Origin of the sequence: Kitasatospora sp. NPDC101183 (assembly GCF_044767945.1) — a bacterium.
Classification (GTDB): Bacteria; Actinomycetota; Actinomycetes; order Streptomycetales; family Streptomycetaceae; genus Kitasatospora.
Genome location: NZ_JBIWOW010000018.1, coordinates 1 through 57516, shown reverse-complemented (window position 1 = coordinate 57516; position 57516 = coordinate 1). Strand labels below are relative to the sequence as shown.

47 protein-coding genes and 3 tRNA genes (1 of these 50 only partly in view) are annotated in these 57516 nt (G+C 72.8%); 14 read left to right on the top strand and 36 right to left on the bottom strand.

Annotated features, from left to right (window positions below):
• Positions 1–1145: the 5' portion of an AMP-dependent synthetase/ligase gene (locus ACIRRS_RS25020; protein ID WP_402974759.1), read on the bottom strand. 775 nt of this gene lie to the left of the window's left edge; the window shows 1145 of its 1920 coding nt (coding positions 1–1145); its start codon is at positions 1143–1145; its stop codon lies off the left edge, out of view.
• A 353-nt stretch (positions 1146–1498) separates the two neighbouring features.
• On the opposite strand from ACIRRS_RS25020, the gene ACIRRS_RS25015 reads away from it, so the two are divergent.
• On the top strand, positions 1499–3232 hold the full coding sequence (locus ACIRRS_RS25015) for an ABC transporter ATP-binding protein (RefSeq protein ID WP_402974756.1): 1734 nt from the start codon (positions 1499–1501) through the stop codon (positions 3230–3232).
• A gap of 128 nt (positions 3233–3360) precedes the next feature.
• Positions 3361–5259 carry an ABC transporter ATP-binding protein gene (locus ACIRRS_RS25010; protein ID WP_402975078.1) on the top strand — a complete coding sequence of 633 codons (1899 nt, stop codon included), beginning with the start codon at positions 3361–3363 and terminating at the stop codon, positions 5257–5259.
• Between the two features lie 61 nt (positions 5260–5320).
• Here the strand turns inward: ACIRRS_RS25010 and lepA are convergent, their stop codons facing one another.
• Entirely contained in the window at positions 5321–7189 is a 1869-nt protein-coding gene (gene lepA, locus ACIRRS_RS25005) for a translation elongation factor 4 (protein WP_402974753.1), read from the bottom strand.
• A gap of 299 nt (positions 7190–7488) precedes the next feature.
• On the opposite strand from lepA, the gene rpsT reads away from it, so the two are divergent.
• Positions 7489–7755, top strand: coding sequence for a 30S ribosomal protein S20 (gene rpsT / locus ACIRRS_RS25000; RefSeq protein ID WP_402974750.1), 267 nt, complete (start codon positions 7489–7491; stop codon positions 7753–7755).
• A gap of 355 nt (positions 7756–8110) precedes the next feature.
• Positions 8111–8758, top strand: a complete 648-nt coding sequence (locus ACIRRS_RS24995; protein WP_402974747.1) for a hypothetical protein — start codon at positions 8111–8113, stop codon at positions 8756–8758.
• Between the two features lie 33 nt (positions 8759–8791).
• On the opposite strand, the gene holA is transcribed toward ACIRRS_RS24995, so the two are convergent.
• On the bottom strand, positions 8792–9790 hold the full coding sequence (gene holA / locus ACIRRS_RS24990) for a DNA polymerase III subunit delta (RefSeq protein WP_402974745.1): 999 nt from the start codon (positions 9788–9790) through the stop codon (positions 8792–8794).
• A 48-nt stretch (positions 9791–9838) separates the two neighbouring features.
• Here holA and ACIRRS_RS24985 point away from each other — a divergent pair, with 48 nt between their 5' ends.
• Together ACIRRS_RS24985 and ACIRRS_RS24980 are read left to right on the top strand one after the other, a co-directional pair.
• Positions 9839–10105 carry a hypothetical protein gene (locus ACIRRS_RS24985; RefSeq protein WP_402974742.1) on the top strand — a complete coding sequence of 89 codons (267 nt, stop codon included), beginning with the start codon at positions 9839–9841 and terminating at the stop codon, positions 10103–10105.
• 85 nt (positions 10106–10190) lie between these two features.
• The gene (locus ACIRRS_RS24980; RefSeq protein WP_402974739.1) at positions 10191–11108 is read left to right on the top strand and encodes an NADP-dependent oxidoreductase; all 918 of its coding nucleotides are present in this window, start codon (positions 10191–10193) and stop codon (positions 11106–11108) included.
• Positions 11109–11167: 59 nt separating this feature from the next.
• Here the strand turns inward: ACIRRS_RS24980 and ACIRRS_RS24975 are convergent, their stop codons facing one another.
• On the bottom strand, positions 11168–11470 hold the full coding sequence (locus tag ACIRRS_RS24975) for a hypothetical protein (RefSeq protein WP_402974737.1): 303 nt from the start codon (positions 11468–11470) through the stop codon (positions 11168–11170).
• A gap of 494 nt (positions 11471–11964) precedes the next feature.
• On the opposite strand from ACIRRS_RS24975, the gene ACIRRS_RS24970 reads away from it, so the two are divergent.
• On the top strand, positions 11965–12168 hold the full coding sequence (locus ACIRRS_RS24970) for a hypothetical protein (RefSeq protein WP_402974734.1): 204 nt from the start codon (positions 11965–11967) through the stop codon (positions 12166–12168).
• Positions 12168–12836, top strand: a complete 669-nt coding sequence (locus ACIRRS_RS24965) for a restriction endonuclease (protein WP_402974731.1) — start codon at positions 12168–12170, stop codon at positions 12834–12836. Before ACIRRS_RS24970 ends, ACIRRS_RS24965 begins: the two co-directional genes overlap by 1 nt.
• A 75-nt stretch (positions 12837–12911) precedes the next feature.
• Here ACIRRS_RS24965 and ACIRRS_RS24960 read toward each other — a convergent pair whose 3' ends face one another.
• The 8 genes from ACIRRS_RS24960 to ACIRRS_RS24925 all read right to left on the bottom strand — a co-directional run bounded on the left by ACIRRS_RS24960 (position 12912) and on the right by ACIRRS_RS24925 (position 24609).
• Positions 12912–15437, bottom strand: coding sequence for a ComEC/Rec2 family competence protein (locus tag ACIRRS_RS24960; RefSeq protein ID WP_402974729.1), 2526 nt, complete (start codon positions 15435–15437; stop codon positions 12912–12914).
• A 14-nt stretch (positions 15438–15451) separates the two neighbouring features.
• Positions 15452–16273, bottom strand: coding sequence for a helix-hairpin-helix domain-containing protein (locus ACIRRS_RS24955; RefSeq protein ID WP_402974726.1), 822 nt, complete (start codon positions 16271–16273; stop codon positions 15452–15454).
• 131 nt (positions 16274–16404) lie between these two features.
• On the bottom strand, positions 16405–17250 hold the full coding sequence (locus tag ACIRRS_RS24950) for a DegV family protein (RefSeq protein ID WP_402974723.1): 846 nt from the start codon (positions 17248–17250) through the stop codon (positions 16405–16407).
• A gap of 165 nt (positions 17251–17415) precedes the next feature.
• Positions 17416–18171 (bottom strand): hypothetical protein, encoded by a 756-nt coding sequence (locus tag ACIRRS_RS24945; RefSeq protein ID WP_402974721.1) that lies wholly within the window; start codon positions 18169–18171, stop codon positions 17416–17418.
• Positions 18172–18398: 227 nt separating this feature from the next.
• On the bottom strand, positions 18399–21278 hold the full coding sequence (leuS, locus tag ACIRRS_RS24940; RefSeq protein WP_402974718.1) for a leucine--tRNA ligase: 2880 nt from the start codon (positions 21276–21278) through the stop codon (positions 18399–18401).
• A gap of 279 nt (positions 21279–21557) precedes the next feature.
• Positions 21558–22853: a hypothetical protein gene (locus ACIRRS_RS24935; protein ID WP_402974715.1), complete on the bottom strand. Its 1296-nt coding sequence runs from the start codon at positions 22851–22853 to the stop codon at positions 21558–21560.
• A 97-nt stretch (positions 22854–22950) separates the two neighbouring features.
• Positions 22951–23023 (bottom strand) — tRNA-Ala (locus tag ACIRRS_RS24930).
• A gap of 143 nt (positions 23024–23166) precedes the next feature.
• A complete protein-coding gene (locus ACIRRS_RS24925; RefSeq protein WP_402974713.1) occupies positions 23167–24609 on the bottom strand; it encodes an MFS transporter in 1443 nt (480 codons plus the stop codon).
• Positions 24610–24712: 103 nt separating this feature from the next.
• Here ACIRRS_RS24925 and ACIRRS_RS24920 point away from each other — a divergent pair, with 103 nt between their 5' ends.
• Positions 24713–25609: a helix-turn-helix transcriptional regulator gene (locus tag ACIRRS_RS24920; protein WP_402974710.1), complete on the top strand. Its 897-nt coding sequence runs from the start codon at positions 24713–24715 to the stop codon at positions 25607–25609.
• A gap of 50 nt (positions 25610–25659) precedes the next feature.
• On the opposite strand, the gene ACIRRS_RS24915 is transcribed toward ACIRRS_RS24920, so the two are convergent.
• The 8 genes from ACIRRS_RS24915 to ACIRRS_RS24880 form a co-directional block, all read right to left on the bottom strand.
• Positions 25660–25732: transfer RNA gene (locus ACIRRS_RS24915), tRNA-Ala, on the bottom strand.
• A 50-nt stretch (positions 25733–25782) separates the two neighbouring features.
• Positions 25783–25855, bottom strand: a tRNA-Ala gene (locus tag ACIRRS_RS24910).
• Positions 25856–26101: 246 nt separating this feature from the next.
• On the bottom strand, positions 26102–26749 hold the full coding sequence (locus ACIRRS_RS24905) for a histidine phosphatase family protein (RefSeq protein WP_402975075.1): 648 nt from the start codon (positions 26747–26749) through the stop codon (positions 26102–26104).
• Positions 26746–27204: a ribosome silencing factor gene (gene rsfS / locus ACIRRS_RS24900; protein WP_402974707.1), complete on the bottom strand. Its 459-nt coding sequence runs from the start codon at positions 27202–27204 to the stop codon at positions 26746–26748. The genes ACIRRS_RS24905 and rsfS overlap by 4 nt, the downstream gene beginning before the upstream one ends.
• Positions 27205–27321: 117 nt before the next feature.
• Positions 27322–29166: an LCP family protein gene (locus ACIRRS_RS24895; RefSeq protein WP_402974704.1), complete on the bottom strand. Its 1845-nt coding sequence runs from the start codon at positions 29164–29166 to the stop codon at positions 27322–27324.
• Between the two features lie 15 nt (positions 29167–29181).
• The gene (gene nadD / locus ACIRRS_RS24890) at positions 29182–29814 is read right to left on the bottom strand and encodes a nicotinate-nucleotide adenylyltransferase (RefSeq protein ID WP_402974702.1); all 633 of its coding nucleotides are present in this window, start codon (positions 29812–29814) and stop codon (positions 29182–29184) included.
• 124 nt (positions 29815–29938) lie between these two features.
• Positions 29939–30094 carry a hypothetical protein gene (locus ACIRRS_RS24885; protein ID WP_402974699.1) on the bottom strand — a complete coding sequence of 52 codons (156 nt, stop codon included), beginning with the start codon at positions 30092–30094 and terminating at the stop codon, positions 29939–29941.
• A gap of 147 nt (positions 30095–30241) precedes the next feature.
• A complete protein-coding gene (locus ACIRRS_RS24880; RefSeq protein WP_402974696.1) occupies positions 30242–30388 on the bottom strand; it encodes a hypothetical protein in 147 nt (48 codons plus the stop codon).
• A 240-nt stretch (positions 30389–30628) separates the two neighbouring features.
• Between ACIRRS_RS24880 and ACIRRS_RS24875 the strand changes: the two genes are divergently transcribed.
• Entirely contained in the window at positions 30629–31687 is a 1059-nt protein-coding gene (locus ACIRRS_RS24875) for a M48 family metallopeptidase (RefSeq protein ID WP_402974693.1), read from the top strand.
• A 69-nt stretch (positions 31688–31756) separates the two neighbouring features.
• Here ACIRRS_RS24875 and ACIRRS_RS24870 read toward each other — a convergent pair whose 3' ends face one another.
• The 10 genes from ACIRRS_RS24870 to ACIRRS_RS24825 all read right to left on the bottom strand — a co-directional run bounded on the left by ACIRRS_RS24870 (position 31757) and on the right by ACIRRS_RS24825 (position 44094).
• On the bottom strand, positions 31757–32824 hold the full coding sequence (locus ACIRRS_RS24870; RefSeq protein WP_402974690.1) for a hypothetical protein: 1068 nt from the start codon (positions 32822–32824) through the stop codon (positions 31757–31759).
• A gap of 77 nt (positions 32825–32901) precedes the next feature.
• A complete protein-coding gene (locus tag ACIRRS_RS24865) occupies positions 32902–33474 on the bottom strand; it encodes a hypothetical protein (protein WP_402975072.1) in 573 nt (190 codons plus the stop codon).
• A 101-nt stretch (positions 33475–33575) separates the two neighbouring features.
• Positions 33576–34859 (bottom strand): glutamate-5-semialdehyde dehydrogenase, encoded by a 1284-nt coding sequence (locus ACIRRS_RS24860; protein WP_402974687.1) that lies wholly within the window; start codon positions 34857–34859, stop codon positions 33576–33578.
• A gap of 61 nt (positions 34860–34920) precedes the next feature.
• A complete protein-coding gene (locus ACIRRS_RS24855) occupies positions 34921–35445 on the bottom strand; it encodes a hypothetical protein (protein WP_402974685.1) in 525 nt (174 codons plus the stop codon).
• Between the two features lie 175 nt (positions 35446–35620).
• Complete coding sequence (gene proB / locus ACIRRS_RS24850) at positions 35621–36757, bottom strand: glutamate 5-kinase (RefSeq protein ID WP_402974682.1); 1137 nt, start codon at positions 36755–36757, stop codon at positions 35621–35623.
• Between the two features lie 236 nt (positions 36758–36993).
• Positions 36994–38469 (bottom strand): GTPase ObgE, encoded by a 1476-nt coding sequence (gene obgE, locus ACIRRS_RS24845; protein WP_402974680.1) that lies wholly within the window; start codon positions 38467–38469, stop codon positions 36994–36996.
• A gap of 123 nt (positions 38470–38592) precedes the next feature.
• Complete coding sequence (rpmA, locus tag ACIRRS_RS24840) at positions 38593–38850, bottom strand: 50S ribosomal protein L27 (protein ID WP_014135732.1); 258 nt, start codon at positions 38848–38850, stop codon at positions 38593–38595.
• Positions 38851–38864: 14 nt separating this feature from the next.
• Positions 38865–39182, bottom strand: a complete 318-nt coding sequence (gene rplU, locus ACIRRS_RS24835; RefSeq protein WP_402974678.1) for a 50S ribosomal protein L21 — start codon at positions 39180–39182, stop codon at positions 38865–38867.
• 231 nt (positions 39183–39413) lie between these two features.
• The gene (locus ACIRRS_RS24830) at positions 39414–42935 is read right to left on the bottom strand and encodes a ribonuclease E/G (protein ID WP_402974675.1); all 3522 of its coding nucleotides are present in this window, start codon (positions 42933–42935) and stop codon (positions 39414–39416) included.
• Positions 42936–43329: 394 nt separating this feature from the next.
• On the bottom strand, positions 43330–44094 hold the full coding sequence (locus tag ACIRRS_RS24825; protein ID WP_402974672.1) for a TIGR03936 family radical SAM-associated protein: 765 nt from the start codon (positions 44092–44094) through the stop codon (positions 43330–43332).
• A 418-nt stretch (positions 44095–44512) separates the two neighbouring features.
• On the opposite strand from ACIRRS_RS24825, the gene ACIRRS_RS24820 reads away from it, so the two are divergent.
• Positions 44513–46078 carry an ArnT family glycosyltransferase gene (locus ACIRRS_RS24820; protein WP_402974669.1) on the top strand — a complete coding sequence of 522 codons (1566 nt, stop codon included), beginning with the start codon at positions 44513–44515 and terminating at the stop codon, positions 46076–46078.
• A 67-nt stretch (positions 46079–46145) separates the two neighbouring features.
• Here the strand turns inward: ACIRRS_RS24820 and ACIRRS_RS24815 are convergent, their stop codons facing one another.
• Positions 46146–48080 (bottom strand): TIGR03960 family B12-binding radical SAM protein, encoded by a 1935-nt coding sequence (locus ACIRRS_RS24815; protein ID WP_402974666.1) that lies wholly within the window; start codon positions 48078–48080, stop codon positions 46146–46148.
• Positions 48081–48514: 434 nt separating this feature from the next.
• On the opposite strand from ACIRRS_RS24815, the gene ACIRRS_RS24810 reads away from it, so the two are divergent.
• Positions 48515–49807 (top strand): M14 family zinc carboxypeptidase, encoded by a 1293-nt coding sequence (locus ACIRRS_RS24810; protein WP_402974663.1) that lies wholly within the window; start codon positions 48515–48517, stop codon positions 49805–49807.
• Positions 49808–49820: 13 nt separating this feature from the next.
• Here the strand turns inward: ACIRRS_RS24810 and ACIRRS_RS24805 are convergent, their stop codons facing one another.
• Entirely contained in the window at positions 49821–50822 is a 1002-nt protein-coding gene (locus tag ACIRRS_RS24805) for an SGNH/GDSL hydrolase family protein (RefSeq protein WP_402974660.1), read from the bottom strand.
• Between the two features lie 139 nt (positions 50823–50961).
• On the opposite strand from ACIRRS_RS24805, the gene ACIRRS_RS24800 reads away from it, so the two are divergent.
• Complete coding sequence (locus ACIRRS_RS24800) at positions 50962–51468, top strand: MarR family winged helix-turn-helix transcriptional regulator (RefSeq protein ID WP_402974657.1); 507 nt, start codon at positions 50962–50964, stop codon at positions 51466–51468.
• A 37-nt stretch (positions 51469–51505) separates the two neighbouring features.
• Entirely contained in the window at positions 51506–52159 is a 654-nt protein-coding gene (locus ACIRRS_RS24795; RefSeq protein ID WP_402974654.1) for a nitroreductase family protein, read from the top strand.
• A gap of 69 nt (positions 52160–52228) precedes the next feature.
• Here ACIRRS_RS24795 and rodA read toward each other — a convergent pair whose 3' ends face one another.
• Genes rodA through mreC form a run of 4 tightly spaced genes read right to left on the bottom strand, consistent with a single transcriptional unit; the run spans position 52229 to position 57372 of the window.
• Positions 52229–53428 carry a rod shape-determining protein RodA gene (gene rodA / locus ACIRRS_RS24790; protein WP_402974651.1) on the bottom strand — a complete coding sequence of 400 codons (1200 nt, stop codon included), beginning with the start codon at positions 53426–53428 and terminating at the stop codon, positions 52229–52231.
• On the bottom strand, positions 53425–55722 hold the full coding sequence (gene mrdA / locus ACIRRS_RS24785) for a penicillin-binding protein 2 (protein WP_402974648.1): 2298 nt from the start codon (positions 55720–55722) through the stop codon (positions 53425–53427). Before mrdA ends, rodA begins: the two co-directional genes overlap by 4 nt.
• 60 nt (positions 55723–55782) lie before the next feature.
• Complete coding sequence (mreD, locus tag ACIRRS_RS24780) at positions 55783–56424, bottom strand: rod shape-determining protein MreD (protein WP_402974645.1); 642 nt, start codon at positions 56422–56424, stop codon at positions 55783–55785.
• A 3-nt stretch (positions 56425–56427) separates the two neighbouring features.
• Positions 56428–57372 carry a rod shape-determining protein MreC gene (gene mreC, locus ACIRRS_RS24775; protein WP_402974642.1) on the bottom strand — a complete coding sequence of 315 codons (945 nt, stop codon included), beginning with the start codon at positions 57370–57372 and terminating at the stop codon, positions 56428–56430.
• Positions 57373–57516 lie beyond the last annotated feature (144 nt).

Genomic DNA, 57516 nt, shown 5'->3' with positions numbered 1-57516 from the left:
CGCATCCGGCCGCCGAACGCGGCGCGGATCTTGCCGTACACCAGCTTGTCGGCGATCGCGTGCTGCACCCGCAGGCCCAGCGGCGCGGCGTCGTGGCCGCTGGCGGCCCGGCTCGCCTGGGTGGCCTTGGCGTACTCGCGGGCGGTGCGGGCGGCCCACATGAAGATCTTGTACTTGGCGCCGCCCTCGGCCCGGGCCTTGCCGGCGATGCCGTTGTAGACCTTCTCGAAGATGCGCGGGGCGGAGGCCATCATGGTGGGCCGGACCACGGGCAGGTTGTGGATGATCCGGTCGACCCGGCCGTCCACGGCCATCACGTGGCCGGTGGCGATCTGCCCGCAGATCAGGCTCTTGCCGAAGACGTGCGACAGCGGCAGCCACATGAACTGCACGTCGTCGCCGCGCAGCAGCCCGCTCTGCTCCTGGGCGCGGCCCTGGTAGGCCCAGCAGTCGTGCACCAGGCGCACGCCCTTGGGGCGGCCGGTGGTGCCGGAGGTGTAGATGAGGGTGGCGAGCTGCTCCTTGTCGAGGGCGGCGACGGCCTTCTCTATCGTGTCCGGGTGCCCGGCCAGGTACTCGGCGCCCCGGCGCTTGAGCTCGTCGAAGGTGAGGACGGTCAGGGAGCCCGTCTCCTGCGGCACCTCGCCGTCGAAGAGGACGGCGGTGCGCAGCTCGGGCAGCTGGCCGAGCTCGCCGACGACCTTGGCGAGCTGGGCGGGGTTCTCCACGAACAGGGCGCGGGAGCCGGAGTCGGAGAGGATGTACGCCGTCTCGTCGGCGTTGGTGCTCGGGTAGATGGCGGTGGTGGCCGCCCCGGCGCACATGTTGCCCATGTCCGCGACGATCCACTCCAGCCGGGTGGAGGACATCAGGGCGACCCGGTCCTCCGGGGCGATGCCCAGCTCCAGCAGGCCGGCGGCCACCGCGTACACCTGCTCGGCGGTCTGCGCCCAGGTCACCGAGCGCCACTGCTCCGCCCCGGGGGCGCCGTCGGCGGCGTGCTCGTCGACCGGCGCGGGGTAGCGGTAGGCCTCACCGTTCGGGGTGGCCGCGACGCGGTCCAGGAACAGGTGGGCGACGGAGGCGGGACGCCCGGCGACGATGTCGGCGCTGCCGGAGCCGATCAGGGACTGAGCGGAACTCAACGAGGACCTCCGGGGGCGGGTGGCCGTTCGAGGGACTGGAGGAACGGCGCCGTGGGGGCGGCGGCCGGGCCCCGCCCGAAACCGGCGTGACACCGGCGCGGTACCGGCCAGTAACAAGGGGGCACCAGCAGCCTAGGGGGAAACCGGTCATTCCGTAAGGGGGCGGGCCCAGGCGGCACCCCACCGTGACCTGGGTGCCGGGGCACTTCCGGTGACCGCGCGGGGGTCCGGCGGCGGAGGGTACGGCAAAGGCCTGGCAAACTCCCGCGCTGATCCCGTGAATCACCCGTACGAGCCTCACGAGGCACGAGAATTGGGATGCGAACCCACCCGCCGACGACAAGAGTGTGCCAGTGCTGATCAGACTGCTCAGGGCGTACCTGCGCCCCTACTCCCGACCGATCGCCCTGCTGGTGCTGCTCCAGCTGGTCTCGACCCTCGCCGCGCTGTACCTGCCGACGCTGAACGCCGACATCATCGACAGCGGTGTGGTCAAGGGCGACACCGGCTACATCATGCGTGTCGGCGCCGTGATGATCGGGGTGACGATCATCCAGGCGCTCTGCTCCGTCGGCGCCGTCTACTACGGCGCCCGCACCGCCATGGCCTTCGGCCGCGACCTGCGCGCCGCCGTCTTCGACCGGGTGCAGAGCTTCTCCTCCCGCGAGACCGGCCAGTTCGGCGCGCCCTCGCTGATCACCCGCACCACCAACGACGTCCAGCAGGTCCAGATGCTCGCCCTGATGAGCTTCACGCTCATGGTGGCCGCGCCGATCATGTGCGTCGGCGGCATCATCATGGCCCTCAACCAGGACGTCCCGCTGTCCGGCCTGCTGCTGGCCGTCATCCCGGTGCTCGGCACCGTCGTCCTGCTGCTGGTGCGCGCGCTGCGCCCCAAGTTCCGCAGCATGCAGGCGAAGATCGACACCATCAACCGGGTGCTGCGCGAGCAGATCACCGGCATCCGTGTCATCCGCGCGTTCGTCAAGGACGGCCACGAGCAGGACCGGTTCGCCGACGCCAACCAGGACTTCACCCACACCGCCCTCCAGGTCGGGCGGCTGATGTCCTTCATGTTCCCGGCCGTCATGCTGGTCGTGAACGTCTCCAGCGTCGCCGTGCTCTGGTTCGGCGCCATGCGCATCGACAGCCACGACATGGAGATCGGCGGCCTCACCGCCTTCCTCTCCTACCTGATGCAGATCCTGATGAGCGTCATGATGGCCACCTTCATGTTCATGATGGTGCCGCGCGCCGAGGTCTGCGCCGAGCGCATCGACGAGGTCCTCGCCACCTCCTCCAGCGTCGTCCCGCCCTCCGCGCCCGTCGACGAGGTGCTGAACCGGGGCAACCTGGAGCTGCGCGAGGTCGACTTCCGCTACCCCGGCGCCGAGGCGCCCGTGCTGCGCGGCATCGACCTGACCGCCCGCCCCGGCGAGACCACCGCCGTCATCGGCTCCACCGGCAGCGGCAAGTCCACCCTGCTCGGCCTCGTCCCCCGGCTCTTCGACGCCACCTCCGGCCAGGTCCTGCTCGGCGGCGTCGACGTGCGCGAGCTCTCCCCCGACGCCATCGCCGAGACCGTCGGCCTCGTCCCGCAGAAGCCGTACCTGTTCACCGGCACCATCGCCGGCAACCTGCGCTACGGGAAGCCGAACGCCACCGACGAGGAGCTCTGGCACGCCCTGGAGGTCGCCCAGGCCAAGGAGTTCGTCGAGAAGCTCCCCGAGGGCCTGGACGCGCCCATCGCCCAGGGCGGCAGCAACGTCTCCGGCGGCCAGCGCCAGCGCCTGGCCATCGCCCGCGCCCTGGTGCGCAGGCCCGACGTCTACCTCTTCGACGACTCCTTCTCCGCCCTCGACTACGCCACCGACGCCAGGCTCCGCAAGGCCCTCGCCCGCGAGACCGCCGACGCGGCCGTCCTGATCGTCGCCCAGCGGGTCTCCACCATCCGCGACGCCGACCGGATCATCGTCCTCGACGAGGGCGCCGTCGTCGGCAGCGGAACCCACCACGAGCTCATGGCCGACAACCCGACGTACCGGGAGATCGTGCTCTCCCAGCTCACCGAGCAGGAGGCGGCGTGACCACCCCCGACAAGGCCGTGCCCGAGAAGGACGCCGCCGAGAAGAACGGCGCCGAGAAGGGCGACGGACTCCCCAGCGACTCGCAGGCCGCCGCCGCCCGCAGAGGCCCCGCCGGGCCGGGCCGGTTCATGGGCGGCCAGGGCACCGAGAAGTCCATGGACTTCAAGGGCTCCGGCAAGCGCGTCCTCGGACTCCTGCGCCCCGAACGCGCCCTGCTCTCCGGCGTCCTGGGCCTCGGCGTGCTCAGCATCGGCTGCGCCGTCACCGGCCCCAAGGTCCTCGGCGACGCCACCGACCTGATCTTCGCCGGCGTCGTCGGCGAGCGCTTCGGCCCCGGCCTCACCAAGGAGCAGGCCGTCGACGGGCTGCGCGCCCACGGCGAGGGCGGCGTCGCCGACCTGCTCTCCGCCGTCCACTTCACCCCCGGCGCGGGCATGGACTTCGGCGCCATCGGCCGCATCCTGCTCTGGGTGCTGGCGATCTACGTCGCCTCCGCCGTGTTCGGCATCGTCCAGGGCCGCCTCGCCACCACCGCCATCCAGCGCGCCGCCTTCCGGCTGCGCCAGGACGTCGAGGCCAAGCTCGCCCGGCTGCCGCTGAGCTACTTCGACCAGCAGCCGCGCGGCGAGGTGCTCAGCCGGGTCACCAACGACATCGACAACATCGGCCAGTCGATGCAGCAGACCATGGGACAGGTCGTCAACTCGCTGCTCACCGTGGTCGGCGTGCTCGCGATGATGTTCTGGATCTCCCCGCTGCTGGCGGTGATCGCCCTCGTCACCGTCCCGGTGTCGGTGGTCGTGGCCGCCAAGGTCGGCAAGCGGGCCCAGCCCCAGTTCGTCCAGCAGTGGGCCTCCACCGGCAAGTTGAACGCGCACATCGAGGAGATGTACACCGGGCACACCCTGGTGAAGGTGTTCGGCCGGCAGAAGGAGGCCGCCGCGACCTTCCAGGAACACAACGAGGCGCTCTACCAGTCCAGCTTCAAGGCCCAGTTCATCTCCGGGATCATCCAGCCCGCGATGATGCTCATCGGCAACCTGCAGTACGTGCTGGTCGCCGTGGTCGGCGGCCTGCGGGTGGCGAGCGGCTCGCTGTCCATCGGCGACGTGCAGGCGTTCATCCAGTACTCGCGGCAGTTCAGCCAGCCGCTCACCCAGGTCGCCAGCATGGCCAACCTGGTGCAGTCCGGGGTCGCCTCCGCCGAGCGCGTCTTCGAACTGCTCGACGCCCCCGAGCAGACGCCCGAGCCGGCCATGCCCGAGAAGCCCGACGCGGTGCGCGGGCGCGTCTCCTTCCAGGACGTCGCGTTCCGCTACGAGCCCGACAAGCCGCTCATCGAGGACCTCTCCCTCAAGGTCGAGCCCGGCCAGACGGTCGCCATCGTCGGCCCCACCGGCGCCGGCAAGACCACCCTGGTCAACCTGCTGATGCGCTTCTACGAGGTCAGCGGCGGCCGGATCACCCTCGACGGGGTCGACATCGCCGCGATGTCCCGCGAGGACCTGCGCTCGGGCATCGGCATGGTCCTCCAGGACACCTGGTTGTTCGGCGGCAGCATCGCCGACAACATCGCGTACGGGGCCGACGGCGCCACCCGCGAGCAGGTCGTCGAGGCGGCGAGGGCCGCGCACGTCGACCGGTTCGTCCGGACGCTGCCGGAGGGCTACGACACCGTCATCGACGACGAGGGCACCGGCGTCAGCGCGGGCGAGAAGCAGCTGATCACCATCGCCCGGGCGTTCCTCGCCCAGCCGTCCATCCTGGTGCTCGACGAGGCGACCAGCTCCGTCGACACCCGTACCGAGGTGCTGATCCAGCGGGCCATGGCCCGGCTGCGCACCGGGCGGACCAGCTTCGTGATCGCGCACCGGCTCTCCACCATCCGGGACGCGGACGTGATCCTGGTGATGGAGAACGGCTCGATCGTCGAGCAGGGCACCCACGAGGAGCTGATCGCCGCCGACGGCGCCTACGCCCGGCTCTACCAGGCGCAGTTCGCCGAGGCCGTGGCCGAGGTGGACTGACCCCGCCCGCCAGGTACGACGAAGGGCCCGTCCGGCGCGGACGGGCCCTTCGTTCGTGCTGCTACTTCTTGTCCTTGGGCGCCTCGGCGTCGGTGGACAGCGCGGCGATGAAGGCCTCCTGCGGGACCTCCACGCGGCCGACCATCTTCATCCGCTTCTTGCCCTCCTTCTGCTTCTCCAGCAGCTTGCGCTTGCGCGAGATGTCACCGCCGTAGCACTTGGCGAGGACGTCCTTGCGGATCGCGCGGACCGTCTCGCGGGCGATCACCCGGGAGCCGATCGCGGCCTGGATCGGCACCTCGAACTGCTGGCGCGGGATGAGCTTCTGCAGCTTGCCGGCCATCATCACGCCGTAGCTGTAGGCCTTGTCCTTGTGGACGATCGCGGAGAAGGCGTCCACCGGGTCGCCGTGCAGCAGGATGTCGACCTTGACCAGGGCGGCGGTCTGCTCGCCGATGGGCTCGTAGTCGAGCGAGGCGTAGCCGCGGGTCTTGGACTTCAGCTGGTCGAAGAAGTCGAAGACGATCTCGGCGAGCGGCAGGGTGTAGCGCAGCTCGACGCGGTCCTCGGACAGGTAGTCCATGCCCTGGAGGTTGCCGCGGCGGGACTGGCAGAGCTCCATGATCGCGCCGACGAACTCGTTGGGCGCGAGGATGGTGCCGCGCACGATCGGCTCGTACACCTCGGCGATCTTGCCCTCGGGGAACTCGCTCGGGTTGGTGACGGTGTGCTCGGTGCCGTCCTCCATGATCACCCGGTAGACCACGTTCGGGGCGGTGGAGATCAGGTCGAGGTTGAACTCGCGCTCCAGGCGCTCCCGGATGATCTCCAGGTGCAGCAGGCCGAGGAAGCCGCAGCGGTAGCCGAAGCCGAGGGCGACGGAGGTCTCCGGCTCGTACACCAGGGCGGCGTCGTTGAGGCGCAGCTTGTCCAGGGCGTCGCGCAGCAGCGGGTAGTCCGAGCCGTCCAGCGGGTACAGGCCCGAGAACACCATCGGGCGCGGGTCCTTGTAGCCGCCCAGCGCCTCGGTGGCGCCCTTGTGCATCGAGGTGATCGTGTCACCGACCTTGGACTGCCGGACGTCCTTCACACCGGTGATGATGTAGCCCACCTCGCCGACGCCGAGGCCGTCCGCGACCTTCGGCTCGGGCGAGATGACGCCGATCTCCAGCAGCTCGTGGGTGGCGCCGGTCGACATCATCGCGATGCGCTCGCGCTTGGTGAGCTGGCCGTCCACGACACGGACGTAGGTGACCACGCCGCGGTAGGAGTCGTACACCGAGTCGAAGATCATCGCGCGGGCCGGGGCGTCCTTGACGCCGACCGGGGCCGGAACGGTGTTGACGATGTGGTCGAGCAGGTCCTCGACGCCCAGGCCCGTCTTGGCGCTGACCTGGAGCACGTCCGAGGGGTCGCAGCCGATGATGTGGGCGATCTCCGCGGCGTACTTCTCCGGCTGGGCGGCCGGGAGGTCGATCTTGTTGAGGACCGGGACGATCGTGAGGTCGTTCTCCAGCGCCAGGTAGAGGTTGGCGAGGGTCTGCGCCTCGATGCCCTGGGCCGCGTCGACCACCAGGATGGTGCCCTCGCAGGCCGCCAGGGACCGGGACACCTCGTACGTGAAGTCCACGTGGCCCGGGGTGTCGATCATGTTGAGGATGTGCGTCGTCCCGGCGTCCGGCCCGGTCCTCGGCGCCCACGGGAGGCGGACCGCCTGCGACTTGATGGTGATGCCGCGCTCGCGCTCGATGTCCATGCGGTCGAGGTACTGGGCGCGCATCTGCCGGGGGTCGACGACACCGGTGATCTGCAGCATCCGGTCTGCGAGCGTCGACTTGCCGTGGTCGATGTGGGCGATGATGCAGAAGTTGCGGATCAGCGCCGGGTCGGTACGGCTGGGCTCTGGCACATTGCTGGGGGTCGCGGGCACCTTGGTCCGATTCTCCGTTGGTCCGTCCGGGGCCGGGGGCCTGGTCATCGCTGACCGGTCTCCCCGGGGACCGGACGGTCTCGTCCGATCGAAAGAGTTCCTCCCATCCTCCCACGACTGCGGGCGGGGGCACCCTCCGGGGACTTCCCCTCCCCCACGGCCCCCCGGCCGGTTTGGGTCGCGCGGCGGGCCCCTGGTAGCGTGGTCAGCTGCACCTGGCCCCGGCATGCCCTCTCAGCACGGCCGGAAGCCGCGTGGTGCAACCCCGTTCAACTCCTTAGACAGACTGAGGCTCCTTCGTGGCGAACATCAAGTCCCAGATCAAGCGCAACAAGACCAACGAGAAGGCGCGCCTGCGCAACAAGGCCGTCAAGTCCTCGCTGAAGACCGCTCTGCGCAAGGCCCGTGAGGCCGCTGCCGCCGGTGAGACCGAGAAGGCCACCGTGCTGGCCCGTGCCGCCTCCAAGGCGCTCGACAAGGCCGTGAGCAAGGGCGTCATCCACGCCAACCAGGCCGCCAACAAGAAGTCGGCCATCACCAAGCGCGTCAACGCCGCCCAGGCCTGACCCGCCCGGGGGCTCCGCCCCCACCCCGCCGCGGGACGTTCCGGCCCTCTACCCGGACCCCGAGGCGTGCGAGACCTCGCACCGCACGCGGCCTGCGTTCGCCACGCGGGTGCGGTGCACAGAGACTGACCGGAAGCGCCGCTCACAGGCCTTCCTCCACTGCCCGCCCGGTACACACCGGGCGGGCAGTGCGCGTTTCCGCCGCCCGGCCGCCGCGGGGCCGCCCGCGGCACGCTCGGCGACCACACCCCCTGCCCCCACTTCCGTCACGGATCGATCACAGCAGCCACACGACCACGGCATCCGTCGATACGGTCCGTCCACCACGACCAGCACCACCTGCCCAGGGGACCCCATGCGCCGCGCCGCTCTCGCCCTGCTCACCACGATCACCGTCGCCGGCCTCGCTGCCTGCGAGCCGGCGGCCACCACCTCCGGCGGCACGGGAAGCGCCACCACGGCGGCGGCCGCCGCGGCATCGCCCGTCGGCGGCACACCGGCGGCGCAGCCCCCTGCCAAGGTCGGCACGCTTCCCGATCTCGTCGGCAAGGGCCTGCAGACCGCCCAGGACACCGCGCAGGCCGCCGGCTTCCACAACCTCACCTCACACGACGCTCTGGGCCGTGACCGCAACCAGATCGCCGATCGCAACTGGAAGGTCTGCACCCAGACACCCGCCCCCGGGGAGCAGGCCGCCACCGCGAAGATCGACCTCGGCGCCGTGAAGCTGGACGAGACCTGCCCCGCACAGGACCAGGGCGCCGGCCACCCCACGAAGGCCGGCACCACCGTGCCGGACTTCAAGGGCAAGGCCGTGAACGTCGCACGGGACTCGCTGCCCGGTTCGACCTCGATCAGCGTGAAGGACGCCTCCCCGCAGAACCGCATGGTGCTCGTGCAGTCGAACTGGCAGGTCTGCACCCAGGACCCCGCCCCCGGCACGGCCCTGACCGGCCAGCCGGTGACGATCAAGGCCGTGAAGTTCGGGGAGTCCTGCCCCTGACGCGGCGCGCCCCCGTCCCGCCGGGCCGCCCGGTCAGTACGACGGGCGGGAGCCCGCCCGGGCGGCGCGGGCCACGGCGACCACCGCGCGCTCCAGCGCGTACGCCGGGTCGTCCGAGCCGCCCTTGACCGCCGCGTCCGCCTGGGCGATCGCCGTCAGCGCGGCGGCCACGCCGTCGCCCGTCCAGCCGCGCATCTGCTGGCGCACCCGGTCGACCTTCCACGGCGGCATGCCCAGCTCGCGGGCCAGGTCGCCCGGGCGCATGTTCCGCCCGGCCGAGGCCAGCCGGCCGATGCTGCGCACGCCGGAGGCCAGCGCGTACGTGATGCCCGTCGGCGGCTGGCCGACCGCCAGCGCCCAGCGCAGCCGCTCCAGCGCCTCCGCCGCGCGGCCGGTGACCGCCAGGTCCGCCACCTCGAAACCCGTCGCCTCGGCGCGGCCGCTGTAGTAGCGGGCCACCACCGTCTCGTCGATCGTCCCCTCGACGTCCGAGGTCAACTGGCTGCAGGCGGCGGCCAGTTCGCGCAGATCGCTGCCGAGGGAGTCCAGCAGGGCCTGGCAGGCCTCCGGCGTCGCCGAGCGGCCGAGGTTGCGGAACTCGCCCTTCACGAAGGCCAGCCGCTCGCTCGCCTTGGCCAGCTTCGGGCAAGCCACCTCGCGCCCACCCGCCTTGCGGCCGGCGTCCAGCAGGCCCTTGCCCTTGGCGCCGCCCGCGTGGACGAGCACCATGATCACCTCGTCGGCCGGGGCCTCGATGTACGCCTTGACCTCCTTCACGGAGTCGGCGGAGAGGTCCTGGGCGGCGCGCACCACGATCACCTTGCGCTCGGCGAACAGCGAGGGCGTGGTCAACTCGGCCAAGCTGCCCGGCTGCAGACCGCCGGGCGGGATGTCCCGCACGTCCGTGTCCGGGTCCGCCGCCTTCGCGGCCGCCACCACCTGGGCGACCGCGCGGTCCAGCAGCAGCTCCTCCTGGCCGACCGCGAGGGTCAGCGGGGCGAGCAGGTCGTCGGGTGCACTCTTCCTGGCCATCGCCTACCAGCATCCCACGCCCCGACGACAGTGCCCCAGAATGTCCGGGTGACCGAGAACGATCCCCACACCCGCCAGCTGCTCGTCCTCCCCGACCGCGACGCCGCCGAGGAGGCCGCCGAGACCCTCGCCGCCGAACTCCCCGGCCTCGACCAGCCCGAGATCGTCCGCGACGCCCTCGCCGGGGAGGACGACGCCGAGGACGCCCAGTGGCTCGTCGTCCTCGACCCGCCCGCCGACGGCTGGACCCCGGCCCTCCTCCACACCCTCGACACCCTCGCCGCCACCCACGAGGGCTGGCGCGAGACCGCCTGACCTCTCGCCCCCTCCGGGGAATCCCGTGATCACGGCGGTTGCTTCCCCCCGCGTCAGCAACTGCCGTGCGGAGGGGGCCTTTCAGATGCGTGCCGTACAGATCGACCGGTTCGGGACACCCGACGTCCTCACGATCGTCGAAGCCCCCCGGCCCGAACCGGGCCCGGGGGACGTCCTGATCCGGACCGTCGCGACCAGCCTCAACCCCGTCGACGACAAGACCCGCGCGGGCGCCATCGCCGGGCTCACCCTGACCGGGCCCATGACCCTCGGCTGGGACCTCGCCGGCATCGTCGTCGACGGCGGCGACAGCGCCTTCGACCCCGGCGACCGCGTCATCGCCATGTCCCACCAGCTCTCCACCGGCCGCGGCACCTGGGCCGACCTGGTGTCACTCCCTTCCTCCTCCGTAGCGCCCGCCCCCGACACCGTCAGCCTCCCCGAGGCCGCCACCCTCCCCCTGCCCGGCCTCACCGCCTGGCAGACCCTCGACTGGCTCCGGCTCGCCCCCGGCCAACGCCTCCTGATCACCGGCGCGGCGGGCGCCGTCGGCGGCCTCGCCCTCCAGATCGCCGCCGCCCGGGGCATCACCGTCGACGCCCTCGTCTCCCGCTCCGCCCAAACCGCCTTCGCCCACGACCACGGCGCCGCCTTCGCCACCACCGACCCCACCGCCCTCACCCCCCGCACCTACGACGCCGTCCTCGACACCTACGGCGCCTTCCTCACCCCCGCCGTCACCGAAGCCGTCACCGACGGCGGCCGCCTCGCCTCCATCGCCACCGAAGCCGGCCCCGTCCCCGACCTCTCCCCCCGCGCCATCCGCACCACCACCCACCAGGTCCACGAGGACGGCCCCTCCCTCACCGCCCTCACCCACCTCGTCAACGCCGGGGCCCTCCACCCCCGCCTCCACACCACCTACCCCCTCCACCACCTCCACCCCGCCCACACCCACCTCCACACCGGCAGCCTCCCCGGCAAGATCGCCATCACCTTCTGACCCCTGCCCCGCCGAGAAGCCCGCGACCGAAATGGACAGACGGGCCGGAACCTTGACCGTCAGGCGTCCCAGGCACTCACAACCGGCTCCGACCACCCCGCCGCCGTCGCTGCGAGATCCACCGGCAACAGGGCCGCCAGGAGCGCACGGCCATCCGCAACAGCCTTCAACGCGGCCTGGAGGGCTTCGTCCTTCGTGTCGAACATCCCGTCACCCGCGGTCTCGTTGTGGGGAGGCTCGCCGACCTCGCCGACCCACTGCGACGCACCCGGCCACACCCGGACACGGGTGAGGCGGGAAGCCTCCGGCAGGCCGGTGACGCCACGGGCGGCGGCTTCCTTGATCACGTCTTCGATGGTCATGCTCGAACTCTCCTCATCTCGGCCAGTGCGGCGTCCAGCCGCGCGAAACGTGCCCCTTTCGGCGGTGTGCTCCGGGCGAGCCCGGAGCACACCGCAACAGTTCACTCCCCCGCCCCCTGCGCGGTCGGGGGAGGTAGAGCGAGGGTCGCCTCGGCGGAGCGCGCCCCGAATGCACGCCGCCATGAACGCGCCATCTGAGGCAGGTGACCGGAGTGCATCATCCGCACCGCCGCCTGCGCTCGGCGCGCGAGTGGATGTGCCGACCTTGCCACGCCGACCGCATGTCGCCACTCCGATCCACGCATCTGCGCTGGCCACGGGCCGACAGGCGACCGTTCGCACCCATATCGAATCCGACGACTGGCGCCTGGCCGGTTAACACCCACAGCACATACCATTGTTGATGATCCATCAGGATGCGTCGGGGGTCGCTGCTACACCATTTCCCAGGGCGGACCGGTCGGGCCGGCCGCCGACCTGGGAGGGCAAGGTCCATGGCACCCAAGGGATTTCACTACGTCCGCGGTCACATCCGACGCAATCCGAGTCCGCGGATCAAGAAGACCAGCGGCTGGCTCATCGCCGCACTCGTGGTCGGAGGGCTGTGGCTGTACGGGCTGGGAGACGACGGAGCCGCGACCACTGGCACCAACCCGAGCACCACCGCACCGGCCTCCGCCCCGGCGGCGGGCCACTGATGCGCCGAAGGCTCCGCCGGTTCGGACTGCGGCCTCCTCGCACGACGGCCGAGCGCGTCGCCGCAGCCGTCATCGTCCTCGTCGTCCTCTCATGGACCGTGAAGGGGCTGCGGTGGGTGGCCACCGATGGCCTGCCCGTGCTCGCGGCCCTCGTAGGCCTGGCCGGGGCAGGCCTGGCTTTCTGGTGGTGGCTGAGGCGAGCGGGCGCGGCCTCGCGCCGTCGGCGACTTGCCTCGCTGCGGCTCAGCCTCGCCCAGCTCGACGCGATGGACGACAGGCAATTCGAGTTCGCCCTGCGTGACCTGCTTCTACGGGACGGCATTGACGCCCGACAGGTCGGCCGGCAAGGCGACCAGGCCGCCGACGTGATCGGACAGGACCCTCGGTGGGGCCGAATCGTCGTGCAGGCCAAGCACACCAGGGTCGCCGGCAAGGTCGGTTCGCAGGTCCTGTACCAGGTCAAGGGGACGGCTGGCCCCGTGCACCGCGCCGATGTCGCGGTGGTCGTCACCAACGGCTCCTTCACGCGCGATGCCAAGGCGTGGGGCGACAAGCACGGCATCCACTGGGTGGACCGGGAAGCCCTGCGGCGCTGGGCAGAAGACGGCATCTCACTGCCCGAACTACTACGTCTGCCCCGGCGGGGCCGGCTCAGGACAGCTGCATGACGAGCACGGCGCGGACGTGCGACGTGGTTCCCTCAAGGGCGATGGCGATGGGCGTAGCAAGAATGGCCCTGGCGGTTAGGGGAGCACTGCCGCCGCAGAAGTGGGTGTCGCGTGCGGGCGGGGCTTGTGGGGTTCGTGGGTGGGCGGGTGGGGGTGGATGGCGGCGGCGAGGGTGGGTGGGGAGTCGCCGGTGATGGCGATGTCGCCGGCGCGGTCGGTGCGGAGCACGGTGGCGCCGAGGGTGTGGAGGTGGTCGAGGGTGCGGGTGGAGGGGTGTCCGTAGCTGTTGCCCTCGCCGCAGGAGATCAGGGCGAGGCGGGGGTGGAGGGCTCCGGTCAAGTCCCAGTCCTGGTGGGCGGAGCCGTGGTGGGCGACCTTGAGGACGTCCACCCTTCCGACGCGGCCGATCAGGGCTGATTGAGCTGGGGGTTCGAGGTCTCCGAGTAGCGCCAGCCGCAGACCGCCGGCGAGGGTCACCATCAGGGCGATGCTGGCGTTGTTCGCGCCTGGAGCGGAAGGGAGCGAGCCGGGGTCGGGCCACAGGACGTCCCAGGAGAGGCCCGGGCTGGCCGAGCGGCGTTCGCCTCGGCCAGCGCGGAGCAGCGGGACGCCTGCGCCCGCTGTCCAGGCCGCCACACGGGCGGCTTCGGTCGGTGGATCGTCCAAGGTCGTGCCCTCGACGGCGCCGACCTGGCGGCCGCGCAACACGCCTGGCACGCCTTCGACATGGTCGGCGTGGAAATGCGTCAGCAGGAGGAGCGGTACCTGCGTGACCCCGAGGTCGCGGAGGCAGCGGTCGGCGGCGCCTGGTTCGGGGCCCGCGTCGATCACCACTGCACGGTCGGGTTCGTCCGTCGCAAGGACCAATATGTCTCCCTGGCCGACATCGCACATCACCATCCGCCACCCTGGGGGCGGCCAGCCCGTGGCGATCCGGGTGAGTTGCGGCGGGCGTAGGAGCACGCTGAGGAGGACCACCAGCAGGACACCGGTCACCGCGACTCGGACCCATCGGCGGCGTTCAGGAGCAGGTCGGCGGGGCAGCAGGAGCGGCGCCGCCCAGCAGGTGGCGAGGGCTACCAGCGCGACCGTGATCACCCCGAACCAGCCACCGGGCCAGGACAGTTGGCCGCCCGGTAGCTCCGCGCCCCAGCGGGCGACCTGGGCGAGCCAGGTGACCGGCACGCCCGCTGGTTCGGCGAGCAGGCGGGCGACGCCTGGGAGGACGGGCTGCAGCACCAGCACGCCGAAGCCGAGCAACGTCGCCGGGGCGACGGCCAGTTCGGCGAGCAGGTTGCACGGAATCCCAACCAGGCTGATGTGCCCGGACAGTACGACCGTCACGGGCGCGCACAACGCCTGCGCCGCCGCCGCAGCCGCGAAGGCGCCCGCCAGGTGGTGCGGCCAACGACGGGCACGCAGCGCCTCCGCCCAGTGCGGCCCGAGCACGAGCAGTCCGGCCGTGGCGAGGACGGACAGCAGGAAGCCGAACGACCGCGCCAGGAAAGGGTCCAGCAGGACGAGGACCAGGACGGCGCCGGCGAGCGCGGGCACCGCCTGACGGGGACGCCCGGTGGCCAGGGCCAGTATCCCGATCAGCCCCGTCCCGGCCGCCCGAAGCACGCTCGGCTCAGGTCGGCAGACGGTGACGAAGGCCAGGATCAGCCCCGTACCGAGCAGCGCGCTGGTGCGCAGCGACAGGCCCAACACCGGTGCGAGTCCAAGCCGTTCGGCGGTTCCCGCCTGCCCGGGGGCGCCGAGGAGCACACCGAGGACGATCGCCAGGTTGGCCCCGCTGACGGCCACCAGGTGCACCAGGTCGGTGGCCCGGAAGGCCTCGTCGAGGTCCTCGGGCAGCCGCGAGATGTCGCCGACGACCAAACCGGGCAACAGCCCCCGCGCGTCCGGCGGCAGCCCGTCGCTGGCCGTGCGCAAGCCCTCGCGCAGCCGCCCGGCGATCCGCTGGATCACATCCGGCGGCGCGAGCTGCTTCGGGGCGCCGTGTACGACGAGCAGCGCCGCAGCCTCCGTGCCGCGCCCCTCCCCCGGTGGCCGGACCTCGGCCTCGACGGAGAGTCGTTCGGACGGGAGCAGCCGCTGCCAGGCCCCGGCCTCGGGGCCCCGGGCCATGACGGTCACGGGCGTGGCCGTCCCAGTGGCCCTTCCGCTGAACAGGACGATGACCCGGTCGGCCATCGCCTCCACGGTGACGAGCGACTGCCCGCCGCCCGTACCGCCCTGGGAGGTGTGGACCTTCGGGTCACCCGTGACGGTCAACTCCGCCTCCACCCATGAAGGCGAGGCCGCACGGGCGAGCCCCGGCAGCGGCCCCCGGTGGAGGTCAGCCGTGTGCAGCGGTGTCGCGATCGCGGCCGCCGCCGAGGCGAGCAGGACGGCGGCGAGCGTCGCCACGGCCCCGTGCCGGTGCCGGGGCCGCCTGAGCAGGAGGACGGCCGCGAGGACGGCGGCTCCGGCCGCCGTGAGGAGGAGGACCTCGTACCCCGGCCCCACCGGCAGGAGCACCGCGGCGACCATCCACGCCGCGACGGCGGGCAGCAGCAGCCGAAAGTCGGTGGCCGTGGCAGTGGCAGTGGCGGTCATGGCGAGGCCTCCCTTCAGAGGACGAGCAACGGACGGAGCTCCGCGTACGTCCTCGCCCCGATCCCGCTGACCTGCCGGAGCTGGTCCACGGAGCGGAACGAGCCGTGCGAGACCCGGTAGGCGAGGATCCGCTGGGCGAGCGTCGGGCCGACCCCCGGCAGGGCGTCGAGCTGTTCGAGCGTGGCCCGGTTGAGGCTGACGGGCGGCCGTGACGCCCCAACCACCCCCGGCGGCCCCGCTCCGGAGACGGCGCCGGCGGCCGGACCGGCGGCAGTAGCGGGCTCGCCGACGAGGATCTGCTCACCGTCCGTCAGCACCCGCGCCAGGTTGAGGCCCCGGGTGTCCGCCTCCGGCAGTGCACCACCCGCCATCCGCAGGGCGTCGGCCACCCGCGAGCCGCCGGGCAGGGTGTGCAGCCCGGGCGCACGGACCCGCCCGCCGACGTCCACCGTCACCACGGGAACGGGAGCTGCGGACTCCTCGACAGGAGCCGGGGAGGGCACCGAGGCGGCTACCATCGCCGGCACGGCCACCGCCTCCGGCCGCCCCAGCCAGAAGTGCTGCACGGCGTACCCGACCGCGAACAGCAGCAGGATGCCCAGCCCGGCCACCGCCCGCCGGTCGAGGGCCAGCGCGGAGGCGAAGCGAAGACGTGCCGTCTCCGGCACCGGGTCCACCGCGACCGGCGTCTCCGAGGGCTCAGCGCCCTCTCCGGGAAGCACGGGAAGCACGGGAGGCACGGAAGGCACGGAAGGCAGTAGCGCCGCCATCCGCAGCCGCAACGTCTCGTCGATCTCGTGGCGCTTCTTCGCCGCGCCCAGGCCCAAGGTCGTCATGGCGAGGACGGTAGGGATTTCCCGCCAAACGCACGCGGATGATCGAAAACCTGTGGATAACCCGAAACCCAAGGGCAAAAGGTCCACTCAATGCGGTGAAAACCAACCCCCACCCCTGGACAAACCGCCCCTCAGCAGGGCGCGACCACCACCGCAAGCAGCCCCGGCCCGACGTGCGCCCCGATCACCGCCCCGACCTCCCCCACGTACAGCTCCCGCAGCCCGGGCACCCGCGCCCGCAGCCGCTCCGCGAGCGGCTCGGCCCGGTCCTCGGCCGCCAGGTGGTGCACGGTGATGTCCACCGGCCCCGCCCCCGACCGCTCCACGGCGATCTCCTCCAGCCGCGCGATGGCCCGCGAGGCCGTCCGCACCTTCTCCAGCGGCTCGATCCGCCCGCCGTCCAGGTGCAGCAGCGGCTTGACCGCCAGCGCCGACCCGAGCAGCGCCTGCGCCGCCCCGATCCGCCCGCCCCGCCGCAGGTGCTCCAGGGTGTCCACGTAGAAGAATCCGCTGGTCACGGCCGCCCGCCGCTCCGCCGCCTCGGCCGCCTCCGTCAGGCCCTGCCCGGCCACGATCGCCTCCGCCGCCGCCAGCACGCCGTACCCGAGCGCCATGCCGACCATCCGGCTGTCCACGACCCGCACGGGTACGGGAGCCTCGGCGCCGGCCAGCCGGGCGGCCTCGACGGTCCCGGACAGCTCGCCGGAGATGTGCACCGACACGATCCCCGTCGCCCCGGCCTCGGCGGCCGACCGGTAGGCGGCGGCGAAGGCCTCCGGGTTGGGCATGGAGGTGGTCACCCGCCGCTTGGCGCGCAGAGCCTCGGCGACGTCCTTCGGGGAGACCTCGACGCCCTCGCTGAGGACGGAGTCACCGACCGAGACGCTCAGCGGGACCACCGTGATCCCGTACCGGTCGAGGGCCGCCTGCGGCAGGTAGGCCGTGGAATCGGTGACAAGCGCGAGGTCGGAGGGCATGAGGCGGAGGTTACCCCCCGTCGCTCCGCGAGGACAGCGCCCTGCCCGGAGCCACCCAGACGATCAGATCATCAGCCCTATAGAGCCGCAACCGAGCCACCGCCGGGCCGCAACCGAGCCACGGCCGAGCCGCCTCGGAGCCACCACGACGCCACCACGACGCCCCTACGGACGCCCCGTGGACGGCTTCCGCAACCGGTCCGCCAGCTTCGCCAGCGGGTCGGCCAGCCCGAGCAGGTCCTCCGCCGACGGCCGCCCCTTCCCGTCCGTCAGCCCGGCCCGCGCCGCACCACCCGTGGAGGACGCACCACCCGCAGCGCCACCCCCAGCGGCACCCGCAGCGCCACCCCCACCAGCACCCGACCCATCCGCGTCCCAGTGCCGCAGCGCCCCCGCCTCGCTCTCGCACTCCTGGCTCAACCGACTCAGCTCGTCCTCCGCGAACCGGTGCATCCGGTCCTGCGCCGCCCACCGCATCGTCTCCGCCGCGTGCGTGATCCGCTCCGCCCGCTCCCGCAGCTCCGGCAGCTTCGCCGCGATCCGCCCGGTGTCCGGCTCCCGCTCCAGCACCCGCAGCTCCCCGTCCAGCTCCGCCGCGTGCGCGTCCAGCCGCGCCAGCAGCGCCAGCGCCTCCCCGAGCTGCCCGTCCTGCTCGACGCCGCCCTCCAGCACCTGCCGCGTCCCGTCCAGCGAGGTGCGCAGCTTGAGCCGGACAGAGGCGATCTGCGCGGGCGGGCCGACCTTGGTGTACGTCTTCGCCTTGAGCGTGGCGGTCTCGATGCTCCGGCGCGCGTTGGCCTCGTGCTTCTCGACCTTCCTGGCAACGGCCTTGGCGGCCTTGACCGTCCCGACCACGGCCAGGACGAGGACCGTGATCCCGAACAGCAGGACCAGCCCGATCAGAACGCCGAACACGTCCACCGCCGCCACCTTCCGAAACCGAGCGCCACCCGAACCAACGCGGGCCGCATCACCGCGAGTTCCACCGTAGCCTCCGCCCCGGCCCCGCAGGAGCCCGAAACCGGCCCGTGGACCCGAGATCAGGGACAGATCGGGGATCACCCGGAGATCCCCCGCCCCGTGCACAACGCAACCGGGCGGGCGCCCCGAAGGACACCCGCCCGGCAACAGGCCGACAAGCCAACACGTCAGCCGGTAACGATGTTCACCAGCTTCGGCGCCCGCACGATCACCTTGCGCACCGCCGCGTCACCGATCGCCGCGACCACCGCCGCGTCGCCCATCGCCAGCGCCTCCAGCTCGGCGTCGCTGATCCCGGGGGCGACCTCCAGCCGCGCCTTCACCTTCCCCTTGATCTGCACCACGCAGGTCACCGACTCGTCCACGACGTACGCCGGGTCCGCCACCGGGAAGTCGGTGTGCGCCAGCGACCCGTCGTGCCCCAGCCGGCGCCACAGCTCCTCCGCGATGTGCGGCGCCAGCGGCGCGACCATCAGCACCAGCTGCTCCGCGACCGCCCGCGGCGTGGAGCCGCGCTTGACCAGGAAGTTGTTCAGCTCGATCGCCTTGGCGACGGCCGTGTTGAACCGCAGCCCGGCCATGTCCCCGCGGATGCCGTCGATCGCCTTGTGCAGCGCCCGCAGCGTCGCGTCGTCCGGCTCCTCCTCGGTGACGACCAGCTCACCCGTCGTCTCCGAGACGACGTTGCGCCACAGCCGCTGCAGGAAGCGGTACGAGCCGATGACGGCCCGGGTGTCCCACGGACGGGAGACGTCCAGCGGGCCCATCGACATCTCGTACAGCCGCAGCGTGTCGGCGCCGTACTCGTCCGAGATGTCGTCCGGGGCGACGGCGTTCTTCAGGGACTTGCCCATCTTCCCGGCCTCGCGCTTGACCGGCTCGCCCTCCCAGAAGTACGCGCCGTCGCGCTCCTCCACCTCGGCGGCGGGCACCGGGAAGCCGCGCTCGTCGCGGTAGACGTCGGCGGTGATCATGCCCTGGTTGAACAGCTTGTGGAACGGCTCGACGGACGAGACGTGGCCCAGATCGTGCAGCACCTTGTGCCAGAAGCGCGCGTACAGCAGGTGCAGCACCGCGTGCTCGGCGCCGCCGACGTACAGGTCGGCGCCACCGGCGGGCTTGGCGGCCGTCGGGCCCAGCCAGTAGCGCTCGTTGGCCGGGTCGGCGACCTCGGCGGAGTTCGTCGGGTCGACGTAGCGCAGGTCGTACCAGCAGGAGCCGGCCCAGTTGGGCATGGTGTTGGTCTCGCGGCGGTACTTCTTGACGCCGTCGCCCAGGTCCAGTTCGACGTGCACCCACTCCGCGTTGCGCGACAGCGGCGTCTCCGGCGAGGAGGCGGCGTCGAACGCGTCGTAGGTGCGCGGCGAGTAGTCGTCGACCTCGGGCACCTCGACGGGCAGCATCGACTCGGGCAGCGCGTGCATCACGCCGTCCTCGTCGTAGACGATCGGGAAGGGCTCGCCCCAGTACCGCTGGCGGCTGAACAGCCAGTCGCGCAGGCGGTAGTTGACGGTCCCCTCGCCGATGCCGCGCTCGGCCAGCCACGCGGTCGCGGCGGCCTTGGCCTCGACGACGCCCAGCCCGTCCAGCGACAGCCCGTCGCGCGAGGAGCCGACGATCACCGAGTCGTACGTGTCGAAGGCGTCGTCCCACTCCGCCGGGTCCGTGCCGCGCCCGTCCGTCGGCGCGACGACGCAGCGCATCGGCAGCCCGAAGGCGCGGGCGAACGCGAAGTCGCGGTGGTCGTGGGCGGGGACGGCCATGATGGCGCCGGTGCCGTAGCCCATCAGCACGTAGTCGGCGATGAACACCGGGACGGACTCGCCGCTGACCGGGTTCACGGCGTACGCGCCGGTGAAGACGCCGGTCTTGACCTTGGCCTCGACCTGGCGCTCGACGTCCGACTTCGCGGCGGCCGCGGCCCGGTAGGCGGCGACGGCCTCGGCGGGGGTCGCGGCGCCGCCGGTCCACTCGGCGGGGACGCCCTCGGGCCAGGCGGCGGGCACGATCGAGTCGACCAGGCCGTGCTCGGGGGCCAGCACCATGTAGGTGGCGCCGAACAGGGTGTCGGGCCGCGTGGTGAAGACGGTGATCCTGTCACCCTCCACCGCGAAGTCGACCCGGGCGCCCTCGGAGCGCCCGATCCAGTTGCGCTGCTGCAGCTTGATGGCCTCGGGCCAGTCCAGCAGGTCCAGGTCGGCGATCAGCCGGTCCGAGTACGCGGTGATGCGCATCATCCACTGGCGCAGGTTGGACTTGAACACCGGGAAGTTGCCGCGCTCGGAGCGGCCGTCCGCGGTGACCTCCTCGTTGGCCAGCACGGTGCCCAGGCCGGGGCACCAGTTGACGGGCACCTCCTTGGCGTACGCCAGCCGGTACTCGCCCAGGACCTCGTCGCGCTCGCCCGCCGACAGCGCGGCCCACTCGTACCCGCCCGGCACCTCGCGCGTGCCGGCCTCGAACTCGGCGACCAGCTCGGCGATCGGACGGGCCTTGCCGGCCGCCTCGTCGTACCAGGAGTTGAAGATCTGCAGGAAGATCCACTGCGTCCAGCGGTAGTACTCCGGGTCGATCGTGGAGATCGAGCGGCGCGGGTCGTGGCCCAGGCCCAGGCGGCGCAGCTGGCGGCGCATGTTGGCGATGTTGGCCTCGGTGGAGACCCGCGGGTGGGTGCCGGTCTGCACCGCGTACTGCTCGGCGGGCAGGCCGAAGGCGTCGTAGCCCAGCGTGTGCAGCACGTTGTGGCCGGTCATGCGCTGGTAGCGCGCGTAGACGTCGGTGGCGATGTAGCCCAGCGGGTGGCCGACGTGCAGGCCCGCGCCCGAGGGGTACGGGAACATGTCCATGATGAAGCTGTGCGGCTTCGAGGCGACGTCACCGGCGGACGGGTCGGCCAGCTCGCCGACGGGGTTGGGGGCGTGGAAGGTGCCCTCCTTCTCCCAGATGTCCTGCCAGCGGGACTCGATCTCCGCCGCCAGCGCGGCGCTGTACCGGAACGGCTCGGTGGCGGCCTCGGCCGCGCCGGACGCAGGGGTCGTCTCGCTCATGGTCCTTCAAGCTCCATCGGTGTCAGTTGGCGAACCGCGCACGCGCGGCCGGTCGGAAGGCTCACCCCACGGAACGGGGCGGAGAGAGGCCGGAAAACAAAAAATCCCCTCGCAGGAGGGGACGCCACGCCGACTCCGGCACCGCCCGAAGGCTCAGCCGGTCCTGGTCAGCGCGGCCGGCTAAGGAGCAGGCGCACGGTTCGCATGGGCTCAGGGTACCGCAAGCCCGTCAACGCCCTCCCGGGGAATCCACCGCCCCTCAGCTCGTCTCGGCTCGCGTCAGCTCGCCCCCGCCCGCCCCGCCGCGTCGAAGTCCCGCAGCGCCCGCGCCAGCCGCTCCGACTGCATGCCCGCCGCCAGCGCCCGCGCCAGCTCCGCCGTCCGCGCCGCCTCCCGCCGGTCCCCGAGCCGCCGGTGGGCCTCGGCCAGGCGCACCATCAGCAGCGCCTTGCTGCGCGCCCGCCCCGACCCCAGCCCGGCGACGGCCTCGGCGAGCAGCGCCTTGGCCATCCGGTGCCGTCCGAGCGCGAGGCGCCCCTCCCCCACCATCCCGGCGAGGTCGGCCCGGGCCTCCTCGGTGCCCGGCAGGCCGTCCAGTTCGGCGAAGCCCCGGGCGGCGGCCTCCTCGGCCTGCTCGGCGTCGCCCCGGCGCCCGTGGGCGCGGGAGATGCGGCCGAGCTGGCGGGCCCGGCCGACGGGGCTGAGCGCGTCGCCGTGCGCGTCGAGGGCGGCGGCCAGCGCGGCGACGGCGTCGAGGCCGCGCGCGCCCGCGCCCTGGGTGGCGAGCACCACGAGCGCGCCGAGGACGGAGACCCCGAGCCGGATGTCCCCGCTGACGTGCGCGGCGCGCATCGCGGCGACGAAGGCCCGCTGGGCGGCCGCGTCGTGGCCGAGGTCGTACGCGGCCCAGCCGGCCAGCCGGGCGAGCCTGCTGGCGGTGCCGTACAGCTCGCGGCCGAGCCGTTCGTCGTACGCGCCGAGCTCCAACAGCTTGGCCAGCATGGCGAGTTCGGCCCGGGTGGGGCCGAGGACGAGGCCTCCGCCGCAGGAGCGTTCGAGCCGCTGCTTGCTGCGGTACGACAGGCCGAGGTCGCCGACCAGCGTGGGGTCGACGCGCAGCGCGCCCTCCCCGCCGCCGACGGGCGGGGGCGGGGTGGAGAGGCGGTCGGCGGCCTCGTCGAGGTCCCCGCTGCGGAAGAGGTCGGTGAGCCGTACGGGCCCGGCGTCGGTGGCGGCCTCGCGCAGCGCGGTCTGCGCGGTGTCGGCCGTCCACGCGTCGGTGAGCAGCCCGGGCGAGAGGATCTTGGCGCCGCGGTGGCCGCCCATCCGGCCCCACAGCTGCTCGTAGGTGACGGCGATGCCCAGGGTGCGGCTGAGCACCTCGCAGACGGTCTGGTCGTGCGGGCTGCGCGGCACCATGCCCCGGTCGCGCCACTTGTACGGGGCAGTGGAGCTGATCGCCAGGCCCGGCGGCAGGGCGAGGCTCACCTCGCGGGCCAGGCGTTCCGGACTCCAGCCGAGCTGGTGCAGTATCCGGGCCAGCTCCTCGTTCCGCCTTCGCTGCAGATCGGCCATGGAACGACGGTAGCGGGATTCGCGCCCCCGCCGCCGATGGCATGGACACAACGGCGAAGAGCCGCCCCCCGATTGGGGAGCGGCTCTTCAACCACTGTGGAGCTATGGGGAATTGAACCCCAGACCTCTTGCATGCCATGCAAGCGCTCTACCAACTGAGCTATAGCCCCTCGACCTGCGATGTCACCGGGTTCCTCGGGCGTTCCCGTCCGTTTCCCTCGGCGACATCGACTACTTTACACGGTCCGGGGCGTGCTCCAGAAATCCCTTTCTCCGGACCGCGCTGCCCGAGGTCGAACCGGCCGGGCCGCCGTCACCCCTTCCCGGAGCTTCGGCCGCGCAGCGCGAGGGCCACCCCGAGGAGCACCACGGCGGCGTCGACCGCCAGGGTGACCATCAGCGCGTGCCCCGAGTCGGCCGCCGGCGCCGGCAGGCCGACCTGTCCGAGGAACACCGAGCCGAGCACCGCGACGCCGACGACCTGCCCGAGCTGGAGGACCGTCACGGTCACGCCGCTGGCGTCGGCCGCGTCCTCGGGCGCCACCCGCGCCAGCGCCCGGGCGAACAGCGGCGCGTACGCGCAGCCCGCGACCAGGCCCAGCACGCCCGTCTCCAGCAGCACCACCGGCCCGACCTCGGCGCCCCCGCCGAGCAGCACCCCCAGCAGCAGGTACCCGCCCGCGAGCAGCACCCCGGCCAGGGAGGGCAGCACCCGGTGCAGCCGCCCGGGCAGCTTCTGCCAGTACAGGCTGGTCACCCCGAAGCCGACCGCCACGGGTGCCGAGCAGAGCCCGGCCTTCAGCGCGCCGTGGCCCAGCGAGGCCTGCTGGTGCAGGGCGAAGGTGAACATGAAGCCCGCGTAGGCCGCCATGACCGTGAACAGCCCGGCCAGCGACGGGCGCAGCCCGGGGGCCCGCAGCACCCGCCCGGAGATCAGCGGCTGCCCGCCGCGCCGGGCGACCCGGCGCTCGACCGCCGCGAACAGGCCGAACATCAGCACGCTGCCCGCGAGCATCGCCCAGCCCCAGGCCGGCCAGCCGAGCTCGTGCCCGAGCACCAGCGGTACCACCAGCAGCCCGAGCGCCGCCGCCAGCGTCAGCAGGCCGGGGACGTCGAAGCCGCGCGAGGCGTCCCCGGGCAGCCGGGGCAGCAGCCTGGCGCCGGCGGCCAGCAGCGCCAGCCCGATCGGCACGTTGACCAGGAACACCGGCCGCCAGCCGGAGCCGAACAGGTCGGCGGCGACCAGCAGCCCGCCCGCGATCTGCCCGATCGCGACCCCGGCGGCCGTCACGCCCGAGAACAGGCCGATCGCCCGGACGCGGGCGGCCCCGGTGAAGGTGCGCTGCAGCAGGCTCATCACCTGCGGCACCATCACGGCCGCCCCCGCGCCCTGGAGCAGCCGGAAGGCGATCAGCCAGCCGGTGGTCGGGGCGAGGCCGCAGGCCAGCGAGGTGAGGGTGAAGGCGGCCAGGCCCAGCTGGAACAGCCGGCCGTACCCGAAGCGGGCGCCGAGCCGGGCGCCGGTGATGAGCAGCACCGCGTACGCGATGGAGTACCCGGCGATCACGAGTTGCAGGGCGGCGCCCGAGGCGCCCAGGTCGGTGCGGACGGTCGGCACCGCGACGTTGACGATGGAGCCGTCGAGCACGGCCATGAACTGCCCGCACAGGACGAGCGCGAGGAGCGGCCCGGGCCGTACGGCCGCCGCCCCGGCGGTGCCCGCGGCCGTTCCGGGCCTGGTCTGGAGGTCGGTCATGCCGATCAGCCTGCGGGCGCGCCGGTACCAGTGGTTAGAGCCTGCCGATCCTGGTACCACCAGCACCTGTATCGCCCGCGCGCCCTGCGGCACGATGGGGTGCATGACCGTGCTGGAGGAACTCCCCGCGGCGGCCGGGCGCGGGCACCGCCGCACCGAGCTGGCCCGCTTCCTGAAGGCCTGCCGGGCGCGGGTCTCCCCCGAGGACGTCGGCCTGCCGCCGGGGCTGCGCCGCCGCACCCCGGGCCTGCGGCGTGAGGAGGTCGCGCAGCTCGCCGGGGTCGGGGTGACCTGGTACACGTGGCTGGAGCAGGGCCGCCCGATCAACGCGAGCGAGCAGGTGCTGCTGGCCGTGGCCCGGGCGCTGCGGTTGGACGGCACCGAGGGCCAGCACCTGTTCCGCCTCGCGGGCCTGGAGCCCTCGCCGCTCGCCCAGCCGGACGCGCCGGAGCTGAGCCCCTCGATCCAGGTGATCCTCGACTCGCTCGCCCCGCTGCCGGCGGCCGTCTCCAACACCCGCTTCGACGTGCTGAGCTTCAACCGGCCGTACCGCTCGCTGTTCGGCACCGAGCGGATGCGCCCGGCCGGCGGGGTCTACTTCAACAGCCTCTGGTGCATGCTGACCGCCCCGCTGTGCTGCAACCCGTGCGAGAACCCGGAGGAGACGCTGCCGCGGATGGTGGCGGTGCTGCGCTCGGCGTACGGCAAGCACGTGGGCGAGCCGGTCTGGGAGGAGCACGTGCGGCGGCTGTCGGCCCGCAGCGAGGTGTTCCGGGAGCTGTGGGCCCGCCAGGAGGTCGCCCCGCCGCACACCCTGCTGCGGATCTTCCGCCATCCGGCGCTCGGGGTGATGCGGCTGAACGCGACGTACCTGACGATGCCGGGCGTCCCCGAGTGCTACATCGTCGTCTACGTCCCCCAGGAGCCGCAGGACCGCGCGCTGGTCGAGCGGCTCGACTCCCTGGCGCCGGGTGGGTGGATGCACACCTGCGAGCCCTAGGAACGCCGAGAGGCCGCCACCCCTTGGGGTGACGGCCTCTCCAACGACTGTGGAGCTATGGGGAATTGAACCCCAGACCTCTTGCATGCCATGCAAGCGCTCTACCAACTGAGCTATAGCCCCGCAACACTGACGACCTGGACCGAACTGCCTTCCACGCCGCCGATGCGGAGTGGAGCTATGGGGAATTGAACCCCAGACCTCTTGCATGCCATGCAAGCGCTCTACCAACTGAGCTATAGCCCCGCACGTCACCGGATCTCCCGCTTCCCTTCCGGGCCGCGTTCCCTCCGTGCGAACGAGGAAAACTCTAGCCGGTCAGGCCCGGAACTGCGAAATCCGCTCTGCTCGGACCCCCCGCGAGAAGACCTGAGAGAGACCCGAGAGACCTCCGGGAGACCTCCGGGAGACCCTCCGAGAGGCCCCCGCGAAGCCTCCGAGAAGCCCCCGACCCCGGCCGTGCCCAAAGGGCCGCCGGGGCCGCCGGGGCCCTCAGGTGTCGTCGCCGATGACCGGCTGCGGAAGCGTGCCGGCGTTGTGCTCCAGCAGCCGCCAGCCGCGCGCGCCCTGTCCGAGCACCGACCAGCAGCAGTTCGACAGCCCGCCGAAGCACTCCCACAGGGCCGTCTCCAGCCCGAGCATCCGCCCGAGCATGGTGCGGATCGTCCCGCCGTGGCTGACCACGACCAGCGTGCCGTTCTCGGGCAGCTTCTCGACGGCCTCCAGCACCACCGGCACGGACCGGTCGGCGACCTCCTCGGCCAGCTCCCCGCCGCCGCGCCGCACCGGCTCGCCGGCCGCCCAGGCCGCGTACTGGGCCGGGAAGCGCTCGCGGATCTCGGCGTTGGTCAGGCCCTGCCACGAGCCCGCGTACGTCTCCCGCAGCCCCTCGTGGTGCTGCACGTCCAGCCCGGTGACCAGGGCCAGCTCCTCGGCGGTGCGCCGGGCGCGGACGAGGTCGGAGGAGACGAGCAGGTCGGGGCGCAGCCCCGAGAGCAGCCGCGCCGCCCGCCGCGCCTGCTCGACGCCCTGCTCGGTCAGGTCGATGTCGGTCGAGCCCTGGAAGCGGTTCTCCAGGTTCCAGGAGGTCTGACCGTGCCGCCAGAAGACGATGCGCGGGCCCCGCGCGGTCCTGCTCAGTGCAGGTCCTCGGGCTTGCCGAAGTCGTCGGCCGGGGCGACGGCGTTGCCGGCCTCGTCGGTGAAGGCGTCGGGGCGGTTGCGCGACTCGACGGCGTCGGCCGGGATCGGCAGCTCGGGGCAGTCCTTCCAGAGCCGGTCGAGCGAGTAGAAGGAGCGCTCCTCGGAGTGCTGGACGTGCACGACGATGTCCAGGTAGTCGAGGAGGATCCAGCGGCCCTCGCGCTCGCCCTCGCGACGCACCGGCTTGATGTCCAGCTGCTCGCGCAGCTGGTCCTCGATCTCCTCGGCGATGGCGCGGACCTGGCGGTCGTTGTTCGCGGAGGCGATCAGGAAGGCGTCGGTGATCGACAGCACCTCGCTGACGTCGAACGCGATGATGTTGTGCGCGAGCTTGTCGGCCGCCGCCTGCGCGGCGACGTTGATGAGCTGCTGGCTGTGGTCGGTGACGGTCACGGTGTTCTTCCGGCTCGGCGGCTTGGGGCGGCCCCCGGCGCACGGCCGGGGGTCGCCTTCCAGGATCTCACGCCGTCCGGGCGCCCCCGGAACGCATTTTCCGGGGGCGCTCTCCGTCTACTGGCCCTTCGGCGGCTGGTAGTCCTTGCCGAGGACGACCACCAGGTCGGCGTTCTGGGCGTCGCCGCTCTTCTTCACCGCCGTCTCCGGCAGGCCGAGGCTGGTCGCCAGCGACTTCGCCGCCGCCTGGCGGGCGTCGTCGGTGTAGCGGATCTCACTGGCGGCCTGCGGCGTGCCCTTGGCCCCGCCCGGCACGAAGGTCAGGCCCGCGTTGGTGACCTGCACCTGTGCGGCGGCGGCCGCCTGGTCGTTGCCGCTGGCGTCCTGGATCGACACCCGGGCCGGGGCGTCCCCGGTGGCCGCCGACTTCACGGTGCCGCCGAGCACGTCCTTGACCTGCTTGCCCGCCGTGGCCTCGTCCAGCCCGCCGTCCGGCTTGACGGTCAGCAGGGCGGTGGAGAAGTGCCCGTCCTTGGCCTGCTGGGCGAGCTGGGCGAGCACCCCGGCCAGGGCGTCCTCGGGCAGCGAGGGGTCGAGCACCGCGTTCATCCGGTGCACGTCGTCCTTGGCGTCGGTGAACACGGTCGGCATGGTGCGCACCACCGCCTCCATCACCTGCCCGAACCGGGCCAGTTGGGCGTCGCGGCTCTCGCCGGGCGCCTGGAGGGTGGCGTACGCGACGGCGGCCTTGCCCCCGAGCAGGGTGTTCTTGCCCGCCGGGGAGAGCTGCTTGCCCGCCGCGTCCTTGGTCTCGGCGTTGGTGTCCACGCGCACGCCGCCGAGCTGGGAGACCAGCAGCTCCAGGTACGGGGTGTCCAGCCGCCACGTCCCGGCGACGGGGGCGCCGAGCACGGTGGCCAGGCCGTCCCTGGCCCCCGAGGCGCCGATGCTGTCCATGGCCTGGCCGACGGTGGTCACCGGCGGGTCGCCGGGGCTCGGCAGGCGCAGGGTGTCGGGCAGCAGCAGGACGGTGCCCTTCTTGCCGCCCGCGTCGTTGACCAGCAGCGCGCTGGAGACCTTGCCCTGGAGGTCGCGCAGGTGCACGACGTTGACCGAGCGCCCCCCGGCCGCGGCGGCGGCCGTCGGCTTGTCGGAGGAGAGCCAGAGGTAGCCGCCCGTGCCGCCGGCGGCGAGCGCCACGACCACGGCCAGGCCGATCAGCCGGTTGCGCAGCTTGCGGCGCCGCTCGGCGCGCACCTCGCCCCGGGACTCGGTGAACTTCAGCCAGTCGATGACGTCCTCGGTCTCCTCCGCCTCCTCGTCGACGAAGGTGAACTCGCCCGTGGCGTAGGCGTCCTTGGGCGCCTTGGAGCCCTTGCCGGCGCGCGCCCCGGCGACCTGCTCGGACGGAGCGGACGGCGCGGCCTTGGCGGGCGCCTCCTCCGCCGGAACGGGCCTGGGCGCGCGCGCCCGGGGCACCGCCGCGGCGGGCGCGGCCGGCGTCACCGGCGCCACCGCCTCCGGCTCGACGGCCTGCGGCTCCTCCACGGGCGCGGCCACCGGCTCCGCCTGGTACGCCTGCTGGTACCCGTCGTAGCCGTACCCGGCGCCGCCCTGCTCCTGGTAGCCGTAGCCGCCCTGCTGGTACGCCTGCACGGGCTGCCCGTACTGGTCGTACTGCTGCTGCCCGTACACGGGCTGGCCGTACTGGTCGTACTGCTGCTGGTACGCCTGCTGCTGCGGGAACTGCTGCTGCTCGTACCCGGTGTACGCGCCCTGCCCGTACACCGGCTGCCCGTACTGGTCGTACTGCTCCTGCTGCTCGTACGGCTGCTGGTACGCGGGCTGCTGCTGCGCGTTCTGCGGGTCCTGCGCCTGCTCGTACCCCTGCTGCCCCTGGTAGGGCTGCCGGTACTGCCCGGTCGACCAGTCCTCCGGCCGCTGTCCGCCGCGCTCACTCATGCAACCGCTCCTGGCTCAGGTCCCGTGCGGCGCGTACAGCGCCCGCTTGTCGATGTAGCGGACCACGCCGTCCGGGACGAGGTACCAGACCGGCTCGCCCTTGGCGACCCGGTTGCGGCAGTCCGTGGAGGAGATGGCCAGCGCCGGGACCTCCACCAGGGAGACCCCGCCCACCGGAAGCCCGGCGTCCGTGAGAGTGTGCCCCGGCCTGGTGCATCCGATGAAGTGGGCCAGCGAGAAGAGTTCGTCGGAGTCGTGCCAGGTGAGGATCTGGGCGAGCGCGTCGGCGCCGGTGATGAAGAAGAGGTCGGCGTCCGGGTGCATCGCGTGCAGGTCGCGCAGGGTGTCGACGGTGTACGTCGGGCCCTCGCGGTCGATGTCGATCCGGCTGACCGAGAACTGCGGGTTCTCGGCGGTGGCGATGACCGTCATCAGGTAGCGGTCCTCGGCCGGGGTGACGTGCCGGTCGGTCTTCTGCCACGGCTGTCCGGTCGGGACGAAGACCACCTCGTCCAGGTGGAACGCGCTGGCGACCTCGCTGGCGGCGACCAGGTGGCCGTGGTGGATGGGGTCGAAGGTGCCGCCCATCACGCCGAGGCGCTTCTTCACCGGTTCCGGTCCGCCGGGAATCCCGGCCTGCTCTCCCATGGCGCCTCACCTTACGCGACGCGCGTCACCGCCCGGGAAACACCCGTGTGGGGAGGCCGTACGGAACGCGTGAGGGAGCGGCCGGCCGATGCCGGACGCTCCCCGGGCGGTCCCCCGGTCCGGTTCAGCGGTCCCGGTTGAAGCGGGTGACGATGAAGAGCAGGAGCATCAGGATGAACAGCGCGGCGCCACCCGTCAGGGCCGGGTTCAGGCTGTCGTGGTTGCCCCCCTCACCCTCGGCGAGCAGGTTCAGGACGGGGAGTGCGGCGGCAGTGCTCATGGTCGCGGGACCTTCTCGGCTCGGGAACGGACCTGGGGGTGTGCGGGCCGGTGAGGGCCCACCCGTCATCGTACGGGGGATGACAAGGCAACCGCTCGGCGGCCCACCGCCGCTGACCGGGCGTGAGCCCGCGGGCCCGCGGGGCGGCTAGTTGCCCTTGAAGGCGCGGGCCATGATCCACACCAGCAGGCCGATGCCCACGAAGGAGGCGATCACGATGACCCGCAGGAAGATGCCCGGCCCGGGCTGGTCGGAGATGGGCGCGGCCAGGCTGACAAGCGCGTCGGTGGACATCTGCGGGCTCCTCGAAAAGCTCGGTACCGCGGCCGGGTCCGGTCTCGGTTCTCCAGGGCAATCAGGGTAAACCGCCCTCACACCCGCGCCGCCCACCGGCCCCCGCGCCGCGCGTACGCTGACACCCGGGGACGAGTACGCAACCACACGCGTTGCACAAGCAGTCGTTATGAGGCGAAGACCAGCGGGGGCCGGCCGTACGGAGCCGGGGCCGCCGTCGACCAGGAGGTACTCAGACACATGACCGTCCCGACCGAGAAGACCCCGAGCCGCCGACGCCAGCGCTTCCCCGACATCTCCACCCGGGCCTGGGAGCACCCCGCCGACCGGTCGGCCCTGGTCGCCCTGCGCAAGCTGACGGGCTTCGACGAGATCCTCAAGAAGCTCGCTGGCCTGGTCTCCGAGCGCGCGATCCGCCTGATGTTCCTGGCCACGGCCGTGAAGACCTCCGAGCGGCAGTTCCCCGAGCTGTACGACATGGTCCGCGACGCCGCGTACGTGCTCGACCTGGAGCAGGTCCCCGACCTGTACGTCTCCCAGGACCCGACCGTCAACGCCTTCTGCATCGGCATCGACGCCCCGATCATCGTCGTCACCAGCGGCCTGGTCGAACTCCTCGACGAGGAGGAACTGCGCTCGGTCATCGGCCACGAGGTCGGCCACGCGATGTCCGGCCACGCCGTCTACCGGACGATGCTGCTGATCCTCACCAACATCGCCACCCGGATCGCCTGGGTGCCGCTCGGCAACCTGGCCATCATGGCGATCGTCACCGCCCTCAAGGAGTGGTTCCGCAAGGCCGAGCTGTCCAGCGACCGGGCCGGGCTGCTCGCCGGGCAGGACCTCCAGGCGTCCATGCGGGCCCTGATGAAGCTGGCCGGCGGCCACAACCTGGCGCAGATGAACGTCGACGCCTTCCTGGAGCAGGCCGAGGAGTACGAGAAGGCGGGGGACCTGCGCGACGGCGTCCTCAAGCTGCTCCAACTGCTGCCCCAGACGCACCCGTTCGCCGTGGTGCGGGTCGCCCAGCTGAAGAAGTGGGCGGAGAGCGAGGAGTACCGCTCGATCCTGGCCGGCGCCTACCCGCGCCGCACGGACGACCCGGACACCTCCGTCACCGAGCAGTGGAAGGCCGCCGCCGACCACTACACGACCTCGGTGAAGGAGAGCAAGGACCCGCTGATGGGCCTGCTGCGGGACGTGGCCGGCGGCGCCGCCACCGTCGGCGGCAAGCTGCGCGACACCTTCACCGGCGGGCCGCGCGGCGGCTCCTCCGAGCGCGAGGACCACAAGGACTGAGCCCCGCGGCCGCGGCCGGTGCCCCTCCGTACGGGAGGGGGCACCGGCCGTCGCCGTGTCCGGGCCCGTTCAGCTCCCCGCCAGCACCCCGCACACCTGCCAGGCCGGACGCCCGTGGTCGCCCGGGTCCGCCGGCGTCGGCGGCGCCACCGCCGTGCCCTGCGGCCCGGCGGCCAGCACCGGCTGCAGGTACCCGGCCGAGGAGGCGGCGCAGGACTGCGGCCCCGCCTGGAGCACCGAGTCCACCAGCCGCAGCTGCCCCGCCGCGAGGTCGACCCGGTCGAACTGGAAGGTCAGCTCCCGGCGCACCGTCTCCAGGGTCACGGGCGCCGGGGCCGGAGCGCCGACGGGCTTCAGCGCGTAGACGAAGGTGTGGTCGGTGGTGATCTGCAGCGTCCCCGCGTCCGACTCGTCGACCCGCATCGCCCCGACCACCTTCACGGTGTCGGTGGCCAGCGCCGCCTGCGCCGGGTCGAAGCGCACCATCCAGCCGGTGAGCGCGTGGTGGCGGTCGTCCACCGGCTGCGCCACGCTCGCGTCGAACTGCGCCTGCTCACCGGGCGTGACGAAGACCCGCACCTGCGCCGTCGATCCCTGCACCAGCACCACCGGCGCCAGCGAGGAGGCCGCCAGGTAGTGCTGCACGGTGTCCAGCGCCTTGGCCACCTCGACCCGGCTGAAGTGCCCGGTGGCCGCCGCGGCCGGGGTGTTCAGCCCGAGCGTGCCGTCCCCGTACCCGGGCGGCAGCACGGCGAACGGATCCGCCCGGTCGGCGACCGGGTGGACGGCCGAAGCCGGGCTCAACGCCACCAGGCTGACGGTCAGTTGGTTCCCCTCGGGCCGCGCCGGGACGCCCTTGGGCGAGCTGACCCCGAAGTACACCGCGGCCCCGAAGGCCAGCAGGATGAGCAGCAGCAGCGCCAGCGCCTGCCGGGGCACGCTGCCCAGCGGCCCGAGCCGCACCCGCGGCCTGGTCGCCCGGCCGAACGCGCCCGACAGCCGTTCCCTGGCCGACAGTTCCTGGATCCGGGCAGCCCGCACGAACGATTCGTCGAAGACGACGGACCGGTACTCGTCCTCGTTCCCGGAGCCGCCCTCGGGCGCACCCTCGGGAGGCTCTCGCGGCGGGTCACCCATACCACCAGGGTAGGCGCCCACGGGCGCCTCCACGAGGGCCGGGCACGGATTGCCGGTGGCCCTGCGTGACGACCCGCCTACGGCGAGGGCGCGCTGGACGCCAGCGTGGGCTCGGCCGGCACGGGCGTCGGGCCCACCCCGGCACTGCTGCTGCCCGACTCCGGGCGCCGGGGCGCCCCGGAAGAGCCGCCCACGCCCTGGTAGACCGCCGCGACCGCGACCGCCACCAGGCTCACGCCCATGATCACGGCCAGCACCCAGGCCACCGGCCGGTGCCACCGCTGCTGGGCGACGTACCGGCCCCGGGCACGCTCCGGGTCGTACCCGCGCCTGCCCCGGCGCCGGGCCCGCCCGCCGCCCGCCCGGCCGGGGCCGGACCACGGGTCGGGGTAGAAGTGGTCGTCGTCGAGCCCGCTCGGGTGCGGCCGCAGCTCCAGCGGCAGCCCGTCCCCCGGCGGGGAGTCATAGCCCCAACCCGAGCCCGCGGCGTCCGGCTCGAACCTGGCCTCGGCGGCGGCGAGCTGCCGCTCCTTGGCCGTCGGCTCGTGCACGGCGGCGGACCGGACGAAGGCCTCATCGAAGACCACGGTGGCGAACTCGTCGTCCGCACCACCGTGGTCGGCGCCGTCGGGGTACGGCAAGCCCCCCACATCCTCAGCCACGGGATTCAGCGTATTACCGGCCGGGCGATTTGTCTGTGGCTCATCGCAGTTGGTCCGTCACCAGGGTGACGGACCCCGTACGACGGCCCTCAACCCCGCACGTGCCCGTCGCCCGTGACGACGTACTTCGTGCTGGTCAGCTCGGGCAGACCCATCGGGCCCCGGGCGTGCAGCTTCTGCGTGGAGATGCCGATCTCCGCGCCGAAACCGAACTCACCGCCGTCGGTGAACCGCGTGGACGCGTTGACGGCCACCGCCGCGGAGTCGACCAACCGGGTGAATCGCCGGGCGGCGGTCTGCGAGGTGGTCACGATCGCCTCCGTGTGGCCGGAGGACCAGCGGCGGATGTGCGCCACGGCCGCGTCCAGCGAGGGCACCACGGCGGCCGCGATGTCGTACGAGAGGTACTCGGCGCCCCAGTCCTCGTCCGTGGCCGGCACCACTGCGGCGGCCGAGCCCTCGGCGGCCTTGAGGACCGCCCCGTCCCCGTGCACCGTCACCCCCGCCTCCGCCAGCGCCGCGAGCGCCAGCGGCAGGAAGGCGTCCGCGACGTCCTGGTGCACCAGCAGCGTCTCGGCCGCGTTGCAGACGCTGACGCGCTGCGCCTTGGAGTTCAGCAGGACGGAGACGGCCATCGCCAGGTCCGTGTCGGCGTCCACGTAGACGTGGCAGTTGCCGGTGCCGGTCTCGATCACCGGCACGGTCGAGCCCTCGACGACGGTGCGGATCAGCGAGGCGCCGCCGCGCGGGATCAGCACGTCGACCAGGCCCCGGGCCCGCATCAGCTCCTGGACGGACTCCCGGCTCTCCCCCGGCACCAGCTGGACCACGTCGGCGGGCAGCCCGGCGGCGGCCACCGCGTCCCGCAGCACCGCCACCAGCGCGGTGTTGGAGCGGTAGGCGGAGGCGGAGCCGCGCAGCAGCACCGCGTTGCCGGACTTGAGGCAGAGCGCGGCGGCGTCCACGGTGACGTTCGGCCGGGCCTCGTAGATGATGCCGACCACGCCGAGCGGCACCCGCACCTGGCGCACGTCCAGGCCGTTGGGCAGGGTGTAGCCGCGCACCACCTCGCCGACGGGGTCGGGCAGACCGGCCACGTCGCGCACGTCGGAGGCGATCGCCGCGATCCGCTCCCCGGTGAGGGTCAGGCGGTCGATCACGGACTCGGCGGTGCCGGCCGCGCGGGCCCGCTCCACGTCCTCGGCGTTGGCGGCGACGACCTCGTCGGCCCGGGCCACCAGGGCGTCCGCGATCGCCAGCAGCGCGGCGTCCTTGTCCCGGCGCGGCACCGGGGCGAGGTCGGCCGCGGCCTCCCTGGCGCGGCGCGCGGCGGCGAGGACGGGGCTGTCGGCGATGGCGGATTCGCTGGTCATGCCGCCAAGGGTAGCGACCGCCCCGGGCCCGTCGACCGACCCTTCCAACCGACGAGACGGCTCAGTACGGGTGCACGCCGCCCAGGTGCGGCGGCGGATCGCCGAAGCCCTCCGCCACCCGCTTGTGGTACGTCGCCCGGTCGACGACCTCCAGCCCGACGATCTCCCACGGCGGCAGCCCCGCGGTCACCTTGTGCTCGCCCCACAGCCGCAGCGCGATCGCCGCCGCGTCGTGGAGGTCCCTGGCCTGCTCCCAGTAGCGGATCTCCGCGTGGTCGGCCGCGTAGCGGGCCGTCAGGAAGAACGAGTGGTCGTGGGCCAGCCGCTCCAGCGAGGTGCGCAGCGAGGGCAGCGGGGTGACCTGCCCGGCCACGCTCAGCACCACGTGCCACAGCCGCGCCTGCTCGGGCACGGTCGGCGGCTGTGTCGCGTCCGCCCGCTGCGGCCGCATCCCGTGCAGGGCGGCCGGGCCGTGCGTCGGCTGTCCGGCCGGCTCGGCGGGCTCGTTCCCGCGCCCGCCGTCGATGCTGGTCAGCCGCCGGCCTGCCCGCCCTCCGGTCAGCGCTGCCTCGCGCCTGCGTTCCACCGGCGGCCTCCTGTTCGGCGATCTCGGCGATCTCGTGTCGTCCCCGCACCCGCCGACCGCGACCCGGCCGACCCGTACGGCTGCGCCCCTCCTCGCCCGTGACCGGGCCGCTCTCGCGCGAGGCGGCCCGGCGACCCGCCCTCCGCCGATGGGCCGGTGCCGGTCGACCGGCCGGTCAGCCGCGCAGAACGACCAGGTCGTCGCGGTGGACGACCTCGCGCTCGTACGCGGCGCCGAACTCCTGGGCCAGGTCGTGGGTGGACCGGCCGAGCAGGCGGGGCAACTCCCTCGCATCAAAGTTGACCAGTCCGCGGGCCACGATGTGGCCGTTTTCGGCAAGAAGGTCCACGGGATCACCCGCGGTGAAGTCCCCGTCCACCTTGACGACACCGGCCGGGAGCAGCGAGGCGCCGCCGGAGACCACCGCCGCGACGGCGCCCGCGTCCAGGTGCAGGGCGCCGCGCGGGCTGCTCGCGTGGGCCAGCCAGAGCATCCGGTCGGAGCCGCGGCTGCCGGTGCGCAGGAACAGGGTGCCGGTGGGCCGCCCGGCCAGCGCGTCGGCGGCGTGGCGGGCGGCGGTGAGCACGACGGGGATGCCCGCGCCGGTGGCGATCCGGGCCGCCTCGACCTTGGTGACCATGCCGCCGGTGCCCACGCCGGCCTTCCCGGCGCTGCCGATCTCGATGCCGTCCAGGTCCTGGGGGCCGCTCACCACGCCGATGCGGCTGGTGCCGGGGCGGGACGGGTCGCCGTCGTAGAGGCCGTCCACGTCGGAGAGCAGCACCAGCAGGTCGGCCCGGACGAGGTGGGCGACGAGGGCGGCGAGCCGGTCGTTGTCCCCGAACTTGATTTCGGCGGTGGCGACGGTGTCGTTCTCGTTGACGATCGGCATGGCGCCCATCGCCAGCAGTTGGTCGAGCGTGCGGTAGGCGTTGCGGTAGTGGGCGCGCCGGCTGGCGTCCTCGGCGGTCAGCAGCACCTGGCCCACGCGCAGCCCGTAGCGGGCGAAGGAGGCGGTGTAACGGGCGACGAGGAGGCCCTGGCCGACGCTGGCGGCGGCCTGCTGGCGGGCCAGGTCCTTGGGGCGCCTGTCGAGGCCGAGCGGGGCGAGCCCGGCGGCGATGGCGCCGGAGGAGACCAGGACGACCTCCGGGGCGTCCGGGCGGGTGCGGACCTTGGCGAGCGCGTCGACCAGGGCGTCGACCCGGTCCGCGTCCAGGCCGCCGGCGGCCGTGGTGAGGGAGGAGGAGCCGACCTTGACGACGATCCGCCGCGCGGTCAGCACCTCCTCGCGCAGTGCGTCCTCGCTCATCTCGCTGCTCGCCCTTCCGAAGTGCGGGGTGCGGCCCGGGCCGCCGTCCCCGCAATCTACGCGATCGGCCCAGGTCACCGGCGGGGCGTTCCGGCCGCTGGACGGCCCTGCGGCCAAACCGCCTTCCCCGCACGGCCGTTGACCGCACGGGCGGACGGCCCGGGGAACGCGGACGGCCCCCGGGAGCCGCTGCTCCCGGGGGCCGTCCATCACAGGTCAGTCCTCGTCAGTCCTCGTCAGTCCTCGTCATCGCCCTCGATGGCGGCCTGGCGGCCGCTGGAGAGCGCCTCGAAGGCCAGGTACTCGGCCTCGGCCGCGTCCCGGCCCTTCTGCTTCTCGCGGCGGCGGTCGACGGCCGGGCGCTGGGTCTCCATGCGGTGGTCCTCGCCGCGGCGGCCGAGCATCTCCGCGCCGGCGGCCATGGTCGGCTCCCAGTCGAAGATGACGGCGTTGTCCTCGGGGCCGATGATGACGGTGTCGCCCTCCTTCGCCCCGACCTTCCAGAGCTTCTCCTCGACGCCGAGGCGGGCCAGCCGGTCGGCCAGGTAGCCCACGGCCTCGTCGTTGCTGAAGTCCGTCTGGCGGACCCAGCGCTCCGGCTTGACGCCGCGGATGCGGTAGGCGCCGTCCTCCTCCGCGATGGTGAAGCCCTCCTCGTCGACGGCCTGGGGCCGCAGCACGATCCGGGTCGACTCCTCGACGGGCTTGGCGGCCCGGGCCTCGGCGACGATCTGCGCCAGGGCGAAGCTCAGCTCGCGCAGCCCCTTGCGGGAGGCGGCGGACACCTCGAACACCCGGTAGCCGCGCTCCTCCAGCGACTCGCGGGTGAGGTCGGCGATGTCCTGGCCGTCCGGCACGTCCACCTTGTTGAGGGCGACGAGGCGCGGGCGGTCGTCGAGGCCGCCGTACTCGGCGAGTTCGGCCTCGATGGTCTCCAGGTCGGTCAGCGGGTCGCGGCCGGGCTCCAGGGTGGCGCAGTCCAGGACGTGCACCAGCACCGAGCAGCGCTCGACGTGCCGCAGGAACTCCAGGCCCAGGCCCCGGCCCTGGCTGGCGCCGGGGATCAGGCCGGGCACGTCGGCGACGGTGTAGACGGTGTCGCCGGCGGTGACCACGCCGAGGTTGGGGATCAGGGTGGTGAACGGGTAGTCCGCGATCTTCGGCTTGGCGGCGGAGAGCACCGAGATCAGCGAGGACTTGCCGGCGCTCGGGTAACCGACCAGCGCGACGTCGGCGACGGACTTGAGCTCCATCACGATGTCGCGGGCGTCGCCGGGCTCGCCGAGCAGCGCGAAGCCGGGGGCCTTGCGGCGGGCGGAGGAGAGCGCGTGGTTCCCCAGGCCCCCGCGGCCGCCCTGGGCGGCGACGAAGCTGGTGCCGTGGCCGACGAGGTCGGCCAGCACCTCGCCGTTGCGGTCCAGCACCACGGTGCCGTCCGGGACGAGCAGGACGAGGTTCTCGCCGTCCGCGCCGGTGCGGTGGGCGCCGGCGCCGGGCTTGCCGTTGGTGGCCTTGCGCTTGGGCGAGTGGTGGTACTCCAGCAGGGTGGTGATCTGCGAGTCCACGGTGAGGATGACGCTGCCGCCCTCACCGCCGTTGCCGCCGTCGGGGCCTCCGAGCGGCTTGAACTTCTCCCGGTGCACGGAGGCGCAGCCGTGGCCCCCGTTACCCGCGGCGACGTGAAGTTCGACGCGGTCCACGAAGGTGGTCATGGGGTGTGCCTCCAGTGCGGAAATGGATCTGCTTGCTTCTGCGTAAAGCGCGAAGGGTGGACCGGAACATTCCGGCCCACCCTTCACTGTGAGTCGTCACACGACTCGGGAGTCCGCGAGGACTCAGGCCTCGACGGCCACGATGTTGACGACCTTGCGGCCGCGACGGTTGCCGAACTGCACGGCACCCGCGGTCAGCGCGAACAGCGTGTCGTCGCCGCCACGGCCGACGTTGGCACCCGGGTGGAAGTGGGTGCCGCGCTGGCGGACGATGATCTCGCCGGCGGAGACGACCTGGCCGCCGAAGCGCTTCACGCCGAGGCGCTGGGCGTTCGAGTCACGGCCGTTACGAGTAGAGCTTGCGCCCTTCTTGTGTGCCATTTTTCGCTATCCCCTTACTTGCTGACCGAGTCGATGCTCGTGATGCGCACCGCGGTGTGCTGCTGACGGTGACCCTGGCGACGGCGGTAGCCGGTCTTGTTCTTGTAGCGCAGGATGACGATCTTCTCACCCTTGGTCTGGTCGACGACCTCGGCGTGAGCCTTCACACCGGCCAGGACCCACGGGTCGGAGGTGACGGCGTCACCGTCGACCACCAGGATGGTCGAGAACTCGACCGAGTCACCCGGCTTGGCCTCGACACGGTCGATCTCCAGCACGTCGCCCACGGCGACCTTGTGCTGGCGGCCGCCTGCGCGAACGATCGCGTACATGCGGTACCTACTTTCCCTACTCGGTCGGAGCCCCCGACGCCAGCCACCTGGGTACGGACACAGGGGCCTCTCCCCGTCCCACCGCGCGAGCGCGGCTCTCCGGGAAGGTGATCTGCTCGGGAGCACGGCGTAGAACACGCCGATGGTCAAGAATACGGATCGGTCCGCACGGGGGCAAACCGGCTCGTACGGCCCGGGGCGGGAGAGCACTCCCGCCCCGGGCTGTGGGCACTACTCGGCCGCCGTATCACCTTCGGCGGCCGCGGCCTTCTTGGCCGCCGCGCTCGTCCGCTTGGTCGCGGTCTTGCGGGCGGTGGTCTTCTTGGCCGCCGTGGTGGTCTTCTTGGCGGCCGTCTTCTTCGCGGCGGTCTTGCGGGCCGCACGCTTCTTCGGGGCCGGCGCCTCCTCGGCGGCGGGCTCCTCCGTGGCGGCGGTCTCGTCGGCGGGCGTCTCGGCAGGGGCCTCGACGGCCGTCTCGGCGACCGGGGCGGCCTCCTCGGCGCTCTCCACGACGACCTCGGCCTCGGCCTCGACGGCCGTCTCCGCGGCCTTCAGGGCCGCCTCCAGCGCCGCGTCGGCCTTCGCCTGCAGCACCACGATCTCGGCGCCCTCGGGCGAGCCCGCCGGAGCCGTCGCCTTGCGCACCGCGCGGCGGCGCGGACGCCCCGCCGGAGCGGCCGGGGCCTCGACCACCGGAGCCTCGACGACGACGGCCTCCACGGCCTCCACGACCGGCTCGGCCTCGGCGCCCGGGACCTCCAGGGCCAGCTGGCCCTCGATCTCCTCGCGCACCGGCTCGGCGGCCTCCTCGACGGCCTCCAGGACCGCCTGCGGGGCCTCGGCCTCCAGCAGCTCGACCGACTCGACGGCCTGCGGCTCGTCCTGGCCCACCCCGCCCTTGCCCCGGCGACGGCGCTTGCCGCCGCCCGAGCCCGCCTCGACGGCGACGGCCGCCGGAGCGTGGACGTGGGTGCCCGGCTGCTCCATGTGCACGATCACGCCGCGGCCGTTGCAGTGCACGCACGGCTCGGAGAAGGACTCCAGCAGGCCCTGGCCGACCCGCTTGCGGGTCATCTGGACGAGGCCCAGCGAGGTGACCTCCGCCACCTGGTGCTTGGTCCGGTCCCGGCCCAGGCACTCCAGCAGACGGCGCAGCACCAGGTCCCGGTTGGACTCCAGCACCATGTCGATGAAGTCGATCACGATGATGCCGCCGAGGTCGCGCAGCCGCAGCTGGCGCACGATCTCCTCGGCCGCCTCGATGTTGTTCCGGGTGACCGTCTCCTCCAGGTTGCCGCCCTGGCCGACGAACTTGCCCGTGTTGACGTCGATGACGACCATCGCCTCGGTGCGGTCGATCACCAGCGAACCGCCGCTGGGCAGCCAGACCTTGCGGTCCAGCGCCTTCATCAGCTGCTCGTCGATCCGGTAGGTGGCGAACACGTCCACCTCGGAGGTCCAGCGCTGGAGCCGCTCGGCGAGGTCCGGGGCCACGTTGGAGACGTACTCGTGGATCGTCTTCCACGCCTCGTCACCGGAGACGATGACCTTGGTGAAGTCCTCGTTGAAGATGTCACGCACGACGCGGACGGTCATGTCCGGCTCGCCGTACAGCAGCGCCGGGGCGTTGCCGCTCGACACCTTCTTCTGGATGTCCTCCCACTGCTGCTGGAGGCGCTGGACGTCGCGGGTCAGCTCCTCCTCGGAGGCGCCCTCGGCGGCGGTGCGCACGATCACGCCCGCGTCGTCCGGGACGATCTTCTTGAGGATCTGCTTGAGACGGGCGCGCTCGTTCTCCGGCAGCTTGCGGGAGATGCCGGTCATCGAGCCCTCGGGCACGTACACCAGGTAGCGGCCGGGCAGCGAGATCTGGCTGGTCAGGCGGGCGCCCTTGTGGCCGATCGGGTCCTTGGAGACCTGCACGAGCACGGACTGGCCGGACTTGAGCACCGACTCGATCCGGCGCGGGCCGCCGTGGCCCAGCGCGCCGAAGTTGACCTCACCGGCGTACAGCACCGCGTTGCGGCCCTTGCCGATGTCGACGAAGGCGGCCTCCATCGACGGCAGCACGTTCTGGACCTTGCCCAGGTAGACGTTGCCGACGTACGAGGTGGCCTGCTCCTTGTTCACGTAGTGCTCGACGAGCACGCCGTCCTCGAGCACGCCGATCTGGGTGCGATTGCCGTTCTGGCGCACGACCATCACGCGCTCGACCGACTCCCGGCGGGCCAGGAACTCGGCCTCGGTGATGATCGGCACCCGGCGGCGGCCCAGCTCGCGGCCCTCGCGGCGGCGCTGCTTCTTCGCCTCCAGACGGGTCGAGCCCTTGATGGACTGCACCTCGTCCGGGTCGAAGGACGGCTCGGTGGAGCGGCGGCGCGGCTCGCGCACCTTCACCACCGTGCGGACGCCGTCCTCGGTGGTCTCGGCGGTCTCCACGGCGCCGGACTCGCCGCTGCGGCGGCGACGGCGGCGACGGCGGCGCGAGGAGGACAGGCCGGCGGCCAGGTCGTCGTCCTCGTCCTCCTCCTCGACGGCCGGTTCCTCGGCGGCGGCGGGCTGCTCGTTCTCGACGGCCTCGGCCTCGAACTCCTCGGCCTCGCCACGACGGCGGCGACGGCCGCCCCGGCGGCGACGGCGCGACGGGCGGCCGTCCTCCCACTCGTCCTCGGTCTCCGGACCGGCGGCGGGGGCCTCCACGGCGGGCTGCTCGACGACGACCGGAACCGGAACCGGAGCCGGGGCCGGAGCCGGGGCCTCGACGGGGGCCGCGACCACGCGCTTCGCCTCGGCGGCCGGCCGGCGGCGGTTCGGCTCCACCCGGGTACGGACCCGGCGGCGGCGGCCGACGCCGCTGTACTCGTACTCGTCCTCTTCGCGCTGCTCGGCGGCGGGCGCGGCCTGGACGGCCTTCGCGGCCTTCACAGCCTTGACGGCCGGCGCGGCCGGGGCCTCGACGGCGGCGGGCGCGGCGCTCTGCGGGGCGGCGGCGGGGGCCTGGGCGGGCGCGACGTAGGGCGCGGGCTCCTGGAAGACCGGCGCCTGGAACACGGCGGTGGCCGGGCGGACGGCGCGGCGGCGGGTGCGGTGGTGCGGCTCGGCCTCGACGACGGGGGCCGCCTGCGGCTCCTCCTCGACGACGGGCTCCTCCGCCACCGGCTCCTCGACCTCGGCCTCCTCGGCCACGGGCTCCTCCACCGGCACGACGACCGGAGCGGCCTCGACCACCCGGCGACGGCGCGGACGGCGAGCCGGGGCCTCCTCGGCCACGGGCTCGGCTGCGACGGGCGCGGGCGCCTCGACGGCCACGGGCTCCTCGACCGGCTGCGCCTCGGCCCGCTTGCGGGCCCGGCGGGCCCGGACGGGCTTCTCGGCGGCGGGCTCCTCCACGGGAGCGGCCTTCACGGCCTTCACGGCCTTCGCCGCCGCCTTCTCCTCGGCGGGCACGGTGACCACGATCGCGGCCGCCTCGGGCGTCCCGGCCGGGGCCTCGGCCCGCTTGCGGGTCCGGCGCGCCCGTACGGGCTTCTCCGCGACCGGCTCCTCCACGGGAGCGGCCTTCTCGGCGGCCTCCTCGGCCGGGATCACGGTCTCGGCCGTCTCCGTGGCAGCGCCCTGCGGCGCGCCCGCCGGGCGGGACACCGCCCTGCGGCGACGGCGCGGCGGCGCGGCGGACGCGCCCTCGCCACCGGTCGCGGCGGTTTCGTTCTGTTCCGTGGCCGCAGTCTGCTGCGGATCGGTGTTATCGAGCATGCGGGTGGATCTCCCGTCAGGCCCCCGGGCTCCGCATCCGGGCACGGCACGACACCGGTGGGCGGGCCGGCATCGCGGGGATGCTCGGGCCGGACCCTTTCACGGTGCCGCCGCGCGGACGCGACGCCGCACAGGGGCTCGTAGTCTCGCTCGGCGCCCCGCGCTCTGCGGGGTGTCGAAAGTCTTCTGGTCTGACCAGTCTTCTGTGGTTTTCGCAAGCTGCGCCGTCCCCCGGGCCCGGGTGGCTCCCGGACGGGGGTGGCCGGCCTGTGCTGCGACGACGCTCGCTCCCCTGGGGAGCCGCGGGAACCCTGGAGGACCCATCGGGCCCAGTGAGGCACTGGGCCCGGCCTCCGCCCACTAGGCGGACGCAGGTCGCGCGCCCCGGCGGCTTCTACGAACCTGCCGGGGCCGCGGCGCGGTCGAGCGCCAGCGGGTCGGTCACCGTGCCGGTCCCCTCGTCGAGCGGCCCCTGCGCCAGCCTGGTCACCTCTGCGGGGACCGGCGGCGCCAGGTCGGCCGTCGCACGGAGACCGGACAATACGTCGTCGGGTCGTACGGCGGGTGTGGCGTGTCGTACTACCAGGCGCAGTATCGCACAGGGACGGCCGGTCCGAACATCGTGCCCCGAACCGGGCGCCGTGTCCGCACCGTCGCCGACCTGCGGCGGGAGGACCTCGAGCGCCGCCACCGCACCGCGCGCGTCGAAGACCCGCACGCCGTTCTTGGTGAGCCGTTCGACCTCTACCCGCTCCTCGGCCAGGAACACCTTGACCGCGCGGGCCGCCTCCGCCTCCTCGACCCCGTCCAGCCGGACGAGCCACTCGGAGGCCTCCAGGCGCTCCACGAAGTTCGGCGTCCGGACCTCGACAGCGTCGATCACGTCCAGCCCCGCCGGCAGCGACTCGTCCAGCTGCGCCCGCAGCTCCTCCGGGTCCCGGTGCGCGGCCAGCCCGATCTCCAGGTACTCCGCCTCGCTCGCCACCCCGGTCGGAGCGGCGTTGGCGTACGAGACCTTCGGGTGCGGCGTGAACCCGGCCGAATAGGCCATCGGAACGGCGGACCGGCGCAGCGCGCGCTCGAACGCGCGCTGGAAGTCGCGGTGGCTGGTGAAGCGGAGCCGGCCGCGCTTGGTGTAGCGGAGGCGAATCCGCTGCACGGTCGGCGCGGGCGGAGGACCGTCGGGCGTACGGCGTGCCAGGGTCGCTCAGTCCTTCGTCAGTGTGTCCCGTCCGGGCCACTGCACCGGACATCTGTCACCAGCAAGGGTACGCGCCCCACCGCCCCGGCGTTCCCGAGGGCGATCCGACCCCGCCCGCCCCGTCGGCCACGGCCGTTCGCAATAGGGCAATCCACTCGTACGGAAACAAAAACGATTCGTTGACCAAGCCATGATCGAACGCCGCATATGCGGGCCGCCGTCCTTTGCGCCCCGCCGTCCGGCGCCCAGAAGGCCAGTAGTATCATTCGCTTTTCATCGACAGTACGCAGCAGGCTGCCGGTGCGGCAGGAAATCAATCCGATATGGAGTACGCAGTGCCTCCCCTCATTCCCTTTGCGACCGTGCGAATCGCGCCGTGATCAATCGGTTCGCGAATCTCCAGAAGAGCACCATCGCGATCACCGCCATCACCGTGGTCGCAGCGATTCTCAGGCTGTGGCGTTTTCCTGAAATTCCCGGCGGCCTCAACCAGGACGAGGCCAGCGCCGGATACGAGGCCTTCGCCCTGCTGACCGACGGCACGGACCGCTGGGGAAATGCCTGGCCGGCCTATTTCCCCAGCTGGGGCTCCGGCCAGAACGTGCTGCTCTCCTACCTGAGCATGCCGGTCGTGGGTCTGTTCGGCCTGAGCGCGTTCTCGATACGGCTCGTCCCGGTGCTGCTGGGCATCGGCGCCGTCCCCCTGCTGTACGTCGCCCTGCGGCGTTTCACGGACCTCCCCACGGCCCTGATCGGGGCGGCGCTGCTCGCCCTGACTCCCTGGCACATCACCGCCTCGCGGTGGGCCCTGGAGTCGAACATCATGCCGTTCTTCCTGCTCGCCGGGGTGACCACCCTGGGATACGCGTACACCTCGTCACGCCCCAGGCTCCTGATCCCCTTCTCCCTGGTCTTCCTGGCACTCGCCCTGTACGGCTACGGGGTGGCCGTCTTCGTGGTGCCGATCATGGTGGGGCTCTACCTCTGCACCCGCTACCGCACGGTGTTGAAGCACCCGCTCGCGGTCGTGCTGAGCATGCTGGCGTTCCTGGTCGTCGCCGGGCCGATCCTGCTGTTCGTCCTGGTCAACAACGTCCTGCACCGCAGCCCGCACTTCGTGTCCTCCCTGCCGTTCACCGTGCCGAAGCTGGTCTCCTCCCGGCTGGACCAGATCACCAGCGGCCAGGACCTCGCCGCGCTCAACACCCACTTCGTGACCGGCGGGTTCGGCGACGGCTACCTGTGGACCGTCCCCAACGGGTTCCTCGTCCTGGGCGTGATCGGCTTCCCGCTGGCCGCGCTCGGCGTCTACTTCGCGGCCCGCACCCGCTCCCCCGAGGCCAACCTGTTCACGTTCTGGCTGATCGGCGCGGTCGCCCTCCTGTTCGTGGTGCCGGCCAACGGCAACCGGGCCAACGCCCTGTTCATCCCGATCATCGCCCTCACCGCGATCGGAATCGGCGGCCTGTACCACGCGATGTCCGACCGGAAGACCGGCCGGGCGGTCGTCGCCGTCGTCATGGCCACCGCCCTCGGCTACGGAATGCTGTTCTTCCACGATTACACGACCCGTTATCCGAAGCCGATCGCCGAGGCCTTCGGAAAGGGTTTCGGCGATTCGCTGAAGTCGGCCGACGGGGCCCGCCACGGAAACGAGCCGATCTACATCACCGACCACCTCTCGCTGAACTACGTGGAAACCCTCTTCCACCTGAAGGCGAAGCCCAAGGACTTCCAGGCGAATTCCGAGGTCAAAACCGTCGACGGCGTCTACCAGGTGCGCAACTACCGCCACTACTACTTCTCCGGCACCGAAACCGCACTCGACGCCGCCCCCAGCTACATCGCCGTCCTCGGCCCGAACGAAGCGCGCAAGTGCGCCCGCACCGAGCCGATCGACCACAGCGGCCAGTTCACCGTCATCCGCTGCGTGACCCGCTAGCACCCTCCCCCGCGCACGAAGGAGCCCTCCCCGACACCCGTCGGGGAGGGCTCCTTCACACACGGACCTACTTCTGCTGGCCGACCACGCTCAGCGGCAGCAGCTTCTTGCCCGTCGGGCCGATCTGGATCTGGGTGTCCATCTGGGGGCACACGCCGCAGTCGAAGCACGGGGTCCAGCGGCAGTCGTCGACCTCGACCTCCTCCAGGGCGTCCTGCCAGTCCTCCCAGAGCCAGTCCTTGTCGAGGCCGCTGTCCAGGTGGTCCCAGGGCAGGACCTCCTCGTAGGTGCGCTCGCGGGTGGTGTACCAGTCGACGTCGACGCCGGTGCCGGAGAGGCCCTTCTCGGCGCAGGCCATCCAGCGGTCGTAGGAGAAGTGCTCGCGCCAGCCGTCGAAGCGGCCGCCGTCGTCGTAGACGGCGCGGATGATCGCGCCGACGCGGCGGTCGCCGCGGGAGAGCAGGCCCTCGATGATGCCGGGCTTGCCGTCGTGGTAGCGGTAGCCGATGTTCTTGCCGTACTTGCGGTCGCCGCGGATGGAGTCGCGCAGCTTGGCGAGGCGGGCGTCGGTGGCCTCGGCGGACAGCTGCGGGGCCCACTGGAACGGGGTGTGCGGCTTGGGCACGAACCCGCCGATGGAGACGGTGCAGCGGATGTCGTTCTGGCCGGTGACCTCGCGGCCCTTCTGGATGACGTTCTTCGCCATCTCGCCGATCTGGAGCACGTCCTCGTCGGTCTCCGTCGGCAGGCCGCACATGAAGTACAGCTTCACCTGGCGCCAGCCGTTGCCGTACGCGGTGGCGACGGTGCGGATGAGGTCCTCCTCCGACACCATCTTGTTGATCACCTTGCGCATGCGCTCGCTGCCGCCCTCGGGGGCGAAGGTGAGGCCCGAGCGGCGCCCGTTGCGGGACAGCTCGTTGGCGAGGTCGATGTTGAAGGCGTCGACGCGGGTGGACGGCAGCGACAGGCCGATCTTGTCCTCGGCGTAGCGGTCCGCCAGGCCCTTGGCGACGTCGCCGATCTCGGTGTGGTCGGCGCTGGACAGCGACAGCAGGCCGACCTCCTCGAAGCCGGTCGCCTTGAGCCCGCGCTCGACCATCTCGCCGATGCCGGTGATGCTTCGCTCCCGCACGGGGCGCGTGATCATGCCGGCCTGGCAGAAGCGGCAGCCGCGGGTGCAGCCGCGGAAGATCTCCACGGACATCCGCTCGTGCACGGTCTCGGCGAGCGGGACGAGCGGCTGCTTGGGGTACGGCCACTCGTCGAGGTCCATGACGGTGTGCTTGGACACCCGCCACGGCACGCCGGGGGCGTTCGGCACGACGCGGCCGATGCGGCCGTCCGGCAGGTACTCCACGTCGTAGAACCGCGGCACGTACACCCCGCCGGTCCGGGCCAGGCGCAGCAGCACCTCGGCCCGGCCGCCCGGGCGGCCCTCGGCCTTCCAGGCGCGGACGATCTCCGTGATGTCGAGGACGGCCTGCTCGCCGTCGCCGATCACGGCGCAGTCGATGAAGTCGGCGATCGGCTCCGGGTTGAAGGCGGCGTGGCCGCCGGCCAGGACGATCGGGTCGTCGTCGGTGCGGTCCTTCGCCTCCAGCGGGATGCCGGCGAGGTCGAGCGCGGTCAGCATGTTGGTGTAGCCGAGCTCGGTGGAGAAGGACAGGCCGAACACGTCGAAGGCCTTCACCGGGCGGTGCGCGTCCACGGTGAACTGCGGGACGCCGTGCTCGCGCATCAGCGCCTCGAGGTCCGGCCAGACGCTGTAGGTGCGCTCGGCGAGCACGCCCTCGCGCTCGTTGAGCACCTCGTAGAGGATCATGACGCCCTGGTTGGGCAGGCCGACCTCGTAGGCGTCGGGGTACATCAACGCCCAGCGGACGTCGCAGGCGTCCCAGTCCTTGACGGTCGAGTTGAGCTCGCCGCCGACGTACTGGATCGGCTTCTGGACGTGCGGGAGGAGGGCCTCCAGGCGTGGGAAGACCGATTCGACAGTCATGTACTAGGAACCCTTACGACGTGATTCGGTGCCGCGGACCGGCACGGGAGGGGTGACCCTCAAGGGTAGCCCAATCCGGCGAACGGCCCGCCGGGCCGGAATCCGCCGGCGGCGGTCGCCCGCGGTCACCGCCGGGGACCGCCCCCGGGCGCCGGGGGCGTGCCCGCGCTGCGCCCGGGGTGTGCCCTCCGTACGCCCCCCGCCGGGCCGTCCGCCGACCGCCCCGACGCGCCCGGAGCGCCCGCCCCGTCCTGGCAGGGCCCCGTCAGACAACTCTGCGCCCCTTCCGGACACCCGAGTTGAGTCGTACGCTCGCACCCGCGCCGGTAGCCCCCGGCCCCTCGACCGTCCCCACCGTCACCCCCTCGTCCCCGCTCCCAGGTACCCCCGTGCCAACCGCTCCCGGCGGCCCCGTGCCCGGCGCAAGGAGAACCATGACCGACACCGGTCGGCGGGTCCGTCCCCTGCGGACCCTCGACACCCGACCGGCCCGCTACCCCACGCAGGCCCAGGCCGAGTCCGCCGCGCGGCGCCTCGCCCTGCGCCACCCGGACCGCTGCCGGCTGCGCGAAGTGGGCCACTCCCGGGCCGGACGCCCGCTGCTCCTGCTCTCCGTCGACCGCGGCCCCCGCGCCGCCCTGATCGTCGGCGGCCCCCATCCCAACGAACCCATCGGCACCGCCGGCGCCCTACGCCTGGCCGAGGTCCTGCTCGACCGCCCCGCCCGCCCCGGCCTGTCCTGGCACCTGCTGCTGTGCCTCGACCCGGACGGCGCGGCGCTCGGCTCCGGCTGGCTCGACGGCCCGCTCACCATGCGCCGCCACTACGAGCACTTCTTCCGCCCCACGTTCGAGGAGCAGCCCGAGATGCTGCCCGCGCCCGGCTCCGGCCGCCCGCCGATGCCGGAGAGCCGGGCGCTGACCGACCTCATCGACGAACTGCGGCCGTTCCTGCAGTGCTCCCTGCACGGCGTGGACTTCGGCGGTGCCTTCGTCCAGCTCACCGGTCCCGTCCCCGGGCTGCCCGAGCGCCTCGCCCGCTCCGCCGAGCGGGCCGGGCTGCCCCTGGACCTCGACTGCTACGACGCCATCGGCTGGCCCAGCCCCGCGCCCGGCGCCTACCTGATGCCCTCCCCCGGCAGCACCGCCCTCCCCCAGGCGCTGCCGGACGAGCCGGAGCTGTCCACCTGGTCGTACGCGGCCCGGTACGGGGCCGTCACGGCCGTCCTGGAGGTGCCGATGTGGGCGGTGGACGCCGTCGGTGACGCCCGCCCCCACCCGTGCCCGATCGAGGCCGTGGACGCCGCCGCCCGGGCCCTCAAGCGCCGGGCGGAGGAACTCACCGCCCTGCTCCCCCACGTCCCGGCGCGCGCCCGGCACGAGCACGCCCCGCTGCTGCGCACCGCCGAGTTCCACCTCGAGGTCGGGCCCGGCGTGGCGGACGAGTGGCGGGAGCAGTGGCACGCCGAGCCGCTGACCGTCGCCCGGGTCACCACCGCCGGGCTGGTCGCCGCCCGCCTGCCGCTGCGCGTCGCCTCGCTGCTCCTGCGGCTGCTCGCGGGCGCGCGCGGCGCCGCCGCCGAGGCCGCCCGCGAACGCGCCCGCGCGATCGTCACCGACAGCCTCGACCAGCTGCGCCACCGGTTCGGCGCCCGCTGGGTGCCCGTCCAGGAGCAGCTCGCCCACCAGACCCGCGCCGTCCTGACCACCGCCGACCTGCTCCTGTGAGCCCGACTCCCGTTCAGCGCAAGGCGATCGCGCCCAGGATCCGCGCGAAGCGGTCCGCGAGGTCGTGCTCCCCGTCCGGCGTCGGGTGCAGCCCGTCCGCGTAGACCTCGTCGGCCTGGTCGACGGGCAGCACCTGCCGCCCGTCGACCAGGTGCAGCCGCCCGTCCCCGAGGCGCTGGAGCACCCGGACGGCCTCGCCGGTGAGTTCGCGCAGGCCCTCCAGGGTGATCCCGGCCGTGTTGACCACCGCCTCCCGCTCCACCCAGGGCAGCGCGGCCACGACGACGATCGGCGTGTCCGGCTGCCCGTCGCGGACCGTCTCGACGAACCCGCACACCGCGGATCCCCAACTCCGGGCTGTGTGCGTGTTCTTGATGTACGCGTTGGTGCCGATCTCCAGGGTGATCAGGTCTGCCGGCGTCTCCCGGACGACCCGCGCGACGGCCTGGTCGAGGTACGCCTCCCCGGCGAACCCGAGGTTGCGCAGCCGCCAGCCGCACCGGGCGGCCAGCAGCGAGGGCCAGGCCTCGGACGGGCCGTGGGGGAACATCGCGTGCGTCAGCGAACTGCCGTACGCGACCCAGCGCGTCCCGGTGCGCGCCAGCGGCTCCACCGACCGGTGGCCGCGCAGCCCGAGCGGCCCGAGCCGGGCGCGGCCGAGGTGCGGCAGCCACACCTCGACGTCAACGGGCCTGCCGGGCAGGAGAATCGGCCCGGAGACGGGCCGCCCTCGGTGGGCGAGGGCGCCGTCCACCCGTACGTCCAGCGGTGCGCCCCCGAGGTCGGCGTCCAGCGTCAGCAGCAGTTCGACGGCGTCGGTGCGGAACCCGAACCGCACGCCGGCGGGGAGTTCCGCGAGCCGGGCGAAGTTGCCGGACAGCGTGGTGCCGACGCGCTCCAGCGGGAAGCGCAGCGGCGCCCACCAGCCGCCCTCCCGGCGCTCCAGCGCGGCGATCCCGTCCCAGGAGATCCGGGGGTCGTCCGGGTCGAGCCGCTCGACGTCCACCTGGTCCATCGCCGTTCCCCCACTCATCGTCTGGCAAAAAACCGTCTGCCACTCAATCAAGTGGGTTGAACGTAGCAGCGAGATGATTTACCGTCAAACAGTCTTGTGGCGGCGATAAGCTGGGCCCCCACCCACCCGAGGAGAACCGATGACCACGGCCCGACGGGCCCCCCGCCTCGCCTCGCCCAGCCGGACGGACGACACCGGCGAGCGCGGCCGCTACTTCGCCGCGCTCACCCTGGAGCGCCCCGACGTCGCCCTGTGCCGGGCCACCACGGTGATCGCCCGCGCGGTCGACGAGCAGCTCACCGGCGCCGCCCTGACCGTCCCCCAGCACCTCGTCCTCAAGATGCTGGCCGCCGTCGGCGCCTGCTCCCAGCAGGAGTTGAGCGAGCAACTGCGCATCGACCGCAGCGTGATGGTCGGCTGCGTCGACGGCCTGGAGAACGCCGGCCTGGTGGTGCGCGAACGCCACCCCCGGGACCGCCGCGCCTACGCCGTCACCATGACCGACGCCGGGGCCGAGGCCCTCGCCGAGGCCGAGGCGGGCATCGCCCCGGTGATGGACCGGGTGTTCTCGGCGCTCACCCCGGAGGAACGGCAGACCCTCGCCCGGCTGACCCGCAAGATCCTCGACGTCCAACCCCCCGACTAGAACCGACCCACCACCGACCGGACCGGAGCCCGAGCCCATGGCACCCCTCGCGATGACCACCGACGAACTCCTCACCACCACCCGGGCGGTGCGCAAACGGCTGGACCTCTCCCGGCCCGTCGAACGCGAACTCGTCGAGGAGTGCCTCGCCCTAGCCGTCCAGGCCCCCACCGGCCGCAACCGCCAGCGCTGGGACTTCGTCGTCGTCACCGACCCCGCCAGGCGCGCCGCCCTCGCCGACCTCTACCGCCTCGGCCTCGTCCGCCCCCGCCAGCAGGTCGCCGGCACCGGCCTGGACCGCACGGCCGAGGACTGGCCGGGCCGGCTGCGGATGGCCGAGAGCGCCAGGCACCTCTTCGACCACCTGCACGAGGTGCCCGTGCTGGTCGTCCCCTGCGTACGCGTCGAGGGCCGCCACGAGACCGCCTCCCACGTCGGCCAGGCCAACGCCTGGGGCTCGATCGTCCCGGCCACTTGGCAGTTCATGCTCGCCGCCCGCTCCCGCGGCCTCGGCACCGCCTGGACCACCCCGCACCTGCACTACGAGCGCGAGGCCGCCGAGGTCCTCGGCATCCCGTACGAGACGGTGATGCAGGCCGCCCTGATCCCGCTGGCCCACACCATCGGCACCGACTTCCGCCCAGGCCCCCGCGTCGGCACCGACCGGATCGCCCACTGGGACACCTGGTAGCCCAGGCACGCGGAAGGGGCCGGCCCGGGAGAACCCCGGACCGGCCCCCGGTCACGAACGCACCGACGCTCAGGCCGCTATCGGCCGCTGGCTGCGCACCGCCTGCAACAGCCCGATCCCGACCCACACCGAGAACATCGACGACCCGCCGTACGAGACGAACGGCAGCGGGATGCCCGCCACCGGCATGATCCCCAGGCACATCCCTATGTTCTCGAACGCCTGGAACGAGAACCAGGCGATGACCCCGGCCGCCACGATCGTCCCGTACAGGTCCGTCGCCTGCCGGGCGATCTTGCAGGCCCGCCACAGGACGACACCGACCAGCGCGATGATCGCCAGCGCCCCGACGAAGCCCAGCTCCTCGCCGGCGACGGTGAACACGAAGTCCGTCTGCTGCTCCGGCACGAACTGCCCTATGGTCTGGGTGCCGTGGAACAGCCCCTTGCCGGTCAGCCCGCCCGAGCCGATCGCGATGCGGGCCTGCGCGGTGTTGTAGCCGACGCCGTTCGGGTCCAGCTGCGGGTTGGCGAAAGCCGCGAAGCGGTCGATCTGGTACTGGCTCAGCAGCCCGAGCTTCCACACCGCGATGCTGCCGCCGACCCCGATCGCCAGCAGCCCGAGCACCCAGCGGTTGGCCGCGCCCGAGCCGAGCAGGATGCCCAGCACGATCGCGGACATCACCATGGTCGACCCGGCGTCCGGCATCAGCAGCACCAGGCCCATCGGCAGGCAGGCCCAGATCAGGCCCCGGAACACCGCCCGGTGCGAGGGGAACTCCCGCTCCCCCGCGTCCACCTGGTCGGCGAGCACGACCGCCATCGCCAGCAGGATCGCCAGCTTCGCGAACTCGGCCGGCTGGATGGAGAACCCGCCGCCCAGCTGGATCCACGAGTGCGCGCCGTTGATCGTCGAGCCCAGCGGGCTGAGCGTGGCCATCAGCAGCAGGATCACGCCGACGTAGATGAACGGCACCAGGGTCCGCATCCGCCGGCTCCCTATGGCTATCACCACGGCGCACAGCACCAGCCCGACCACGACGTTGGTCAGGTGCCGGTACAGGAAGTACTGCGGGTCCCCGTGGGTGAGGTTGTCGCGCCCACGGGTGGCCGACCAGACCAGCAGCGAGCCGCCCAGCGAGAGCGCGAGACCGGCCAGCAGCAGTATCCAGTCCAGCCGCCACAGCGGGGAGTCCTTGGCCAGGGCCTTGGAGACTCCGGTGCGCTGCGGGGCCAGCCGCAGCTGCCGGTAGGAGCCGTAGGAGGTCATGCCCGCCCCCTTCCGGGGCCTCGGGTCGGTTCCAGCGCGGTGTCGGCGGCGGCGTACGGCACGGTGCCGCCGGTCGGCTGCGGCGGGTCGACGAAGGCGGTGGGCTGCGCCCACGCCGGGGCCGGGGCGTCCGCCGCGAGCGGCACCGGCGCCAGCAGCGCGGGAGCCGGGGCGCCGGCCCGGTCGGAGGCCTGCTTGATGATCGCCGTGCCGTCGGGGTTGAACTTGGGCAGCTCCGCCTGCGGCGAGGGCAGCAGGGCCTTGGAGGCGTCGACGTTGCCCTTGTCGTCCACGCCGTACAGCGCCTGGTAGATCCGCCGGATCGCGTCGCCGGAACCGCCGGAACCGGTGCCGCCCTGGCTGATCGTCATGACGACGGCGTAGTCCTTGCTGTACGTGGTCAGCCAGGAGGTGGTCTGCTTGCCCTCGACCTCGGCGGTGCCGGTCTTGGCGTGCAGCTCGATCTTGTTCTGCGGCCAGCCGGCCCCGGCGAACTTCCAGGCGGCGGTACCACTGGTGATGACGCCCGCGGTGGCCTGGTCGATGTAGCTGAGCAGCTTGGCGTCGCCGGGGAACTTGGCGTCCTCGTGCGGGGCGACCTCGCGGACGAGGTCCCCGCCCGGGCTTATCACCGCCTTGGCGATGGTCGGCCGGTAGAAGGTGCCGCCGTTGGCCAGCGCCGAGTAGATCCGCGCCATCTGCACCGGGGTGACGAGCGTGTCGCCCTGGCCGATCGCGAAGTTGACGGCGTCACCGGCGCGCATCTGGTAGCCGTCGACGCAGTTCTCGCGCGCGATCTGGTCGGAGAAGCTGGTGCCGCCCTTCTGCGCCTGCGCGCACCAGGCGTCCTTGTTGTTGTCGTAGAAGGACTGCTTCCACTGCCGGTCCGGCACCCGGCCGGGGACCTCGGCCGGCAGGTCGATGCCGGTCTTGGCGCCGAGGCCGAACTCGTGGGCGGTCTTGAAGAACCAGTCGCCCGGGTCCTTCTTCGGCTTGATGCCGCCGTCCTTCATCCACTGGTCGTACGCCAGCCCGTAGAAGACGGTGTCGCAGGAGACCTCCAGCGCCTTCTCCAGGGAGATCTGGCCGAAGTTCTCGCTCTCGAAGTTCTTGAACTCGCGGCCGCCGATGGTCAGGCTCTTCGGGCAGTCGTAGTGGCCGTCCAGCGAGTAGCCGGCCTGCACGGCGGCGGTGGTGGAGATGACCTTGAAGGTCGAGCCGGGGGCGGACTGACCCTGTATGGCGCGGTTCAGCAGCGGGAAGTTGGAGTCCTTGCTGGTCAGCGACTGGTAGTCCTTGCCGCTGATGCCACCCACCCACAGGTTGGGGTCGTACGTCGGGGCGCTGGCCATCGCGACGATCCGCCCGGTGTGCACGTCCATCACGACGGCGGCGCCGGAGTCGGCCTCGTAGTTGCGGTTGGTGACCTTGTCGAAGGTGTTGCGGGCGTCGTTCATGGCCTGCGCGAGGTTGTCCTCGACGACCTTCTGCACCCGGGCGTCGATGCTGGTCACCAGGTTGTCGCCGGTCTGCGGGGCGACGGTGTCGGCCGTGCCGATGACCCGGCCGAGGTTGTCCACGTTGAGCTTGGTGATGCCGGCGGTCCCGCGGAGGTCGCGGTCGTAGACCGACTCCAGCCCGGCGCGGCCGATCTGGTCGGCGGGCAGGTAGCGGTCCTGGCCCTTCTTGTCGGCGGTCTTGGTCACCTCGTCGTCGGTGACCGGGGAGAGGTAGCCGAGCACCTGGGCCAGGTTGGCGCCCTCGGCGCCGGTGTAGCGGCGCACGGCGGTGGGCTGCGCGGTGACCCCGGGGAAGTCCTCGCGGCGCTCCATTATCTGCATCGCCTGCTGGGTGGTGGCCTCCTTGGTCACCGGGATCGGCTGGTACGGAGAACCGTTCCAGCAGGGCTGCTGCGTCTTGGAGTCGCAGAGCCGGACCTTCTCCTGCACGTCCTTGGCCTGCATCCCCAGCACGCCCGCCAGCCGGCCGAGCACCGCCTTGCCGCCGTCCTTCTGCTGCAGCAGCGAGGTGCGGCTGACGGACACCACCAGCCGGGTCTCGTTGCCGGCCAGGACCCTCCCGGAGGCGTCCAGGATCTCGCCGCGCACGGCCGGATCGACCACCTCGCGGATGTGGTTGCCGGTCGCCTTGGCGGTGTAGACGCTGGCGTTGCGGACCTGCAGGTACCACAGCCGCCCGCCCAGGGTGGCGAGCAGCGACAGCACCAGGATCTGCAGCACCACCAGACGGATCGTCACCCGCCGGGTACGGCCGGTCTCGGGGATGTTGCTCACGTCTCGTGCGCTCCAGGATGCGGGGAGGTCGAAAGGTTCGGGGGCCCTGACGGGCCGGGGCTACGGGCGCCGGGCGAAGCCGGGCACGCGCCGCTTCTTGTACGACGGGCCGGAGGAGGCCTCGCGGGTGGTGCGGTAGCGCGCCAGCGTGCCCAGGCCCGATCCGCCCTCGTCGTTGCCGTCGGCGGCGGCGACCGGGTCGCGGCCGAAGCGGCGGCCGAGCATCATCACCACGGGCACCACGAAGGGGGCCAGCAGCAGGTCGTACAGCAGGGCGCTGATCACCAGGCCGCCCAGGCCCACGTGCCGGGCCGCGGTGTCGCCGACGAGGGCGCCGACCATCGCGTACAGCAGGGTGGAGGCGATCGCGGCGGCGCCGACGACCATCAGGGCGCCGGCGACGGAGCGCTGGCGGCCGTGCTCGGGGCGCAGCAGCCCGGCGGCGTAGCCCATCAGGCAGAGCACCAGGGCGTAGCGGCCGATCGCGTGGTCGGAGGGCGGGGCGAGGTCGGCGACCAGTCCGGCGCAGAAGCCGACCAGGCAGCCGCCGGTGGGCCCGTACACCAGCGCGAGGCCGATGACCACGAGCAGCAGTATGTCCGGGGTGGCGCCCGGGAGTTGGAGCCGGCCGAAGACGCTGACCTGGAGGATCAGGCCGAGCAGGATCAGGGCGGCGGAGACGGGGATGCGGGCGAGGCGCATGGCTCAGTTCCCCCCAGTGGGCTTGGCGGGCGGGGCGGCGGGCGCGGAGGCCGGCGCGGAGGCGGGGGCCTGCGGCTGCCCGGGTGCCGGGGCGGGCGGCAGCACGGCGTCGCGCGGGTCGGCGCGCGGCGGCACGACCACCACGCCGACCAGGTCCAGCCGGGTGAACTGGACGAACGGCTCGACGAGCACGGTCTTGGTCAGCTGCCCGGCGTTGGCCTGGACCTCGACGACCTTGCCGACCGGCACGCCAGGGACGAACGGGCGCCCGCTCTGCGAGCCGAAGGTGACCAGCCGGTCGCCGGCCTTGACCTGGGCCTTGCCGTTGAGCAGGGAGACCTTCATCGGGCTGTCGCCGCCGCCGGAGGCGAAGCCGATCTCGCCGCTGCCCTCCAGCCGGGTGCCGGCCGAGAAGCCGGGGTCGGAGGCGAGCAGCACGGTGGCGGTGGTCGGGGCGACGGTGGTGATCCGGCCGACCAGGCCCTGGCCGTTGATGACGGTCATGTCCCGGGTGAGGCCGTCGTCGCCGCCGGCGTCGATGGTGATCGTCCAGGAGAAGCCCTGGGCCGGGCCGATCGCGATGACCTGGGCGGCCTTGACGGTGTAGCCGCCGGCCCCGGCGGTGCGCAGCAGGTCGTCCAGCTGCTTGCTGCGCCCCGAGGCCATGTCGGAGGAGGCGAGCTTCTGCCGCAGTTCGGTGTTCTCGCGGGCGAGCTGGTCGGCGCGGCCGCTGTCGGTGGCGGCGTCGCGGAAGGCGCGGACGGTGTTCGCGACCGGGTCCACGATGGTGGCGGCCCCGCGCTCGACCGGGCCGAGCGCGCTGGCCGCGGCGCGGCGGGCGCCGCCGAGCGGGGAGTCCTCACCGCCCTTGATGTCCACGGTGATCAGCGCGAAGGCGACGGCCACCAGCAGGATGAGCAGCAGCCGGCTCTCTCGTGTGTCCCTCACGGTGCTGGTACTGCCCCTTCGTACCTGGCGGGGGGCCCGGGGGGGGGGGGGCCGGGGGGCCCCCCCGGGGGGGCCCGCGGGGGCCCGGGGCGTGTACCCCGCCGCCCGCGGGGGCAGCACACCGCGGGGGCCCCCCACAACAAC

Excerpts from the sequence above, each read along its gene's own strand:
- mreD (WP_402974645.1), bottom strand. The coding sequence starts at position 56,424 with ATGCGCCTCGCCCGCATCCCCGTCTCCGCCGCCCTGATCCTGCTCGGC.
- rpmA (WP_014135732.1), bottom strand. The coding sequence starts at position 38,850 with ATGGCACACAAGAAGGGCGCAAGCTCTACTCGTAACGGCCGTGACTCG.
- ACIRRS_RS24920 (WP_402974710.1), top strand. The coding sequence starts at position 24,713 with ATGACCGTGCTGGAGGAACTCCCCGCGGCGGCCGGGCGCGGGCACCGC.
- ACIRRS_RS24805 (WP_402974660.1), bottom strand. The coding sequence starts at position 50,822 with ATGGACCAGGTGGACGTCGAGCGGCTCGACCCGGACGACCCCCGGATC.
- ACIRRS_RS24950 (WP_402974723.1), bottom strand. The coding sequence starts at position 17,250 with ATGCCCTCCGACCTCGCGCTTGTCACCGATTCCACGGCCTACCTGCCG.
- ACIRRS_RS24875 (WP_402974693.1), top strand. The coding sequence starts at position 30,629 with ATGACCGTCCCGACCGAGAAGACCCCGAGCCGCCGACGCCAGCGCTTC.
- ACIRRS_RS24955 (WP_402974726.1), bottom strand. The coding sequence starts at position 16,273 with ATGACGACCTTGGGCCTGGGCGCGGCGAAGAAGCGCCACGAGATCGAC.
- ACIRRS_RS24870 (WP_402974690.1), bottom strand. The coding sequence starts at position 32,824 with ATGGGTGACCCGCCGCGAGAGCCTCCCGAGGGTGCGCCCGAGGGCGGC.
- leuS (WP_402974718.1), bottom strand. The coding sequence starts at position 21,278 with ATGAGCGAGACGACCCCTGCGTCCGGCGCGGCCGAGGCCGCCACCGAG.
- ACIRRS_RS24880 (WP_402974696.1), bottom strand. The coding sequence starts at position 30,388 with ATGTCCACCGACGCGCTTGTCAGCCTGGCCGCGCCCATCTCCGACCAG.
- ACIRRS_RS25010 (WP_402975078.1), top strand. The coding sequence starts at position 3,361 with ATGGGCGGCCAGGGCACCGAGAAGTCCATGGACTTCAAGGGCTCCGGC.
- nadD (WP_402974702.1), bottom strand. The coding sequence starts at position 29,814 with ATGGGAGAGCAGGCCGGGATTCCCGGCGGACCGGAACCGGTGAAGAAG.
- ACIRRS_RS24885 (WP_402974699.1), bottom strand. The coding sequence starts at position 30,094 with ATGAGCACTGCCGCCGCACTCCCCGTCCTGAACCTGCTCGCCGAGGGT.
- ACIRRS_RS24965 (WP_402974731.1), top strand. The coding sequence starts at position 12,168 with ATGCGCCGAAGGCTCCGCCGGTTCGGACTGCGGCCTCCTCGCACGACG.
- ACIRRS_RS24925 (WP_402974713.1), bottom strand. The coding sequence starts at position 24,609 with ATGACCGACCTCCAGACCAGGCCCGGAACGGCCGCGGGCACCGCCGGG.
- ACIRRS_RS24860 (WP_402974687.1), bottom strand. The coding sequence starts at position 34,859 with ATGACCAGCGAATCCGCCATCGCCGACAGCCCCGTCCTCGCCGCCGCG.
- rplU (WP_402974678.1), bottom strand. The coding sequence starts at position 39,182 with ATGTACGCGATCGTTCGCGCAGGCGGCCGCCAGCACAAGGTCGCCGTG.
- ACIRRS_RS24815 (WP_402974666.1), bottom strand. The coding sequence starts at position 48,080 with ATGACTGTCGAATCGGTCTTCCCACGCCTGGAGGCCCTCCTCCCGCAC.
- ACIRRS_RS24975 (WP_402974737.1), bottom strand. The coding sequence starts at position 11,470 with ATGACCATCGAAGACGTGATCAAGGAAGCCGCCGCCCGTGGCGTCACC.
- ACIRRS_RS24970 (WP_402974734.1), top strand. The coding sequence starts at position 11,965 with ATGGCACCCAAGGGATTTCACTACGTCCGCGGTCACATCCGACGCAAT.
- ACIRRS_RS24960 (WP_402974729.1), bottom strand. The coding sequence starts at position 15,437 with ATGACCGCCACTGCCACTGCCACGGCCACCGACTTTCGGCTGCTGCTG.
- ACIRRS_RS24795 (WP_402974654.1), top strand. The coding sequence starts at position 51,506 with ATGGCACCCCTCGCGATGACCACCGACGAACTCCTCACCACCACCCGG.
- holA (WP_402974745.1), bottom strand. The coding sequence starts at position 9,790 with ATGGCCAGGAAGAGTGCACCCGACGACCTGCTCGCCCCGCTGACCCTC.
- ACIRRS_RS24800 (WP_402974657.1), top strand. The coding sequence starts at position 50,962 with ATGACCACGGCCCGACGGGCCCCCCGCCTCGCCTCGCCCAGCCGGACG.
- ACIRRS_RS24935 (WP_402974715.1), bottom strand. The coding sequence starts at position 22,853 with ATGGCCGATCTGCAGCGAAGGCGGAACGAGGAGCTGGCCCGGATACTG.
- ACIRRS_RS24895 (WP_402974704.1), bottom strand. The coding sequence starts at position 29,166 with ATGAGTGAGCGCGGCGGACAGCGGCCGGAGGACTGGTCGACCGGGCAG.
- ACIRRS_RS24995 (WP_402974747.1), top strand. The coding sequence starts at position 8,111 with ATGCGCCGCGCCGCTCTCGCCCTGCTCACCACGATCACCGTCGCCGGC.
- obgE (WP_402974680.1), bottom strand. The coding sequence starts at position 38,469 with ATGACCACCTTCGTGGACCGCGTCGAACTTCACGTCGCCGCGGGTAAC.
- ACIRRS_RS24810 (WP_402974663.1), top strand. The coding sequence starts at position 48,515 with ATGACCGACACCGGTCGGCGGGTCCGTCCCCTGCGGACCCTCGACACC.
- proB (WP_402974682.1), bottom strand. The coding sequence starts at position 36,757 with ATGAGCGAGGACGCACTGCGCGAGGAGGTGCTGACCGCGCGGCGGATC.
- ACIRRS_RS24830 (WP_402974675.1), bottom strand. The coding sequence starts at position 42,935 with ATGCTCGATAACACCGATCCGCAGCAGACTGCGGCCACGGAACAGAAC.
- rodA (WP_402974651.1), bottom strand. The coding sequence starts at position 53,428 with ATGACCTCCTACGGCTCCTACCGGCAGCTGCGGCTGGCCCCGCAGCGC.
- ACIRRS_RS24980 (WP_402974739.1), top strand. The coding sequence starts at position 10,191 with ATGCGTGCCGTACAGATCGACCGGTTCGGGACACCCGACGTCCTCACG.